This window comes from Mesorhizobium sp. WSM4810, from assembly GCF_055811235.1.
In genome coordinates this window covers 1-57,671 of record NZ_JBVVQV010000002.1, presented here as the reverse complement: position 1 = coordinate 57,671, position 57,671 = coordinate 1, and the positions used below count along the sequence as shown (strand labels likewise).

The following is a 57,671-nucleotide window of genomic DNA, read 5'->3' as shown; positions in this document are numbered from 1 at the left end:
TTCGGCAATCCCGTTCCGGTGAGTGATCTCGCAACCCAGATCCTCGATCCGGTGCTGCGCAAGCGAGCCGGCATGTCGATCGGGCTCGTCCAGTCGTGGGAGGAGATTGCCGGGCCGCGGCTTGCCAGCCGTTCGCGCCCCGAAAAGATCCAGTGGCCGCGCCGCATGCATGAAGATGATCCGTTCGAGCCGGCGGTGCTGGTCATCGCCTGCGAAGGCATGGCGGCGCTCCATCTGCAGCACGAGACCGGCGAGATCATCAACCGGGTCAACGCCTTCCTCGGCTTCAACGCTATCGGTCGGATCAGAATCGTGCAAAAGCCGGTCACGGTTGACAAAGGCCGGCTTAAACCAAGCATCCGGCCGCTGACCGCGGCCGAGAAGGTGAAGCTGTCAGGCACTGTCGGAATGATCGAGGATGATGGGCTGCGCGCCTCGCTGGAGCGGCTCGGCGCCACCATTCTCGGTCAAAAGAAAACATAATCTCGCGCTTTCGTGATCGCGTAGCCAAGTTTTGGCGATTGGAATGGGGACGGCGATGCCTTAATTCGCGCCAACTCTCGCCTTTTCTAGCCTTTGCATTGCAAAATCCAACCATTGTCAGGTGATTCGTATGCCCCGTCTTTTGTCCCGCAGAAACCTCCTGTCGTCACTGGCCGCCATTCCGGCGGTGGCTCTGCTCGCCGCCTGCAGCGACTCGGGCGAGAAAGCCGTGGCGGAGGATGTGAAGCCTGCGGCCCCCGCCGATGCGATGACGCCGGCCGATCCGGCAAAGCCGGCCGCTCCGGCCGCGGCCAAGGCGCCTGAGGCCCAGGGCACGGTGGACATGGCTGCCTTGCTGAAGCCCGGCGCACTGCCCGACATGCAGCTCGGCAAGGACGACGCGAAGGTCGCCATCGTCGAATATGCCTCGATGACCTGCCCGCACTGCGCGCATTTCCATGAAACCACCCTCCCGGCGCTGAAGACGAAATACATCGATACCGGCAAGGCCCGCCTTATCCTGCGCGAGTTCCCCTTCGATCCCAGCGCCGAGGCCGGTTTCATGCTGGCGCGCTGCTCCAAGGACAATTATTTCCCAATGGTGGACGTTCTGTTCAAGCAGCAGGCGAACTGGGCAGGTGTCGCCAATACCAAGGACGCCCTGCTACAAATCTCCAAGATGGCCGGTTTTACACAGGAGTCGTTCGAGGCCTGCTTGACGGACCAGAAACTTCTGGACGATGTGAGGTCGGTCCAGAAGCGCGGCGCCGATGAATTCAAGGTCGACTCGACGCCGACCTTCTTTATCAACGGGAAGACCTACAAGGGGGCGCTGTCGATTGAGGAAATCTCGGCCATTATCGACCCTCTGCTCTGACGTCTCGGCAGCGCCGAAGCGGCTGCGCTTCGGCGTGCGCAACTTTTTGTTGCGCCGCGAGTTCTTGTCGCCAAACCGCGGAACACTTTTGCAGAACCCGCTTTTGGGGCGGCGCGAATGAAATTCTCGCGCCTTCGCCTGCTCGGTTTCAAGTCGTTCGTCGAACCCGGTGAGTTCGTCATCGAACGCGGCCTGACCGGCATCGTCGGCCCCAACGGCTGCGGCAAGTCGAACCTTGTCGAGGCGCTGCGCTGGGTGATGGGCGAAAGCTCGTACAAGAACATGCGCGCGTCCGGCATGGACGACGTCATCTTTTCCGGTTCCGGAACGCGTCCGGCCCGCAACACCGCCGAAGTCACGCTTTTCCTCGACAACAGCGACCGTAGCGCGCCCTCGGCCTTCAACGACGCGGACGAGTTGCAGGTTTCGCGTCGCATCGAGCGCGAGGCGGGTTCGCTCTACCGCATCAACGGCAAGGAAGCCCGCGCCAAGGACGTGCAGCTGCTTTTCGCCGACCAATCGACCGGCGCCCGTTCGCCCTCGATGGTCGGGCAGGGCCGCATCGGCGAGCTGATCCAGGCCAAGCCGCAGGCGCGTCGCGCGCTACTGGAAGAGGCGGCCGGCATTTCGGGCCTGCACACACGTCGCCACGAGGCCGAACTGCGTCTGAAAGCGGCCGAACAGAATCTGGAACGGCTGGACGACGTCGTCGGCGAGCTGGAAAGCCAGATCGAAAGCCTGAAGCGCCAGGCTCGCCAGGCCTCGCGCTTCAAGAACCTGTCGGCCGATATCCGCAAGGCTGAAGCGACGCTGCTGCATCTGCGCTGGACGCTGGCCAAGACGCAGGAAGGCGAGGCGCGCTCGGCGCTGGCGATCGCCACGGCACTGGTCGGCGACCGCGCCGCCGCCCAGATGGCTGCCGCCAGGGAGCAAGGGATCGGCGCCCATCGGTTGCCGGACCTGCGCGACGCGGAAGCCGCCGCCGCTGCCGCCTTCCAGCGCCTGTCGATCGCCAAGACGCAGATCGAGGAAGAAGCGGGCCGTATCCGTGCCCGCCAACTGGAGCTCGACCGCCGGCTCCAGCAGCTCGACGGCGACATCGTCCGCGAGGAGCGGATGGTCCGCGACAATGCGGATATTCTTGATCGCCTCGCCGCCGAAGAAGCTGCGCTCAACACCGAGAACGCCGGCGCCGCCGACCGCGAGGCCAGCACCCGCGCGGCGGTCGAACAGGCGGCGTCGACGCTTGCCGCCAGTGAAGCCAAACTCGCCGGGCTGACCGCCGAACGGGCGGAGGCCGCCGCCTCCCGCAACCAGATCGAACGAACGCTGCGCGACACCGCGGAGCGCCGCGACCGTTTCGCCCGCCAGCTCGCCGATGTCGACCGGGAATTGTCCGATATCGCCTCCAGGGTCGCCGGCCTGGCCGATCCCGCCGAGAAGCAACTTCTGGTTGAACAGGCGCTGGCGCTGCTCGAGGAAACCGAAGCCGCGGCGATTGCCGCCGAACAGGCTGTCGCCGAGGCGCGCGCGGCGGAGAGCGCCGCCCGCCCGCCGGTTCAGGATGCAAAGGCCGAGCTGGCGCGAATCGAAACCGAGGCCCGCACGCTGTCCAAGATCGTGAATGCGGCGAGCGGCGACCTCTTCCCGTCCGTGCTGGAGCAGATCAGCGTCGAGCGCGGCTACGAGACGGCGCTGGGCGCCGCCCTTGGCGAAGATCTCGACGTGCCGCTCGACCGCAGCGCGCCGGTGCATTGGGGCCAAAGCGAGGTCCAGCCCGGTGACGCCGCTCTGCCCGAAGGCATCAAGAGCCTTGCCAGCGTCGTCCGCGCGCCGGCTCAACTCGCCCGCCGATTGGCGCAGATAGGCATCGTCGACACTGCTGAGGGAAGACGGTTGCAGGCGCAGCTTGCTCCCGGGCAGCGGCTGGTCAGCCGCGAAGGGGCGCTCTGGCGTTGGGACGGATTCACCGCCAGCGCCGACGCGCCGACCGCCGCCGCGCAGCGGCTGGCGCAGAAAAACCGGCTGTCCGAGCTCGACGCCGAGGCGGTCCACGCGAACCGCATCCTGCGCCAGGCCGAAGAGGCCCTTGCCGATGCCGAGCAGGCGCTTGCCCAGGCGAGCGAGGCCGAGCGCAACGCCCGTCAGGCCGGGCGTGATGCCCAGCATGGGCTGGACGCCGCCCGCAACGCGCTGGCCGAGGCCGAGAAGGCCGGCGGCGAGCTGTCGAGCCGGCGCGCCGCACTTGACGAGGCGCGCGCGCGCGTCGTCGACAGCCATGAAGAGACGGCCGCGGCTTTCGTCGAGGCCGAGATGCTGCTACAAAACGCTCCCGATCTCGGTGATCTGCAGTTGCAGCTCGAACAGTCGGCCGCCAACGTCGCTCGCGACCGCGCCACCCTTGCCGATGCCCGCGCTGTCCATGAAGGCTTGAGGCGGGAAGCCGAAGCGCGCTCGCGCCGCCTCGACGCCATCGGCGCGGAACGCCGCAACTGGCTGGAGCGCGCCGAAAACGCCTCGACGCAGATCGCCGCACTCGGCGAACGCAAGGCCGAGGCCGAGGCCGAACGCGAAAGGCTGGCCGACGCACCCGACGAGATCGACGCCAAGCGGCGCGCCTTGCTGTCGCAGCTTGCCGAGGCCGAAAGCCTGCGCCAGGCCGCCGGCGACCGGTTGCAGGAAGCGGAAAACAAGCAGTCCGAACTGGACAAGGCCGCGACATCAGCGATCCAGTCGCTGGCCGAGGCGCGCGAAACCCGCGTCCGCGCCGAAGAGCGGCTGACCGCTGCCGATGAAAGACGGCTCGAGGTTGAGGCGCGCATCCAGGAAACGCTGAACACGCCGCCGCATCTGGTCATCCGCCACACCGGCCTGGAGGCCGACAGCCCGATGCCGGAGATGACTGAGATCGAGCGTCAGCTCGACCGGCTGAAGATCGAGCGCGAGCGGCTCGGCGCCGTCAATCTGCGCGCCGAGGAAGAGCAGAAGGAGCTGTCCGACCGGCTGGAGACCATCGTTTCAGAACGCGAGGACATCATCGAGGCCATCCGCAAGCTGCGGCAGGCGATCCAGAGCCTGAACCGCGAAGGCCGCGAACGGCTGCTGGCTGCCTTCGACGTGGTCAATGGCCATTTCCAGCGGCTGTTTTCGCATCTGTTCGGCGGCGGCACAGCGGAACTGCAACTGATCGAGTCCGACGATCCGCTCGAGGCCGGTCTCGAAATCCTTGCGCGGCCACCCGGCAAGAAGCCGCAGACGATGACGCTGCTTTCCGGCGGCGAGCAGGCGTTGACGGCGATGTCGCTGATCTTTGCCGTGTTCCTGACCAATCCCGCGCCGATCTGCGTGCTCGATGAGGTCGACGCACCGCTCGACGACCACAATGTCGAGCGTTTCTGCAATCTGATGGACGAAATGGCGGCCACCACCGAGACGCGCTTCGTCATCATCACGCACAACCCGATCACCATGGCCCGCATGAACCGGCTGTTCGGGGTGACCATGGCCGAGCAGGGCGTCAGCCAGCTCGTGTCGGTCGACCTGCAGGCGGCCGAGGCACTGCGCGAGGCGAGCTGACTCGTCGACCGCACAGCTTGTCGGTAGCGCCCATTGGGGCTTTCGGCTATAGCACGAATTGGACTAGGTCGGTTCCGTTCATTCCGATGTAGCGTTTTGATATTGCGGCATGATCCTTGCCGAAATCGATCTCGATTTCGCGGTCGTGTGCCAGCATATGCATGGAGAACCTTGTTGCCTGTACTTGTAACCGGAGCCGCGGGATTCATCGGCAGCCATGTTTGCCATCATCTCTTGAGCAGGGGAGAAGCGGTCGTCGGCGTCGACAATATGAACGACTATTACGATCTGGCACTCAAAAAGGGGCGTCTCGCCCGCTTGCAGCCCCACAAGGATTTTTCATTTCACCAGATCGACATCGCCGAACAGGGCGCTCTTGCTGACGCTTTGGCCGGGCAAGGCATAGTCAGGATCGTCCATCTCGCCGCTCAGGCGGGTGTGCGCCATTCACTCGACAATCCGAGGCTCTATGTCCGTTCCAATGTCGTCGGCCATCTCGAAGTGCTCGAATTCTGTCGCGCGCAGCCCGCATTCGAGCATCTGGTCTATGCCTCGTCGAGCTCGGTCTATGGCGGCAACCGCAAGGTGCCGTTCAGCGAGACCGATCAGGTCGACAAGCCCGTCTCGCTCTACGCCGCCACCAAGAAGTCCGATGAATTGATGAGCCACACCTACGCCCATCTCTTCGGGGTGCCGCAGACCGGCTTGCGATTTTTCACCGTCTACGGTCCCTGGGGCCGGCCCGACATGGCCTATTGGATTTTCACCAAGGCGATGCTCGAAGGCAAGCCGATCCGGGTGTTCAACAATGGCGAGATGTGGCGGGATTTCACTTATGTCGACGACGTGGTGAGAGCTGTCGTTGCCGTGCTCGACAGGCCGCCATCGGCTGAAGTTCCGCCGAGCAGGCTTTACAATGTCGGCAATAACCGGCCGGTGCGGCTCGGCGATTTCATCGACGCTCTGGAAAAACTGCTCGGCGTAAAAGCGATCCGCCACACCGAGCCGATGCAAAGCAGCGATGTCGAGCGGACCTATGCCGACATGACTGCGCTGGAGCGCGATTTCGGCTTCAAGCCGAGCGTTTCGACAGAAGACGGGCTGAAAAAATTCGTCGACTGGTATCGGTCGGAATGGGCTGGATCAACGACAAGGTGACTGCGGCCTGCGGGTCGTCGCGGTGCGCGCCTTTCTTCCTACGACCCCAAGGCCTCGAATCGTCACGGCCGTCACTGTCATCCTCAAATAGAAATGGATGGTTCCTGAAATTCCACTCACCTGAAAGACAGTGACGGTGGTTCTGGGACATCGACTTCGGCATCGGTGAAGAGATTCGGAAACAGCCGTTCCCTGAAATCGAGAGGAAAAGCGATCCGGACCGGTGCCTTCGGAGTATCAGATTTCAGGAAACCGCGGTGGACGAGTTCCGACAACGTGTTCCGTGCCGTGCGCTCGGATGTCTTCAGCACCAAATTGGCCTCGCCACGCGGCAGCCTGCCGTGCCGCAATACCGCCGCCACCAGATCAGGCGCCCGTTTGTCGTCAACGATATCCTTCACCAAGGCGCGATAGCGGGCCTCAAGCCGTCTGAGGTCGAACATGGTGATCGAGAACCGCACCTGGTCGAGCGCGACTGTCAGGAACCATTCGACGAAATCCTTGAGTGCTGATTCCGAAAGATTTCCTCGGCCGTCGCGGTCGCCCTGTCTGGGACTGTCTGCGTAATCCATCATGCGCTTGTATTCGCCGCGATCTTTCAACCCACGAGCGAGTCCACGAGATATCGACCATAGGCCATTGCCGCCGATTCCGGCCTTGAGCGCCATAGCGTGAGACATCAGGCGACTGACGCGGCCGTTCCCGTCTGGAAAAGGGTGGATATAGTTGAGGCGGTGATGAGCTGACGCAATCGCGATGATACGCAGGCTGGCCTGCTTTTCGGTCATCGCGTACCGTTTCTCGAAGTGCTCCATAAGGCCAACACCCTGTCAGACGATGGCGGCTGATGGCGGCCAACAACAACATCATGCTCTGGAGACGACCGGAACTCGCCAGGCACGATCTCGGCCCTGGTGCCGTCGGGTTTGTCGACGAACCGGAATTCCTCCGGCATCTCGTCGTAGAAGACGCGATGAACCCGCCGGATGAAATCGATCGAAGTCGGGCTCGGCAACTCCCCACGCAAACCGAGGCCGTCAATCATCCTCTGAACTTCGACATGCGCCTTGGCCTCCAAGGCGAGAGATCGGCGTTCAGGGTCAATCTCGGCTCCGGCCAATGCACTCTCGATGTCCCGAGGTCGGGTTTTGTGACCTTCGATCAAATTCGAATAGTAAGAATTCATGACGCGCACGAGATCGGCCAGTTCGGCAGCCGATTCCGGATGCAGGGCTCGTCCGAGTTCATCGGCCGCCTTTTGCGTCTCGATCGCGAGATCGGCCAGGACGGTCGGTACCGCGTCGTCAAAAAACAGCGGCTCAATGCGGGTAGGTGTTTCAAGCATTCTTGCCGATCTCAATCGTCTCTCAATCACCTGCAATGTAAGACATTTGAGGCCATAAGTCAGCACAATTGCCGATATCGGTTGCCGATCTCAGGCCGGCGATCAAGCCGCGAACCCGAAATGTCCCAAGTGGGCGGCCGGGCAGGGCGCGACTGGCTCCTGGAAATCATAAGTTGCCGAGCGGCGCCAGACGGTCGCGCCATCGCAGACGAACCGCTTGCCCGGGCGAGTTGTCCGCGTGTCTTCGTCGACGGTTCTCGATTGATTCCTCCAGCCGTTTGCGGCGAACCGGTCGTCGCCTCCATTCGAAGCCCCGCAGCTTCGAGCAGCCGGATGGGCTCTGCAGGTCAGCCCTTCCGTAACCAAGCCCAAGCGCGCGAAGCGATAGATTCGATTCACGCGTGTCTCAATGGCTTGTCATCGCCTCAGCCCGGCCATGAAGGTCTTTACTCGGGCAGGGTCGACCTGGTTCCACCAGACGCCGTCATGCTTCAGCGCACTGGCGATGATGATCCCATCGACGATGCCAAGGATATCGTTGGCATTGTCGGGCGTCACGCCGCTGCCGACCAGCGTCGGCAGGCCGGCGGCCTCTTTGATCATGCTGATATAGCTCAGATCCGCAGCGTGCCCGGTGCGTTGACCGGTCGCAATGATGGCGTCGGCGTCGAAGAAGACCAGATCCTTGACCAGTTCCTCCACCGGGCGGTCGGCAACGATCGCGTGCGCGCCGTGCTTGACATGCGCATCGGCGAAAACGCGGATGCCGTTGGCGCGCAGCTTGGCGCGGTAGCGTGCTGCGCGACCCGACTCGCCCTCGACAAAGCCCTCATTGGCGACATAGGCATTCGCCCATTGATTGACGCGGATGAAGCCCGCGCCGGAGGCGCTGGCGATCGCAAGGGCAGGGATCGCGGCGTTAGCGAGCACATTGATGCCGATCGGCTTGCCGAACTCGCGGCGGATACGGTCGGAAATAACCGCCATATAGGCCGCTGTCTCCGGTCCGATATCGTCAGGTTTGGCAAACGGGATGTCGCCATGATTCTCGACGATCACGCCGTCGCATCCGCCATCGAGATAAGATCTCGCATCGTCAAGACCGCGCTGATAGATCGCCTCGACCGCCTCGCCGTCATAGCGCGGCGCGCCGGGGAGCGGCGACAGGTGAACGACGCCGATCACCACCTTGGTGCGGCCGAAAAGTTCTACGAGCGCGTCGCCGCCTGATTGACCGAGTTGGGTCATGAGAGCTCCGTTTGATCGATGAGCGCCGCCATTTCAGACGCGGAAGGACAGGATATCAATGTGCCCGGGCGAGTCACCGCAATTGCGGCAGCCGCGAGCGCGAACTTCAGCGCCGGGGCAACCGACATTGCCTTGGCAAACCCGCCGGCCAGACAGCCGCAAAACACATCGCCGGCGCCGCTGGTGTCGAGCGCCTCGACACGTGGTGCCGGCAAACGAAACGATCCTCCCTGGTCCGGGCCAAGGGCGAGACAGCCTTCCGCACCGAGCGTGATCACGACTGTCTCGGCGCCTTTGGCCGCCAGCGCGTCGGCGGCGGCTGCCATGTCATCCTGGCCGGTCAGCGCTTTCGCCTCGGATTGATTCACCACCAACACCTGCGCCAGGCCGAAGTCAGGCAGAGCCGCCGCATCGATAGGGCTGGCATTCAGGACGGTGCGCGCGCCATTTTCCTGTGCTGCCCGCAGGCAGGCATCTATCGCGGCGCCTCGCAGGTTTCCTTGGCAGACAACGATGTCGCCAGACGCGATTCGGCCCGCAAGTGCGGTTTGTGCGATCGGATCGAACGCCTCGCTGCAGGCGACGCCGCTGACGATGAAGTTCTCGCCGCCGGCCCCAATGACGATGGTCGAGCGGTCGCTTGGCAGGTCGAATTCAATCGCCTCGAGGTCAGACAACTCCCTGTCGAGGCGGCTCCTGATCCATGCGCCTGCGCGGTCCTTGCCGAGCGCCGTCCAAAATGTTACCGCAGCACCCGTGCGCGCGGCCGCAACCGCCTGGTTTGCTCCCTTGCCGCCGAGGCCGTCGGCGTAGTTGCGGGCGTTCAAAGTCTCGCCGGCGGCGGGGAAGCGGCCGACGCGAAAAATTGTGTCGACGCAGGCATTGCCGACGACATGGATATGCATTGCTCAGTTCTCACCGGTCGCCCAGCTCAGCATCTGCTCGAACAGGGTTTTGTAGCCATTCCAGGCGATGAACTCCGGTGGCAGCCAATGCGGCCCGACATCGGATGTCCAGGCCACAGTGCGGCCCTTGCCATAGTGGCCGGTGACGAGCAGCGGCAGCGAGCCATAATCCGACGACACGGTTGCCAGGACTTCCGCCCAGTCTTTCAGCGTCACCTCGTTGAAGCCGAGCAGGACTGGCCAATCCGAACCGAGACCCCTTAGGATCGGATGGTCCGAGGAGCCTTTCAGGACAGGCGAAAACCCTTCCGGCACCTCGACGCGGTCGTCGAAGGCGAGGCAGTTGACCGGCAGCACCTCCTCGACAGGCGTCTTGCGGTAGCGCGCGCCGCCATTGATGCCCTGGAAACTGTAGTAGCCGCCGAACATCAAAAGCCCGCCGCCATCGCGCACATAATCGCGCAGCAGCCGCAGGCGGTTCGGCGTGGGCTTGGAGTGAACCCAGGTGTCGGGATGCAGAAGCAGCGTGTTGGCGCCGATGTCGGAGAGCACCACCGCGTCATAGGCCGAAAGCGCCTCCATTGTTTGCGGAAAGCTGCGCTGTGCCTCATGCGCCGGCATGAAGGTCACGTCGAAGTCGGTCGCCTTCAGGGCCGTCAGCAATTCGTCCGCCCCGGTGTGGTAGGTGACCGTCGGAAACTGGTCGAAGCCTTTGATATGGGTGGCGGTCGACACCCAGGATTCACCGGCAAGCAGGATCTTTTTCTTGGACATTTGAACTCCGTCGTAAGTCTCAGCCGTAAGTCTGGGCTTGATTCTGCCGCGAGAACAGGGCTTTCGGATTGGCGATCAGCATGCGGTCGATGGCTGGCTGCTCGACGCCATGCCGTTTCAGGCGCGGTATGAAATGCTTGAGGATGTAGCCGTAGCCGAAACCGCCGAAGCGGGTCAGCATGATCTTGAGGAACACATCCTGCGACAAGAGCAGGCGATCGCCGAAGCCGGCCTCGACAAGCGTGGCGATTGCCCGCGCGTTCTCTTCGTCGGAGGGCGATTGCGCGTCCTGATCGGCATAATAATAGTCCATACCGATCATGTCGTATTCCAGGAACGCGCCGCGCCGGGCAAGGCTTGTCTGGTAGTCGAGATCATTGTGGCTGGGGTTCATGTGGCAGAGCACAGTGTGGCGAAGATCGGCGCCCTCCGCCTCCACGACATCGAGCACATCGTGCGCCAGCCGCTCCCAGCCGGGCAGGTGGATCGACAGCGGCACGCCGGTGATGCGCGAGGCCCGCGCCGAAGCTCGCAACGACTTTCGTTCCTCCGATGTAAAATCCTTGCTGACGCCGATCTCGCCGATCAGGCCGGCCAGGATCGGCGGCTGCGTCTCGCCACCGCCGACGTCGTTGACGATGAACTCGGTCACCGCGTCGACATCCATCGCCTTCAGCCATTCGGGATGGGTGTACTCCAGATAGAAGCCGGTGCCCATGACGATCTTCAGGCCGGACATGCGGCTGATACGGGCGAGCTTTTCCGGCTCGCGGCCGATGCCGATATTGGTCGCGTCGACGACGGTGTGGCCGCCGAGCGCGCGATAGCGTTGCAGCTCAGACAGCGCCAAGTCACTGTCATCGAGCGAAATATTGTCGCGATTGACGTAAGGGTTCATGCGCAATTCGCCGATGATCTCAATGTTCACCGGCTGCTCGGCGAGCGCCATGTCGTCGGGATGACAGGGACATTTCCAGCTGCGCGCACCGTCGAGCAAGATGTGCTCGTGCATCAGCGTGACGCCCATTTCTTCGACCGGAACGGGGCCGAGCACGGTCATCACATGACCGGTTTCGACTCCGATCGCCAGCCTCTGCCTGGGAGCCGCGTCATCGAAAAGATCACTCATGGGCTCAACGGCTCCGCACGGCGCCGCGGAACAGGCGGAAGTTCAGCCAGATGGCGATCAGGATGATCGTTCCGGTGACGATCGGCGTCAGGAAAGGCGACAGATGCGCCAGGATCAGGCCATTGCCGATGACTGCCACGGTAAGCGCGCCGAGAACGGTGCCGACGATCGTTCCGCGGCCGCCGAACAGGCTGGTGCCGCCAAGCACGACGGCAGCGATCACTTCGAGTTCAAATCCTTGTCCGGCATTCGACGATCCGGATCCGAGCCGGGCAGCAATGATGATCCCCGCAAGAGCTGCCGCGGCGGCGGAAATCACGTAAACGAAAAGCGTCGTCAGCCGCGTGTTCACGCCGGCGCGCCTGACCGCTTCGGCGTTGGCGCCGATGCCGGTCACGTAGCGGCCGAACGGCGTCTCGTTGAAGGCGGTATAGGCGATCGCCAGGATCGCCAGCGCGATCAGCGCCGGCGCCGGCACGCCAAGCAGCCAGGCGCGGCCCAGCACCGTGAAAGGGCTGCCCGGCTCGATGGGGATCGAGTAGCCGCCGGTGATCAGCAGCGCCACGCCACGGATCACCGAAAGCCCGGCAAGCGTGACGATGAAGGCCGGGATGCCCTCATAAGCGACGAAATAGCCCTGCACCGCGCCAAGCAAGGCTCCCAGCGCAAGCATGGCGAGGATGACCAGCGGCCATGGCAGGCCCAACTGCAGCAATGTCGCCGACAACGTTGCCACCAGCGCCAGCACGGAGCCGACCGAAAGATCGATGCCGCCGGTGGTGATGACGAAGGTCATCGCTGCGGCGACTATTAGCAGCGGTGCCGACTGCCGCAGGATGTTCAGCAGATTGGGCGCCGTCAGAAAGGCGTCCGTCGCCACCGAAAAGATGACGCTAACGATAAGAAAGAACAGCGCGATCGACACGACGCTGCCGTTGGCGAGCACCGCATCTCGCCATGTGCCTGCGCGGACCCTTCGAGACTGCGCGGAGCGAGTCGAAGTCGCTTCGCTCATGCTGGCGCTCCATCGCGATAGGCGTTGGTGGCCGAACGAGCGTTGAACTTGCGGCCCACGATCAGGTTGACGACATCCTCGATATTGGTTTCGCCGATCAGTCGCTCGGCGACGTTGCGTCCTTCGTACATGACCTGAATGCGGTCGCATACGAGGAACAGATCCTGAAGCCGGTGGGTGATCAGGATGACACTGGCGCCGCGGGCGCTGACGGTGCGGATCAGGTCCAGCACAGCCTCGACCTCGGCGACGGCGAGCGCCGCCGTCGGCTCATCCATAATCAGCACGGACGGCTCGAACGAGGCGGCGCGGCCGATCGCGATCGACTGTCGCTGTCCGCCGGACAGGTTTTCGACCTTGAGCCGCGTGTCGGCGATAACGATGCCGAGACGGTCAAGCATCTGGCGCGTTTGCTCATGCATGCGCTTCTTGTCGAGAAAGGAAATGCCAGCGATGCGGCGGCGCGGCTCGCGGCCGAGAAAGAGATTGCCGGCGACGTCGACCGTGTCGCAGAGCGACAGATCCTGATAGACCATCTCGACGCGCGCCGCACGCGCGTCCGCCGGCGAAGTGAAGGTCACCGGCGTTCCATCGATCTCGATCGTGCCGGCATCGGGAACCACCGCTCCCGACAGCACCTTGCTCAACGTCGACTTCCCGGCGCCATTGTCGCCAACCAGCCCCAGGACCTCGCCCGGCCTCAGCACCAGCGACACGTCATCGAGCGTCTGAATGGCATTGTAGCGCTTTGAGATGCCGCTCATCCGCACCCGATAGGTCTCGCCACTGCTCATCTTGGATCCCACGGGATTGCAAAGCGTCCGCGGCGTAGCCCTTCGCGGCGCCGCGGACGGGTCATCGATGCAGTCTACTGAAACATCGCGCGGTATTGTTCGACATTGTCCTTGGTCACGATCGTCACCGGAATATTGATGATCGGCTCGACCGTTTCGCCCTTCTTGAGCTTGACCAATGCTTCGACAGCGGCCTTGCCTTCGCCGGCCGGGTCCTGCTGGACGACCGCCACCACCCAACCATCGTCAATGCCCTGAATGACCTGCTTGGTCAGGTCCCAGCCGAACACCTTGACGTCGCCGGTGCGGCCTTGGCTGGTTACGGCCGAAACTGCGCCGAGCAACGCCGGCTCGCCGGTCGCATAGAGCGTCGTCATGTCCGGATTGGCGGTCATTAAATTCTCCGAGGCGCTCATTGCGGTCTCCTGGACATTCTGGCCGTCGACCGTGTCGAGGAAGGTGATCGCCAGGCCGCTGTCGGTGACCGCCTTCTTGAAGCCGTCGAGCCGCTGGTTCTGGATGAACGAATTGAGCGCGCCGACAATGCCGATCTTGGCGGTGCCGCCCATCTCCGACTTGACATAATCGGCGTAGAATTTGCCGATATCCTCGCCGGCCTTGGCGTTGTCGACGCCGATGAACGCAACGTTGTCGCCGTCGGGGATCTGCGCGTCGATGGCGATCACCGGGATGCCGGCCGCCTTCGCGGCGGTGATTGCAGGCTTGACGCCGTTGACGTCGATGGCGACCAGAATGATGCCGTCGACCTTTTGTGTGATGTAGTTCTCGATCGCGTCATTTTGCGCGCTCGGCACGTTGTTGGCATTGAAGATGACCAGCTTGGCGCCGGCAGCGTCGGCCGCCTTCTGCGCGCCCTCGTTGATCTGGTTGAAGAACAGGGCCTGCTGGTTGATGTTGACCAGAGCGAACGTATCGGCGAACGCCGATGCCATCGCTGTCGAGCAGATGGCTAGGACGGCGGCGCAACGGACGAGAAGTTTGAACGGACGCATTTACGGTTCCCCTTGCTTGCGGGCCAAACCTGTCAGGCTGGCCGTTGGTGCTACAGGCACAAGGCAAACATTCAAGAGACTTGAATATTTGTCAACGAATTTGATCTCACAGCAGCCGTCAGAAGGTCGCTGGTGTGTTGACCCAAAAAATGCTGGCTCTCTCCTTGCCGATGTTGCGGTAATGGTGCGGCAGCTCCGACCTGAATACGAACGCATCGCCGGTGGCGAGATCATGGCTCTTGCCATCGACGATCAGCTTGATCCGGCCGGCGAGCACGTAGCCGACTTCCTCGCCGACATGCTGGATGGGACCTTCGCTCTCGCCGTCTGCCTCGATATGATGGATGTTGCACTGCAGCAGGTGTCCGGGCGAATATGGAATGATGCGTTCGAGCGAGATGCCCTCGCCGCGCCTCAGCGTGTCGAGCGAGATCAATGGCCGCGCGCCGGCGCGGAACACGATCGCCTCGTCGTCGTCGACCTGTTCGAACATCCAGCCGATATTGGTCTCCAGAGCTTCGACCAGGCGGTGAAGCATGGGCAGGGATGGCGAAGCCTTGCCGTTCTCGATCTTGGACAAAAGGCTTTCAGAGCAGTGCGCAGCTGTCGCCAGCGTCTTCAGCGTCATGCCCCGCGTCTGGCGGGCGAGGCGCAACCGCGTTCCAAGCCGCGCGGCATTTACGGTGGCGTCCGCTTCGGACTCCGGCCGTCGCCGATCGATTTTGTTCATCCGTTCGTCAACCATTCAACGGGACAACTGTCGCGCGAGCAAAAGACAGCCGCGACCGATTTGCAAGTGGTGATCTGTCAATTTCGACCTGGCCGGGCCTCGACCGGTTTTTTTGATAGCACGGATAAGCAACCCAGCGTCGAACACTCGCCGTCCACAGCGACATCGGCCGTCCCTCGATCGAACCCGGCCCAGACTGGAATAAAAAACGTTCCTGCGTTGTTCTCCAACCGTCCCGACGTTCGAAGGGGCTGGTTTATACGCCGGCCAAGGGCAATCCTCGCGGCAGGCGCTCGGCGGGCACTCAATGCAGGTAAGGGGTGCAAGGGCGTTTTGCGCGGACGAAATTCGCGCGATTCGAATTCTCGTGATCTGAACTTGACGAGGCAACAGACGGTAGCGTAGCTGTTCGCTAGAATAACGTCCTGGCTGAAGTGTGATCGACGATGTGCCGCTTTGAGGCGATGGGCAGCGTACTACGTCTCACGAGCGCCGGAAACAACCTGCCTTGAATGACGGACGGGAAAGCATGCAAGCCTGTGACGCGAAAGCGTTGTCGCGCTCGTCGAGCTGAGCATTGATGGCGGCTGTTGTGGACGTATCCGAGATATCGACGGGAGAGTGAGATCGTTGTGACCAAGAACGTGCCGCCTCACGCAGTTGTTGCCGGAAAACCACGGGGATTGATCCAGCATATGGTTTCTCTCGATGCCTGAAGCGGCCATGACTTGGGAAGACGCCGTCCGCTGGTGCATGAGCGAGCCTTCGATGAAAGAGCTCGCCCGCGCCGCCTATTTCGACGATCCGGTCGTGGCTGCGCAGCGCTATCACGAAAGCGCGGAGTTCGATGCGATTCGCAGCACCTTGGCGCCGGCAATGGCATCCTCTCCTATGCCCTGGCGCGCGAGGGCTGGTCGGTAACCGCCGTCGAGCCCGATCCCAGCGCCCTTGTCGGTGCCGCCGCAATCCGGACGCTTGCCGACAAAACAGGCACGCGCATCGATGTGATCGAAGCGTTCGGCCCTGGCCATCGAGGTTTCCCCTCGTAACTCCGCTGAAATTGGTCGTATCCTGGTCGGGAGCGATTATCGGTTATTCGACGGTTCCAAACCGCTCCTGCCAAATTCCGATATTGAGGGTCCTGCGTGGAATACAATTGCTATCCCTGCGGAGAAGGCTGGTAGGTTTATTCAGAGTTGAAGGGGCGTGTAACATCACCTGGCCGGCTGATTAACGGTCGCGGCGTTGGCCTTCATCAAGAACTCCAGGCTGTTGGGGTCCCGACCTGGGATTTACGCATGAACGCAAAAAGCGCCGTGCTCATGCCGCTCGGAACCAGTGAGCTCCAGGCTCTCACCAGGTGAAAGATGGCGGCCTTGCCGGCATGATAGGCCGGCTCGGCCTCCCAGGAATGCAAGGCGATCTCATATCCGGAAAAGTGACGCCTCAACGCCGATCTGGTGTTCAGGCGATAATGGGCTTCGAAGACATCCTTGTCCTTGCGACCTGGCTGGGCGAAATGCAGGATTGCTGATTTGGCGTTCTCCGGCAGCAGTTGGTTGACCAGCGCCACATAACCGAACCTGTTTGGCGTCCGCACGCAAATCCAGCCACCTGGCGCCAATATCCGGTCGAGTTCCGCGGCTGTATTGGCAGGGTCGGGCAGGTGCTCGAAAACATGGTCGGCGATGATGATATCAACCGAGGCATCGGTTAGCGGTATATGAGACCCATCGAAGACCACAGCTTCGTCTATGGAGGGGTTCTCCGATACGGCCGGATCGACGTCGACACCAATTACCCTTCTCACCTTGCCTTTGAGATTCCGGAGGGAACGGCGGTAAGGCAGCTTCTCGTCGGTGTACCATCCTCCGCGCCCCGATCCAAAATCCATGGCAACCATGTTCTCAGAAAGAAGGGCATTCACTCTCGTGTAGAACTGGATTGTTCCGTCAACGCGACTGAAGCCGCCAGCGAGCATTTCTGGATAAGTCCTGGATTCAAAACCGTGGCTCATGTCCGACTTTCTGGGTTGTCATTTCTGGCTGGCGGGTATCAAATCCATAATCAAATGAACAGGGCTACCCGTCAACCAAACTTTGGAAATCTGCCGCCTAAGTGCTTGATCCCATGCTGTGGTGGCATGTTTTCGTGGGGATGAAAGAAGACTCGGTTGGCTAGGTTCTTCCCGGCGACGCCAGGCCAGGTAGCCAAAATGAACAATGCGACCCGAACCTCGGATGGAGGAATTGTGAAAAGAGCAGAGATTAAACGTCGCTTCGCAGTGCTGACCTCTGCGGGGATTGTTGCGGGCTTTGCCCTTCTTGCCTTTTGCGGAAGAAGCAGCCTTGCGCAGTCGCCGCAAGACTCCGCCTGGGGCAACATTCCTGAGCTCTCTATGGCTGGCGATCTCAAGGCGTACTGGAACGTGATCGACGGCTCGAAGGGTGAAGCAGCGAAGAACGCCTACGCCCGAGGCTTCGAGCCTGTGACAATCTTGAACACTTACGCGGACTTTCCCGGCGGGCAACGCGAGAACATCACCAGCGCAATAGGTAGTCACCACATCAATCCGTGGCAGAAACCGCCATTCTTCGAACGCATCATCCGGCGCAACATCCAGCGGGCTCCCCCAAAGGGGATCTATGTCCAGGACATAGAATTCCCCTTTGAGGAAGAGACCAAGCTCGCTTGGCAAAACCATGCGGCACGGCAAGCTTCTGGCGCGAAGTCGAGGGAAGCCTTCGACGAAGCCTATTTCAAACAGTGGGCGCAATGGTTCTGGCAGCCGCTGAAATGGACAAAGGAGAGCTATCCCACGGCACGCGTTGGGCTATACGGTGTGCAGCCATTCCACCGCAGCATTTCCCCGGATGCGGCTCAAAACGACGGCACGCACAAGTCGGATTGGCGACTGTGGAAGTATATCGAGCCTTACGTCGATTTCTACGTGGCTAGCATATACGTTTTCTATGATCGGCCTGACGCTGTCTTATACATGGCGGCCAATGTCGAGGAGAATTATCTGCGCACCCGGTCCGTAGGTGAGAAGCCGCTCTACGCCTATGAGTGGCTTCGATTTCACGGCGCAAACAGTGCGTTGAAGGGGAAGGAGTTGCCATCCTATCTGGTCGAGGCGATGGCGATCGTGCCCTATTTCAGCGGCGCCAAGGGCGTCGTTCTGTGGGGCTATGAGCCTCAGGTGAAAACCGGGACGCAACAGCCTTACGAGCAGCTTCCGCTTTTTGTCCGGTCACTGAGCAGGGTCGGCGCGCTTTCCGAGAAATTAGCCCGCGGCCGGCTACTGATCGACCGACCCGCCCATGAAGTATGGAAATCACACGAAGCGTTGATCCGCAAGGTGATGGTGGACGTAGACGAATGCATCGTGATGGCGATCAACCCGTGGCAGAGTGACGACAAGCGCACAACATACCCCGTCCAGTGCGGCCAACTCAACGCCCAGATAAGTATCGACGGTCGGCACACAACGCTGGCGGTCCTGAACAGGCGAGGCCTGCAGATCTATTGACCCGAGGCACACAGCCGATTGCGCGGCATGGCCAACAGCGCGAAATTCGTCTCGGCGCGTCAACCCAGGAGGCTTGTGAACCGCGGCCATAGACCACGGCAGACTGGCTTCTCCGAGGGATCCTCCGTGCCTCCCCTTGACATTGGTCCGCGTTCAGCTTCCCCGAGCATCTGGATCGTCCCGCCGCAGGGGCGGCCACAGATGCACCGCCGACAGCATGTTGGCGGCACTCCTTGCGTCGTTTGAAATGTCAAAGTTAAAGGTGTTACCCCATGACCGAGCGGATCGTCAGTTTTGTCATGAGCGGCGGTATTGGCTCACGGCTGTGGCCGCTGTCGCGCGAGGACAATCCCAAGCAGTTCCATGACTTTTCCGGCGATGGCTCGATGCTGGTCAAGACGTTGCGGCGGCTTACGGCGCGACCGGACGGCGAAACGCCGGTATTCCTGATTGCCTCGGAGCGGCACGCCGACCGCGTCCACGCCGATCTCGCCGGCATCGACCTTTCCGGCGGCGGCCCCTTGTTCGAGCCGACCGGACGCAACACCGCCGCCGCAGTCGCCCTGGCGACGTTGCGCACCCTCTCCGAATTTGGCGACAGCCTGGTGCTGGTGGTGCCGTCAGATCATGAGATCGCAACCGCGCGGCAATTCTGGCAAAGTGTGGAAAACGGTGCCGGCGCGGCGCGTGCCGGCCGGCTGGTGGTATTCGGCATCAAGCCCGGCCACCCCGAAACCGGTTACGGCTATATCGAGATCGCCGGCGAGAAGGATGGCATCTGCGATGTCTCGCGTTTCGTTGAAAAACCGGACCTCGCGACCGCGCAGAATTACCTGGCGGCCGGCAACTTCTACTGGAATACCGGCATCTTCCTGTTTCGTGCCAGCGCCATGCGCGACGCCTTCACGGCTTTCGAGCCCGAAATCTGGAAGGCCACCGAGATTGCCTACCAGGCGGCGACATCGGATCTTTCCGGTCTCTATATGCCTCTGGAGCTTTACGCCGCGATTCCATCGACGTCGATCGACTATGCGATCATGGAGCGCGCAAGCGACATCGCCATGGTGCCGGCCGGCTTCCGCTGGAACGATCTCGGTTCCTGGCAGTCGCTGCTCGATGTCGGTCCATCCGACAATGACGGCAATGTCATCGTCGGCGATGTCGTCGCCATCGATTGCGAGAACTCCTACATCCGCAGCGACAGTCGCCTGCTCTCTGCCATCGGCTTGAAGGACGTTGCCATCGTCTCGACCGCCGATGCCACCTTCGTCGCGCCGGTCAGCCGCAGCCAGAACGTCAAGAAGATCGTCGAGCAGCTCGAAAAGAGCGGCCGGCTGGAAACCAGGTTCACGCCCGCCGGTGATCGCGTCATCGAAAGCGGCGCCTGGCGGCGCCGTGTTCATCACTGGCTGTTCGAAGAGACGGTGCCGCTGTGGTCCACGGTCGGGGTCGATGAGCGCCATGGCGGTTTTCACGAGGCGCTCGGTTTTGACGCCACGCCGCTGAAGAAGCCCAAGCGCATGCGCACCATGGCCAGGCAAGTCTACGCCTTCGCTGTCGCCAGGGCGCGCGGCTGGGATGGGCCCGCCGACCTGTTGATCGGCCACGGCCTCGAATTCATGGCCCGGAACGGGCGCACCGACAATGGCGGCTGGGTGCGCACGCTCAATGTCGACGGCACCGTCGCCGACGCAGCCGAGGATGCCTATGATCATGCCTGCGTGCTGCTGGCGCTGGCGCATGCCCACATGGTCGGCAATCCTGATGCATTGCGGCTTGCCGAAGAAACGTTTGCGTTTCTTGACGCGCATCTCGAGGATCACCGCATGACCGGCTTTCTCGAAACGTCGAGCGGCGAGGGCGAACGGCGCTCCAACCCGCACATGCATCTGCTCGAGGCTTTCCTGGCCTGGCATCAAGCGACCGGCCAGCTCGCCTATCTTCGCCGCGCCGCCCGCATCGTCGATCTGTTTCGCAGCCATTTCTTCGATCCGGAGAGCTGGACGCTGGGCGAATATTTCGATGCCGAGTGGAGGCCGGCGGAGGGCGAGAAAGGTGCCTGGACGGAACCCGGCCACCATTTCGAATGGGCCTCGCTGCTGGTCGACTTCGCCGGGCGCAGCGGCCAGAGTGACCTGACCGGCTTTGCCAGAAAGCTCTATGCCTCGGCCATCGCCAACGGCCTCAATCGCGCCACCGGCCTCGCCTATGGCGCAGTCTCGCGGCAGGGCTTGCCGCTCGACCTTGTCTCGCGCAGTTGGCCGCAGGCCGAAGCAATCAAGGCGGCGATTGCACTGGACGGTTCGGGCGGCCCCGACCTCAAGCCCGAGATCGAAGCGCGTGTCGGCCGCCTGTTCCGCTGGCACATCAATCCGGCGCCGCTCGGCCTGTGGATAGACCGAATCGACGAGCGAGGTCGCTCGCCGGCGACCGATGTGCCGGCAAGCATCTTTTATCATCTGGTTTGCGCGCTGACCCAATATCTTGACAGCACCGTCGGCGAAGCACGATAGGGCAGTTGACGCAATTTCTTCGATTGAAATGGATGCGACCAGGCGGAGGTGAGTCGTCTGGACGTCTCCGCCGGGTGATAGAGACACGTGCTTGGCCGGGAGTGAGGATTTTTGTCGTTCAAGAAACTAAGCTTTTTGGCACTCCTTGCCCTGGCGTTTGCGGTTAGCTTCTTTGCCATCATCGTGGAAAAAGGGACGCCCCGTCGCCCCCCACCGCCAAAGCCACAAGCCGCGATAGAGCCGTTTGATGGCAAGCTTTTCATCCAGGCGGTCGATGATCTTCGCGTCGGCAACCGCAAAATTGTGCTATGCGGCGTGGCGTTTACCAAGCCTCAATCCCTGCGTGCCATCGTAACGGACGCGGCGCGCCGGGACTACCAGGGGCTCGCCCTGACTTGCAAGCCGGTCGGCATGGGGACGCCTTGCGACGGCAATGTCGCCTCAAAGTTTGGTGATGCCGTCGTTGTGCAATGCCTCACGTCCGATGGCGCGGATTTGGCCGCCAAACTTGCCGAGAACGGCATCTTGTGCGGACAGCCGGCGCAGGCAGGTTCGACCTACAAATCTTGCTTGTCAGGCTCATAGTTCACGCCGACTGCCTGTCATAAAACGAAAGACAGAATGTGCGATAACGCCCCCCGTTAAACAGAGTCGACCACAATCCCTATACCAAAGCATCGGCGCGATGGCCCTCAAACGCCACCAAATAAACTTGCCTTTCCGACAAGTTCCATAGAAGGCCGGCGCGAAAATGGTAGAATCAAATCCGGCAAGCGAGTGTGTCCAATGAAACACATGAGAAACCAAAAATCATCTCGCACCTGCGTAGCATGTTGGAATCAACGCAAAAAGCTGTTACGCGCTTGATCAATACCTTGGTGCCCGGGTGGGGCCGAGGTACGGCGGGGACAAAAAGGATCGAAACGAATGAACCTCACTGTAAAAATTGCGTTGGCCGGATTTGTCGCCTCGATCGGTTTCGGCCCGGTTTCGTCGTTCGCTCAGGATGCGTCCGCTCAGGATGCGTCTTGCACCTGCATGACACCCTATCAGGGAGCGGCGAGTTCGATTGGTTCCATCGGGCAGGCCAATGGCGACGTAATGGTTTCGCAAGCCGCCGGCTATGGCCCGGCAAAAGCAGGAAATGCGTTGGATTTCGGCAGCCGCATAGTGGTCGGTGCCAAGGGGGCGGCCTCCGTCAATGTCGGTGCCTGCAGCCTGGATGTGCCTGCGAATTCAAGCCTCGACATTTCTCGTGTCGAGAACAATATCTGCCTAAGAATGCTGGGCTCTGAGCATACGGCTCAGGTTCCCCCGGGCAACAACAACCAGTCCAACACTCCGCTGTTTATTTTTGGGGGCATGGTTGGTGCGGCTGGTATTCTCGCTGCAACGCAGGATGACGGCGACGGCAACGGCAGCGTCAGCCGTTAGACTTAATACAATATGGTAGAGCGTGTGATTGCCTCTGCTGTATTGTGTTGCCGGCGTCTCTGCGCCTTGGCGCGCCGCTGGAGTCGGGATATCGATGGAATTCGTCAACCATACAGCGCTATTGCTTGAGTCGAAGCTGGATGCGCTTCGTGCGGGCGAGTTCGTCTCCCGCCGCTGGGCGGTCCTGTGACAGGTGGCGCGGCAACGCTGGCTATCAGCTTGCACGCTGTCAGCGAATAGCTTGAATCCTGCCGTATTGCACGATCTTGACAAATGCGTCATTCGCTCTGGTGCGGGTGGCGCATTTGCCTTTTGTTTGGGAGAAGTCGTCAGTTTGCTTCAGCGCGGCCACCCATGATCGACCTGCATTCCCATATCTTGCCCGGTCTTGACGACGGCTCGCCTAGCCTTGCCGAATCGCTGGAAATGGCACGGCTGGCGGTGGCCGACGGAACGACGCATATGGCGTGTACGCCGCATATCGTGCCAGGCATGTACGAAAACGGATCGGCAAATATTGCCCGGGCGGTTCAAGAGTTGGAACAGGCGCTGAGCCGCGCCGCAATACCGCTTGCTCTTTACGTTGGCGCCGACGTGCATATAGCGCCGGAACTGCCGGAGCAATTGGCGCTAGGCAGCGTGCCGACCTTGAACAGATCTCGCTATTTTCTATTGGAGCCGCCGCACCACGTTCTGCCGCCAAGGCTGGAAGATTTCGCTCTGCGCCTCATAAACGCCGGGTTCGTTCCGATTCTTACCCATCCTGAGCGGCTGACATGGATCAAGGCAAATTACGAAATTGTCGAGAAATTGAATGCAGTGGGTTGCCTAATTCAACTTACTGCAGACTCGATTGTTGGTGCTTTTGGACGCACGGCGCTTTACTATTCGGAAAAGCTGATTGACGAGGGCAGGGTAGATATTATCGCTTCGGACACCCATGGCGCCACCCGCCGGCGCCCTGGGCTTTCGCAGGCGGTTGCCGTTGCCGCGAAGCGATGTGGGGAAGATGAGGCCCGCTGTATGGTGTTGAAACGTCCAGGCGAGATATTGGCGAACCGGCCCCTCGAGCCGGTCGGAAAGGCACGCTCGAAGAAGCCAGGCCCCGGCACCGTCGGTCGCTTTGCAGGATTGGGTCGCCTGTTGAAGGGTGGGGCAGCGTAATGGGCGGGTTTCATTTCGCAAAAAATCATACGGGCGCGATATGTGCCTTGCTCGCTTCGCTCTCGATGTCTGCCTGCACGAGCACCTCGTCGACGACATCATCGTCTTCGCCGGCATCGGTTGATGCGCTGCAACTGACGTCATCGTCGGCACCGCTCTCCGGTGGCGGCGCCCTGCAGGTCGTAAAGGAACTGCCTGCGCCGCAAAACAGCCAGAACGGCAATGAGCAGCCCTTGTCGCCTAATGATGTGCTGGAGGTGAATGTGTTCCAGGTCGACAATCTGAACAGAATCGTTCAAGTCGACGCCGGCGGACAAATTTCGCTTCCTCTTATCGGAACCGTCACCGCGGCCGGGAAGACCGTCCGTCAGCTGGAGCAGGAAATCGAAACCGCCTACGGCGCTAACTATCTGCAGTCGCCCGATGTGTCGGTCTATGTCAAGGAATCGATCGGACAGCGCATTACCGTCGACGGCGAAGTCAACCGGGCCGGTATTTTTCCGGTGTCGGCCAATTCTTCTCTTATCGATGCGGTCGCCCTTGCTGGAGGGTTCAAGCCCGTTGCCGATGCGGGAAAAGTTTTTGTCTATCGCAATATCGGTCAAAATACTCTGGTCGCAAATTACAATGTGGAGCAGATTCGCGCCGGCAAGAGCCGCAATCCACGCATCTATGGTGGCGACAAGATTGTCGTCTTCGCCTCGAAATCGAAAATTGCGCTGAGCAATCTCAAGGACGCTCTCGGTGTCGCCTCGAGTGCAGCCCGAATTGCGGTGATCCCGGGCATATGATCATTGCCCGTCAGAATTCAGGACGCAGACAACCGTAGGATTGCTTCGCACCATGCTCGATCGCAATAGACAGCATCAAATTGCTGGCCCAGGACATGGCCAGGCCTTGTCTGCCGATCTGTATTATGACGGCGCGCAAAACTATAGCCCCTATGGTCGCGATCACTCCGAACAGGACGAGCGCTTTAATCCACTCAGGCTGCTGTTTTACGTGGCCCAGTATCGCTGGCTGATCGTCATGATGGCGGCGGCCGGGCTTGTCGCTGGCGCAATAGTTACCATGATGCAGACGCCTAAGTATCAGGCAACAACGCAATTGGAAGTTTTGGTTCCTTCGGCAAAGGTCTTCCAGGACATCGAAGTGGTTTCCGAAAACGCTGACGTCCGCGCCTTTCTGACTGCCCGTGAAAAGCTGAAAAGCCGTGCTTTGGCGCAACGAGTGGTGTTCCAGTTGGGCCTCAGCGAGAAGCCGGACTTCCTATTTCCCACGTCGGACTTCTCCTTGAGCAATGTCTTCTATCGCGCCTTTGGAATCTCGAAATCGCCATCCATAGAGGAGAAAACCCCGGAGCAACGCGAGGCTATCGCGATCGGGCGTATTTTGAAAGATCTGACAGTCAATCTGGTTACCAACACAAGTCTGCTAACGATTTCGTTTATCGATCAGAAACCGAAATACGCCAGTGATATCGCCAATCAAGTGGCGCAAAGTTTCATAGATCAACGCCTCGACCAGACCAGCGAAACTTCCGACCTGGCACGGCAGTTCATCCAGGAACAGGTTTTGCAGGTAAAGCAAAAGCTTCAGGAATCCGAAGAGAATCTGGTCGCTTATGCAAAGGACGTAGGCATTACCATAACCGGCGACGACAAATCGCTGATAGGGTCGAACATCGAGGCTCTGAATACGGCTCTCGCGACAGCAATCCAGGAGCGTCTCGATGCCGGACGGATGGTGGACCAGATAGACAAGGGGCGCGGATCGAGTCTTGGCCCAGTCCTGGAGAGTGAAGGTCTGCAGAAGATCACCGAGAAACTGGCGGATTTGACCAGCCAATACCAGCAGAAGTTGGGCATATTGAAGCCTGGCTTTCCAGAAATGCAGCAGCTTCAGGCGCAGATCAAGGAGCTGCAACGGCTTTATAACAATGGCGTTTTAACGATAACGGATTCCCTGCGGCAGAAATACCAGGAGGCTCAGAGCAAGGAAGCTGACCTTAGGTCCAAACTCGCTGAGATGGAAAAGCAACAGGTTATCTTCAACGATAAAAACATCAAATACACGATTCTGAAGCGTGAGGTTGATTCGAATAGGTCGCAGTATGATAATCTTATTGCCAAGCTGAATGAGGTCGGCGTCAGCTCTGAACTCAAGACACAAAGTGCCGCAATCGTCGATTTCGCTACACCGCCTAATAATCCTTATTCTCCGCGCCTGAGCGTCAATCTTGCGGTCGCTTTGGCTCTTTTCCTGGCGCTCAGCGCGTCAATAATTTACATAATTGAGTTGTTGAACAACACCTTCACCAATCCGGAGCAAATCGAAAAGGAACTGGGATTGGCGATGCTCGGCATCCTGCCGCATGTTGATGACCGGGAATTGATTGCCAGCATCGCCGATCCAAAATCAGGACTGTCCGAGGCCTACCGTTCGCTTCGAACATCGCTTCAGTTTTCCGGGGCCGAAGGTGCGCCGCGGTCGCTGTTGGTCACGAGTTCGGAACCCTCGGAGGGCAAGTCGACCACCTCATTCAAGCTTGGACAGGACTTTGCCGCGCTCGGCGCCAGGGTTCTCATTGTCGACGGCGATCTTCGGAAGCCCAATCTTCACCGGCTGTTTGGTCTCGACAACACAATTGGGCTGAGCAATCTCTTGACGAACACCGTCCGCAAGGAGGATCTGGCAAGCATTTTCAGGGCGACGAAATACCCTAATGTGACCGTCCTGACTTCCGGAACGATCCCGCCGAACCCTGCGGACCTGCTCTCTTCGCCAAAGATGGCGCTGATCGTTACCAATCTCGGCAAGCGCTTCGATCTTGTCATAATCGATGCCCCGCCGGTCGTCGGCCTTTCAGATGCGCCCATCCTCAGCCGGCTTGCCGAGGGCACATTGATGGTCATTTCTACGAATCAGGTGACGCGCAAGTCGGCGAAGACGGCGTTGAAGCGCCTGCGATCTGCCGGCGCGAACGTGGTCGGAGCCGCGATGTCGAAGTTTGCAGTGAACAAGTTCGATTACAACTACGGCTACAAATATATGAACTACCAGTACTACGATTACGGCACCCCGAAACTTGAGGGCAAAGTCGATGACGGAGCAGACCAGCCCGCTTATGCAAAATCTCCGGCGTTCAGGCGTTTGGTTCGCCGCATCCGTTCTAGTGTTGGCGGCTTCATCGATCGGGCTAAGTCGGTTTCTTGAAACCGAAACGCCTACCGTTTCCCTCGCGCTGGATCCGCTGAACGTTAATGCCTTGATAAGCGAAATCACCAACGACCTGAACGACGCAAGCGACGCTCCTGACCTCGATGCATTGCTCGACAAAGCCGGAAGGGCGCTTCGCTTTGATCTCGCGGACGCACGTCTGTACAGCCTGATCGGCGAAATCAAGTACCGAAAGGGTGACAAAGACCAAGCCTATGAGCTCTTCGATCGAGCTAGAAAGTTGTCCAAGACTGAGATCCACGCGCTCCAGAGGTCAATAAGTCGCTCGATTGAAACAGGCGATTTGTCCGGGGCCGTCCGCGAGATCGATATATTGCTACGGCGATGGCCAGATCGATTTCCTGATGTCGCCGAGGGCCTGCCGACAATCCTCTCGAGCCCCGATGGATACCAGGCTGTTCTGGCAGCTATCAAGGCGGAGGCGCCCTGGAGAACCAATCTGTTCGCCACTCTCCGCAGAACTCCCGAAGGGCTCGATTCCGCAAACCGGCTGTTGCTCGATTTGAAAGGGTCGGACGCTCCACCAAAATCGAACGAATTGTCGGCAGTTATCGGCGGCTATATTCTTCAGAAAGAGTATGAATCGGCATATCGGTTGTTTCTCTTCAGCCTGACCGATGAGCAAGGGAGGTTGGGTGGATATATTTTCAACAGCACCTTTGAACCGGTCTACAGCGGCAAGCATTTCGATTGGCAACTCCGCGATCAGTCGGGACTGGAAGTTACGTTTGCAACATCTCAAGGTGCGATCGAAGGTGAGGGGGGGGCGACGGTCCGCTTCCTGAATACGCCCGTCAAGAATACAGCTCTTCAGCAGTATATCCAGCTGCCGCCCGGCTCTTACAAGATTTCTCTGATAGCCTCTGCAAGGAATCTGAAACTTCCAAAGGAATTGTTCTGGTCGATAAAGTGCGTGGGGCAAGCCAGCGAAACAGCGCGGTTTAAAATTCCGGAGGGTACATACAATCGCCAGGCGCTCAGTCAAAAGTTTTCGATTAGACGGGCTGGGTGCCCCATGCAATTGTTACGGCTGGAGACGGCCGCCATTGCCGAGAGCTGGCGCTTTCGCTATGTCGGCACGTTGGTAATGCACAAATTGAGCATTGAGAGACTTTCATCTTGAGCGACCGGCCATCGGAATGGGAAAAGTATCTCCTTGGGTCGGTTTTGTTCATATCGCTGCTGATCGGCGGTGGTACTGCAAGCGGGCTTTACACGGACACGCTGATTCAGATCGCGGCAATTGTTTCGGCGGCAGCGGTTTTTTCTCAAACCTCTGGTCAGAGAATACCCCGTTCTGTTCTGTGGCTGCTCATCTTCGCTGTGGCGCTGGTGGTTTTGCAAATCGTTCCGCTGCCTGCGGTGATATTCAGCGGATTGCGACCGGAGCTGCTGCTCGCAGACTCCGAGCTTGTAGGGGAATCCCAATTTCGTTTCGTCAGTGTCGGCGTTGGACGAACGATCGAATGTCTGTTGTATCTGGCGGCGTTGGCGGCGTTTTTTTTGAGCGTATTGCGTTTGCGTGCCGAGCAGGTCAATGCACTTCTGCCGTTCTTTTTTATGGGTGTTATCTGCAACGGCTTGGCGGGCGCGATTCAATATTCGCTCTCGGACGACATCGCCATAGAGGGGTTGTTGCCGTTCACGATCAATGCCGGGCTTTTTGCCAACCAGAATCATTTTGCGGCTTTGCTTTTTGTGTCTATCCCCTTCGTCGTTTATTACGGTCTGTTCCGCGGACATCTTTTGTCCGGATCGCTCGGGCTGGCCACGCTTTTGCTGCTCCTTTTGGCTGCCGGTTCGCGTGCCGGCGTCCTGATCGGATTAGCGATCACCGTGCTATCCATAATCTTTCTTTCAGCGCGTTCCAGAGTGAGTGGGATTGGCATCGTTGCCGTTTTCATAGCACTTTCAGTGTTTACAATAGGCGCATGGACGAAGATCGAGGCCGAAGCTATTGACCCAGATTTCGGGCGAGGAGAATTTGCACGTACCACTATTGAGGGAATCAAAGAGAATTTGGTCCCTGGTGTTGGATTTGGGAATTTCCAAAAAGCCTATCAGATATACGAAAAGGAAGGAATGATCTTTAACAAGTATGTTAATCATGCCCACAACGACTATCTAGAAATAGCCTTTGAAGGGGGAGTAATTGCAATTCTATTGATGGCTTTATATTTTATATTACTTTTTGGGCGGCTAGTCAGAATTCGCCGCGACCCACTTCAAAAGGCAGCTTTTCTCTCGGTGTTTTTCCTTCTCATCCATTCACTCGTCGATTATCCCTTGCGGACCGAGGCGCTTGCAATGACGTTTGCCTTTATGAACGCCATTATCTTCCACAAAGGATTTGCAGCCCGCCAGAAGAGTGAATTGATCGAGATCGACCACAACGGTGAAAAATTGCTTGTTCCCATCGGAACGCCGTCCTAGCGCCGCCTGGCGACGGCTCTGCGATCTGGGGCAGGAATTTCCGAGTTATGGTCCCTGCGTGGAAAATTCATTCTCGAACCATTCCAGCGCAGGCCTGTCTTTCATTGTTATAGATAATGGCGATCTGCTAGAACGCCTCCACGAAAAGAACATCGTCCAGAGATGAAGCTTGAACCGGGCCGCTGAAAAAATGCGCCTGATGCATCGATGCAAGATCCGGGCGGCACGAGAGAACGCTTAAAGTCCATGAACATCGCGCTAACGCATCTGCAGCGGCTTGAAGCCGAATCCATCCATATCTTTCGCGAGGTTGCGGCGACCTTCGCCAAGCCGGTGATGCTCTATTCGGTCGGCAAGGATTCCTCCGTGCTGATGCATCTTGCGATGAAGGCGTTTTATCCGGCCAAGCCGCCCTTTCCCTTTCTCCACGTCGACACAACCTGGAAATTCCGCGAGATGATCGCCTTTCGCGATCAGATGGCGCAAAAGCTCGGCTTCGATCTCCTGGTCCATGTCAACGGCGATGGTGTGCGCGACAATATCAATCCCTTCGATCATGGCTCAAACACCCATACGCATGTGATGAAGACCGTGGCGCTACGCCAGGCGCTCGACAAATACGGCTTCGATGCAGCCTTCGGCGGGGCGCGACGCGACGAGGAGAAATCGCGCGCCAAGGAGCGGATCTTCTCTTTTCGCAATGCCCAACACGTCTGGGATCCGAAGAACCAGCGGCCGGAGATGTGGAAGATATTCAACACCCGCATCGCGACCGGTGAATCGATCCGGGTGTTTCCGTTGTCGAACTGGACCGAACTCGATATCTGGCAGTATATTCTCCAGGAAGACATCCCGATCGTGCCGCTCTACTTCGCCAAGGAGCGACCGGTCGTCGAACGCGACGGCATGCTCATTCTGAAGGATGACGACCGTATGGAACTGCGTCCCGGCGAGACGGTTGAGAACCGGCTGGTGCGGTTCCGCACGCTCGGCTGCTATCCGCTGACCGGCGCGATCGAATCGGACGCCGACACGCTGGAGGCCATTGTCGGCGAAATGCTCACGGCGCGCACCTCCGAACGGCAGGGCCGCCTGATCGACCGTGATGAAGCCGGCTCGATGGAAAAAAAGAAGCGCGAGGGGTATTTCTGAGCATGCGCCACATGACGGCCGAGAGCCTCGCCCCCACCGACGGCATTCGCGATTATCTGGCGGTGCAGGAACAAAAATCGCTGCTGCGCTTCCTGACCTGCGGTTCGGTGGACGACGGCAAGTCGACGCTGATCGGGCGCCTGCTTTCGGACACCAAGCAGATTTTCGAAGACCAGCTTGCTGCGCTCGAGCGTGATTCGCGCAAGCATGGGACCACGGGCGACGACGTCGATTTCGCTCTGCTGGTCGATGGCCTCGAGGCCGAGCGCGAGCAGGGCATCACCATCGATGTCGCCTATCGCTTTTTCGCCACGCCAAAACGTAAATTCATCGTTGCCGATACGCCTGGCCACGAACAATACACGCGCAACATGGCGACGGGCGCGTCGACCGCCGATCTGGCCATCGTTCTGATCGACGCCCGGCAAGGCGTGCTGCGCCAGACAAGGCGCCACTCGATCATCGCCTCGCTGCTCGGCATCCGGCACATTGTGCTCGCCGTCAACAAGATCGATCTCGTCGGCTTCGACAAGGCGGTGTTCGAACGGATTATCGAGGACTATCGGCAATTTTCGCACAAGCTTGGCTTCGAGACGATCGTGCCCATCCCGATGTCTGCCCGTTACGGCGACAACGTCACCAGCCGCTCGGATAAGACGACGTGGTATTCCGGCCCGACGCTGATCGAACATCTGGAAGCCGTGTCAGTCGATGAAGCCGTTGTCGAACTGCCGTTCCGTTTTCCGGTGCAGTATGTGAATCGCCCCAATCTCGATTTTCGCGGGTTTGCCGGCACGATTGCGTCCGGCTCCGTCTCACCAGGCGACGAGGTCGTTGTCGCCAAATCCGGCAAGTCCGCTCATGTCAGGCGCATCGTCTCGCACGGCGGCGATCTGAGCCAGGCGGTCGCCGGCCAGGCCATCACCCTTGTCCTCGACGACGAGGTCGAGGTCTCGCGCGGTAACATGCTGGTGTCACCGGCGACGCGGCCGCAGGTCGCCGACCAGTTCGCCGCCAACATTGTCTGGTTCGACGAGCACGCGCTGCTGCCGGGCCGCTCCTATATCCTGCGGACCGAGACCGACCAGACCAGCGCTACCGTCACCGACCTGAAATACCGCGTCAACGTCAACGATTTTGCCCATGAGGCGGCCAAGTCGCTGGAAATGAACGAGGTCGGCATTTGCAACATCTCGACGCGGGCGCCGATCGCCTTTGATACGTTCGCCGAGAACCGCACGACCGGCGCCTTCATCCTGATCGACCGCATCACCAACGCCACGGTCGGCGCCGGCATGATCCTGCATTCGCTGCGCCGCGCCGAAAACATCCATTGGCAATCGCTCGATGTCGGCAAGCATGGCCGCGCCGATCTGAAGAACCAGCGGCCTGCCGTGTTCTGGTTCACCGGGCTCTCTGGGTCGGGCAAGTCGACCATCGCCAACCTTTTCGAGAAGAAGCTGTTCGCCACCGGCCGCCACACCTACATCCTGGATGGCGATAATGTCCGCCACGGGCTCAATCGCGATCTTGGCTTCACCGACGCCGACCGCGTCGAAAACATTCGCCGCGTGGCCGAAGTGGCGCGCCTGATGGCCGATGCCGGGCTGATCGTCATTGTTTCCTTCATTTCGCCATTCAGCGCCGAAAGGCGCATGGCCAGGGAATTGATGGCCAGCGGTGAATTCGTCGAGGTGTTTGTCGACACACCCTTTGAGGAATGCGCCAGACGCGATCCGAAGGGCCTCTATGCGCGGGCATTGAATGGCGAAATCAAGAATTTCACCGGCGTCGATTCACCGTATGAAGCCCCGGAAAATCCCGAAATCCATCTCAAGACACTCGGCAAGTCGGCCGAGGAGATGGTAGAGGCCCTGGAACTCTGGCTGAACGAGCGCGACATTGCCGAAAACCAATACGATAGCGGCGGCGGTATCTGACGACGAAGCGATGCTCGGGGTGTTCGAGCGCCTTGCCCTGGCGGCGGGGCGAGAGGTGATGCGTGTTTTTGATGCCGGCTGCGCGGTCGACCAGAAATCTGACAGCTCGCCAGTGACCGAAGCCGATCGCGAGAGCGAAAAGATCATTCTCGCCGGGCTGCGCGCGGCGTTCCCTGATATCCCTTGCGTGGCTGAGGAAGAGGCATCGGCCGGCATCGTGCCGCCCGATGTCGACGACGCCTTCTTCCTGGTGGATCCACTCGACGGAACCAAGGAATTCGTCAATCGCAGGACCGACTTCACCGTCAACATCGCGCTCGTTCGCCACGGCGTGCCGGAGATCGGTGTGGTCTTTGCGCCGTGCACCGGACGCTTCTTTTCCGGCCGGCCGGGCAGGGCGGAAGCAATCGATATCAATGGCGATTACCAGATCATCGGCCGTCGGCCGATTTCTGCCAGAACGGGCGTGGCGCCACTGACCGTCGTCGCCAGCCGGTCCCACAACACGCCGGAGACCGAAGCCTATATCCGCACGGTGGGCGCTGCCGAGATCGTCTCGGTCGGCTCGTCGCTGAAATTCTGTCTTGTCGCCGGCGCCGAGGCCGACGTCTACCCGCGCTTCGGCCGCACCATGGAATGGGACACCGCGGCGGGTGACGCGGTGCTGCGCGCCGCAGGCGGGATGACGCGCTCGCTCGACGGTCAGCCGCTGGCCTACGGCAAGCGCAACCAGAGCGATGACGTGGATTTTGCCAATCCGCATTTCATCGCCAGCGGCAAGAGCGCGGGCCAGTAATCTCCCGCCTTGAGGGGGAGATGTCGCCGAAGGCGACAGAGGGGTCGCCTCAGCAGGTGCGACGCATATGGAAACGAAAGAGGGAAAGTCGGCGCTTCACGCATGGCGACCCCCTCTGGCCTGCCGGCCATCTCCCCTCAAGGGTGCGCGCCTACGCGGCGGCGATTTGCGCCGAATTCGAGCCGATATAGTTCCGAATGGTCTCGATGATCCGGTCCTGGTCGGCCTCGCTCAGATAGGGATGCATGGGCAGGCACAGGATACGCTTCGGCAGCTCCTCAGAAACGGCAAGACCTGTCGGCGTGCGCGGATAGTCGCGGTAGGCGACCTGGCTGTGCAGCGGCTTCACATAATAGATCACCGACGGGATGCCTTTTTCCCCGAGATGCGCCTTCAGCCCGTCGCGCTTCGGCGTCTCGATGGCATATTGCGCCCAGGCCGAACGGCCGCCGTCCAGATTGCGCGCCGCCTTGACGATATCGCCGAGGCCTTCGGCATACCGATTGGCGACCGCTTGCCGGGCAACCATCTCGTCTTCGAGAATGGCCAGCTTCTCGATCAGGATCGCCGCCTGCAGAGTGTCGAGCCGCGAATTGATGCCGACGCGGACATTGTCATATTGGGTTTCGCCCTTGCCGTGGAAGGCGAACGAGCGAAGTTGCTCGGCCAGCGCATCGTCATTGGTGAACATCGCGCCGCCGTCGCCATAGCAGCCGAGCGGTTTTGCCGGGTAGAAGCTGGTCGAGCCGACCGCGCCGAACGAACCCAGCATCTTGCCGTCGCTCGAGCCGCCGATTGCCTGGGCGGCATCTTCGATCACCATCAGCCCTTCGCGGTTGGCGATGGCCATGATCGCCTCGTAATCGGCGGCGAGCCCGAACAGGTCGACGGGGATGATCGCTCTTGGCTTCAGCCGGCCTTCCGCCTTGATCATGGCGATGGCGGCTTCGAGGCTGGCGATGTCGATATTGTAGGTCTGCGGATCGACATCGACGAAAACCGGCTCGGCCTTGGCCAGCGCCACCACTTCCGCCGTGGCGGCGAAGGTGAAGCTGGGCACGAACACCGCGTCACCTGGACCGATGCCGGCCGCAAACAGCGGCAGCAGCAGTGCGTCGGTGCCGTTGGCGCAGGCTACGACATGCTTGGTGCCGACATAGGCAGCGAGCTTGTTTTCGAATTCGGTGACCTCAGGTCCGAGAATGTAGCGACCCTCGTCGACGACGCGGTCGATGGCGGCTTTCAGCCTGTCGCGGATTCGTTCGCGCTGCGCGCCTAGATCGATGAACTGCATGTCGGCCTCAGAACGGGGACTAGCCAGATAACCGGCCGCTGGTATCAGACTTGGCGCGGCCGAGAAAGCTGCACGGACCAATCGACGAATTGCTCAAATGTCGCAGCCTGTTACCTCTCAGTCCGACAGGTCCCTATCAGACGCCGGAAAATCCGGGGCTTTGTTGCGCACGACACGGCCTTGGTGTCGCACGCGCTCGGCTGGGCGAAACATAAAGTGATCGATGTTAGCGCATCCTCAGCGCATCGCCGTCCAATCAGGCGATTTCATGCCGCCAGGGCGGATTGGCGCCGGCGCGCGACACGGTTACCGCCGCAGCCTTGGCGCCAAGCGCCAGCGCCTGGTGGATGGCGTCTTCCGACAGATTGGCGATCGCCTCCTTTGACAGCAGGCCTTGCTCGTGCAGCGAGGCCAGGATGCCGGCGTTGAACGTGTCGCCGGCCCCGACCGTATCGACCACCTCGACCTTGTCCGGCACGGCCGTTACCTTGTGATCGCTGGTGTAGCCGACGGCGCCTTCGCTGCCATGGGTGACGACGATCAGCGTCGGACCGCGACCCAGCCAGTTGCGGACGACGTCCTCATGCGAGCCGGCTTCGCCGAACCAGTTGAGGTCCTCGTCCGACAGTTTTACGATGTCGGCCATGGCCATCATCGAGCGGATGCGCCTGAGATGCCTGGCCTTGTCCGTGATGAAGTTTGGCCGAATGTTGGGGTCGAGCATCATGACGCGGCGGCTGTGCTCGCGCCGCATGAATTCCTCGTAGGCGGATCCGGCCGGCTCCGAGATCAGGCTGATGGCGCCGAACAGCATGGCTTCGATCTCGCTGCCAAGTTTCGGCAGATCGTCGATGGTCAGCATCCGTCCGGCTGTGTTTTCATCGTAGAACGTGTAGGTCGCCTGGCCGTTGTCCAGCCGCACGAAGGCGAGCGTGGTCGGCCGGGGCGATGTGTGCGCATAGGTGGAACTGACTTGGCTTGCCCTCAGCGCGTCCTTGAACTGGCTGCCGAACAGATCCGTCGACAGGCCGGAAAAGAAACCGGCGGGCGCTCCCAGCCGGCCGAGCGCTATTGCCGTGTTGAACACCGCGCCGCCGACATAAGGGGCAAAGGCCGGCTCGCCCTCAGTCGTGGTGCGTGGCAGCATGTCGATCAGGGCTTCGCCGCAACAGAGGATCATGATTTCCTGGTCTCCGGCGGATAGATCACACCCTTGCGGATGATGATGTTGGCGTAGAGCCGCGGCTCGCTTGTCGCGACGATCGCGTGTGCGGACCTGACCCGTTGATAGAAGTCGGCGCCGGCAAGCGCAACCACCTTGCGGCCCGGAGCACGCTCGGCGCAGATCGCCTCCATCTCATGATGAACGGGATCGGAAAGCAGGGGATCACCTTTGACCGAGGCGCGAAACAGCGCCTCCGGCACCGCGTCATCGACAGGCAATACGCTGAGGATGGCGTCGAGCATCGGAGCAAGATGATGACCGTCGGCGCGGATGAGCCGGTGTGCCTGCTCTTTCGCCGGGTAGTTTCCGTCGACAAGGGCGATCTCGTCGCCATGACCCATGGCACGCAGCGTCGCCAGCAGCTGTGGACCGAGCAGCACCGGGATTCCGATCAGCATCGCTCAGGCACTCCTGGAAATCGTGGTCGAGCCGATGAGGAAGCGCTCGGAAAGCGGCAGGCTGGCACCGCCCAGGGCACGTGCATGAATGCCGACAGTCCCCTCGCGCACGGCCGGAAGCTTCAGGCCTTCACCGTCGATCTTGCCGATAGCATCGATAACGGCATCGACGAGCCGGCGCCGCACGGCCTTCGGCATCCATCCGTCGATCACCGCCGCCTCGAAATCGATAACCGATGACGCCGCCACAATGGCATAGGCGAGCGCCTGCGAGGCGCAGGCGATCCAATCGTCGAGCTCGACGCCGATTTCGCCCCAATCCTCCGGTGACGTCCACAGATGTGAGGCTTCGACGCCGCGCGCGTTGAGTGCCTTTTCCAGCATGGCGATCGACGCCACGCCGATCAATTGGGTCGGCTTGCCGTCCGGTCCAGGCACCGGCATCGAACCCAGCGCGCCGGCATTGCCGGTCGGTCCGCCGAAAAGGTGACCGTTCAGCACGATGCCGCCGCCGGCGAAGGCACCGATATAGAAATAGACGAAGTCGCGTGCCGTGCCCGCTTTGCCGAACACCAGTTCGGCGCCGCAGGCAGAGGTGGCGTCATTTTGCAGGTAGACGGGGAATTCGCACTGTGCCTGGATGTCGGCGCGGATGTCTCGGTGGCGCCATTCGTCCATGACGTCGCGCGGCGCACCTGCCGTATCGGCCCAGCTCCACAATTCGAACGGCATGGCAATGCCAAGTCCGGCAATGCGCTTGTCCTGCGCCGGGGTGAGTTCGCCGCGCATCGTCTTCATGCCGGAGGTGACGAACTCGACCGTCTCGCGCGGTGCCGGATAGCGGTAGGAATGCTGCAGCATCGAACGCACATTGCCGAGAAAATCGATCAGAACGAGTTCGGCGCTACGACGGCCGATCTTCAGGCCGATGAAATAGGCGCCATCGGGATTGAGCGCCATCGGAATGGAAGGTTGGCCGATCTTGCCGCGCAGCGGCGCCTGGCGGACAAGAAGGTTGTCCTCCTCGAGCTCGCGCATGATGACCGAAACGGTCTGGGCCGAAAGTCCGGTCATGCGCGCAATGTCGGACTTCGCCAGGCTGCCGTGCTGACGCACCAGCGACAGCACCAGCCGCTCATTGTGGTCCCGCATGCCGCTCTGGTTGGTGCCGCGGTGCATGCGGCTTTTGGCTGCCTCGGGCGAACCGTGCCTTGGTATGCCGGTCTCCACCCCTTCTCCTCCGTCGTTTCCCTTAATGCTTTTGGCCAGAATGAGTGACCGACGCCACGCTGTCAATAATAAATAAGAGTGATTTAATTATTGACAGGACCCTCAGTCTGGTATTCTCTTGGGGCAAGCGTCCACGTTGGGAGAAGTCGCTGGATGCTCATGCGATGCCGGTTGGCCGGCATCCGAACTGGTCCCACTGGGAGGAAAATCGTGACCAAGACAGCACTGCTAAGATCCACCGTTTTTGCCGCGGCCGGACTGGGTCTGATGGCATTCACCACGGCTGCGTCCGCCGCCGATGTCGGCGCCTGCCTGATCACCAAGACCGACACCAACCCGTTCTTCGTCAAGATGAAGGAAGGCGCGAGCGCCAAGGCCAAGGAACTCGGCGTCGAACTCAAAGCCTACGCCGGCAAGATCGATGGCGACAGCGAGAGCCAGGTGGCGGCGATCGAAAGCTGCATCGCCGACGGCGCCAAGGGCATCCTGATCACCGCGTCGGATACCAAGGGCATCGTCCCGGCGGTGAAGAAGGCACGTGACGCCGGTCTGCTGGTGATCGCGCTGGACACGCCGCTTGATCCGCTCGACGCCGCCGACGCGACCTTTGCGACCGACAATCTGGAGGCCGGCAAGCTGATTGGTGCCTGGGCCGCAGCGACGCTCGGCGACAAGGCGAAGGATGCCAGGATCGGCTTCCTCGACCTGACGCCCTCGCAGCCGACGGTAGACGTCCTGCGCGACCAGGGCTTCATGATGGGCTACGGTATCGACGTGAAGGACCCCAACAAGATCGGCGATGAGGATGATCCGCGTATCGTCGGCCACGACGTCACCAACGGCAACGAGGAAGGCGGCCGCAAGGCAATGGAGAACCTCCTCCAGAAGGATCCTGGCATCAACGTCATCCACACCATCAACGAGCCGGCAGCCGTCGGCGCCTACCAGGCGCTCAAGGCCGTGGGTCTCGAAGGCAATGTGCTGATCGTGTCGGTCGATGGCGGCTGCCCCGGCGTGAAGTCGGTCGCCGAGGGCGTGATCGGTGCGACCTCACAGCAATATCCGCTGCAGATGGCGGCACTCGGCATCGAAGCGATCGCCGCTTACGCCAAGGACGGGACGAAGCCCAAGCCGACCGAAGGCAAGGATTTCTTCGACACCGGCGTCAACCTCGTGACCGACAAGCCCGCGGAGGGCGTGAAGTCCATCGACACCAAGGAAGGCCTCGCCAAGTGCTGGGGCTGATGCCGGTCTGACAGGCAACAGACCGAAGCGGCCAGGGGCTTGATCCCCGGCCGCTTCGGGTGGACGATGCGGAAATCGCAAGCGCGAACAATTCCGGCGGCAGATCGGGAACGGTTGGACGGGCGTCGGCGCGTAGCTGAAGCCTCATGGGAGGAAACATGTCTCAGGTTCAGGAATTCGAAAAGGCTCTCGCGAACAGCGAGACAAGCGTTGCTGCTTTTGACGAGCATGGCACGTCGCTCGTCAAGCGCATCCAGCATTTCCTGCATTCCACTCCGGCTGCGGTGCCGCTGATCGTGCTGGTCCTGTCGATCGCTGTCTTTGGCGTCACGATCGGAGGACGGTTCTTTTCGTCCTACACGCTGACGCTGATCCTGCAGCAGATCGCCATCGTCGGTATTCTCGGCGCCGCGCAGACGCTGGTCATCCTGACAGCCGGCATCGACCTGTCAATCGGCGTGATCATGGTGATTTCGGCCGTGATCATGGGCAATTGCGCGGTCACCTATGGCCTGCCGACCTTGCTTGCCGTGGTGATCGGGCTTGCCGCCGGCGCGGCCTGCGGGCTGCTCAACGGGCTGCTGGTCGCCTACATGAAGCTGCCGCCCTTCATCGTCACGCTCGGCACCTGGAACATCGTCATGGCCACGAACTTCATCTATTCGGCCAATGAGACGATCCGTGACGCCGACGTCGACGCCCAGGCCCCGCTGCTGCATCTGTTTGGCCTGAACTTCAAGGTCGGCACGGCGGTGCTGACGTTCGGCGTCATTGCCATGGTCGTGCTGGTGCTGTTCTTGTGGTACGTGCTCAATCACACGGCATGGGGCCGTCATGTCTACGCTGTCGGCGACGATCCGGAGGCAGCGAAGCTGTCGGGCATCCAGACCAAGAAGGTGCTGATCTCGGTCTACACGCTTGCCGGGCTGATCGCCGCTTTCGCTGCCTGGGTCTCCATCGGCCGCAACGGCTCGATCTCGCCGTCCGCTGCCGTCACCGACTACAATTTGCAGGCGATCACCGCGACGGTGATCGGCGGCATTTCCCTCTTCGGCGGGCGCGGCTCTATTCTGGGCACGCTGTTCGGCGCGATGATCGTCGGCGTCGTTTCGATGGGCCTCAACATGCTGGGCGCCGATCCGCAATGGAAAGTGCTGCTCACCGGTGTGCTGATCATCGGCGCCGTGGCGATCGACCAGTGGATCAGAAAGGTTTCGGTGTAACCATGACCCAGGAGCCCATCCTCACCGCGCGCGGCCTCGTCAAGCGCTACGGCCGCGTCACCGCACTGAACAGCTGCGACTTCGATCTCTATCCGGGAGAGATCCTCGCCGTGATCGGCGACAATGGAGCCGGCAAGTCGACGCTGATCAAGGCGATCTCGGGCGCCGTTGTCCCGGACGAGGGGATCATCGAGTTGGACGGCAAGCAGGTGCTCTTCAAGTCGCCCATCGAAGCCCGCGAAGCCGGCATCGAAACCGTCTACCAGAACCTGGCGCTGTCGCCGGCGCTGTCGATCGCCGACAACATGTTCCTCGGTCGCGAGATCCGCAAACCGGGTTTTCTGGGCGACTGGCTGCGCATGCTCGACCGCCCGGCAATGGAAAAGCGCGCCCGCGACAAGCTCACCGAACTTGGCCTGATGACCATCCAGAACATCAGCCAGGCCGTGGAAACGCTCTCGGGCGGCCAACGCCAGGGCGTGGCGGTGGCGCGCGCCGCCGCCTTCGGCTCGAAGATGGTCATCATGGATGAGCCGACGGCGGCGTTAGGCGTCAAGGAGAGCCGCCGCGTGCTCGAACTGATCCTCGACGTAAAGAAGCGCGGCCTGCCGATCGTGCTGATCTCCCACAACATGCCGCATGTCTTCGAGGTGGCCGACCGCATTCACATCCATCGGCTGGGCCGTCGCCTCTGTGTCATCGATCCCAAGCAATATACGATGTCTGACGCCGTCGCCTTCATGACCGGAGCGAAGCTTCCGCCGGAGGCGGCACTGGCGGCCTGATGCATGTCGCCCAAAGCAAGGTGCCTCGCAGAGGCCCAAACGCGACGCACTTTAAGTTGCTAAACTGCCGCAGGGTAAGCTTCCCCGCGGCAATCTAACTCGATTGAACGCTTAACAATATGAGCTAGCATGGGCTGGGAGGAATGGTGAAAGCCGGTATGATCTTGGCAACCGCACAAGAGGCAGCATGACGCACGCGATAACGACCGAAGCTCCCATTCTCGAAAACTCCGATCCCAAGGCGCTTGCCGAGGAAGTCTTGAAGGCCCTCAAATACAGGCTCGGCAAGGGGACCAGCGTCGCGACGCAATATGACTGGCTCACCGCCTCGATCAAGGTCGTGCGCGACCATATCGTCGATCATTGGATGCAGGCGACGCAAGAGGCCTACGCCCATCAGGAAAAGCGCGTCTATTACCTCTCCCTGGAATTCCTCATCGGTCGCCTGATGCGCGACGCCTTCTCCAATCTCGGGCTGATGGACAATATGCGCGAAGCGCTGCGGTCTCTCGGCGTCGACCTTGACCTCATCGCCGCCCTTGAACCAGATGCAGCGCTTGGCAATGGTGGTCTCGGCCGGCTCGCCGCCTGCTTCATGGAAAGCATGGCAACCGTCGGCATCCCCGCGCATGGCTATGGCATTCGCTACGCCAACGGCATGTTTCGTCAGGAAATCCATGACGGCTGGCAGGTTGAGCTGCCCGAGACCTGGCTCGATCACGGCAACCCCTGGGAGTTCGAGCGGCGCGAACGCGCCTTCGAGGTCGGCTTCGGCGGCTCGGTGGATTCGATCACCTCAAAGGACGGCAGGCTTGAGCGCCACGTCTGGAAACCGATCGAACACGTTTTGGCGGTTGCCTACGATACGCCGGTGGTTGGCTGGCGGGCCAACCGCGTCAACACGCTGCGGCTCTGGTCCGGCATGCCGATCGATCCGATACTGCTCGACAAGTTCAACGCCGGCGATCACATCGGTGCGCTCGCCGAAAGCAACAAGGCCGATGCCTTGTCGCGCGTCCTTTACCCTGCTGATTCCCACAAGGCCGGTCAGGAGCTGCGGCTCAGGCAAGAGTATTTCTTTTCTACCGCATCGTTGCAGGACATCATTCAGCGTCATCTCAGCCAGTATGGCGACCTGCAGTCGCTGCCCGACAAAGCGGCGATCCATCTGAACGATACCCATCCGGCCATTGCGGTGGCCGAGCTGCTGCGCCTGTTGATGGATGTCCACGGCATGGATTTCGACCAGGCCTGGAGTATCACCAAGCGGACCTTCGGCTATACCAATCATACGCTGCTCCCCGAAGCGCTCGAAAGCTGGCCGGTGCCGCTGTTCGAGCGGCTGTTGCCGCGCCACATGCAGATCGTCTACGCCATCAACGCCGAAGTGCTGCTGGAGGCGCGCGCCTCCGAGCAGTTTTCTGACGAGCAGATCAGCCAGATCTCGCTGATACAGGAAAACGGCGAGCGCCGGGTGCGCATGGGCAATCTGGCCTTTGTCGGCTCGCACTCGATCAACGGCGTCTCTGCCCTTCACACCGAGCTGATGAAGGAAACGGTGTTTGCCGAGCTCCACCGGCTCTACCCCGACCGCATCAACAACAAGACCAACGGCATCACGCCGCGGCGCTGGCTGATCCAGTGCAATCCCGGTCTCACCGCGCTTACCCGCGAAGCGATCGGCGACCGCTTCCTCGACGATATAGACGCGATCAAGGAGCTCGATGCCTTTGCTGACGACGCCGCCTTCCGCGACAAGTTCGCCGCAGTCAAGCGGGCGAACAAGGCCAAGCTTGCCAATCTCGTCGCCGACCGCCTCGGCATCAGGATTGATCCCTCGGCGTTGTTCGACATCCAGATCAAGCGCATCCACGAATACAAGCGCCAGCTCCTGAACATCCTCGAAACAGTCGCGCTCTACGACCAGATCCGCTCCCATCCCGAGCGCAGTTGGATGCCGCGCGTCAAGTTCTTCGGCGGCAAGGCGGCGCCCAGCTATCACAATGCCAAGCTGATCATCAAGCTCGCCAACGACGTCGCCAAAGTCATCAACCGCGACCCGGCCGTTCGCGGCTTGCTCAAAGTGGTGTTCGTGCCGAACTACAATGTCAGCCTGGCCGAGATCATGATGCCGGCCGCCGATCTTTCGGAGCAGATATCGACCGCCGGGATGGAAGCCTCCGGCACCGGCAACATGAAGTTCGCGCTGAACGGTGCGCTGACCATCGGCACGCTCGACGGCGCCAATGTCGAGATCAAGGAATGCGTCGGCGACGACAACATTTTCATTTTCGGCCTGACCACCGAAGAGGTCGCCGAGCGGCGCAGCAACGGCTACGATCCGCGAACGGTGATCGAAGCCTCTCCCGAACTGGCGCAGGCCGTGGCCGCCGTTTCGACGGGCGTCTTTTCGCCTGACGATCCGGAACGCTATCGCGACCTGATGAACGGCCTCTATCAGAGCGACTGGTTCATGGTCGCTGCGGATTTCGATGCCTACGCGTCAACCCAGCGCGATGTCGACGCCGTCTGGCGCGACAGCCCGGATTGGTACGCCAAGGCAATCCGCAATGTCGCCCGCGTCGGCTGGTTCTCGTCCGATCGCACGATCCGCCAATATGCGAAAGAAATCTGGAACGTGCCCGTCTGATATGATTGCATGAGGCCACGAACAACGTGGTCCGGGGAGGGTCACTGCCTGATGAGGAAGCCGCGCGCGACCGCTGCGACAAGCGGGCCGGATGGACTGGCGTCAGCCGGCGATGTCGCGGCAATTGTCGCCGGCACGCATGGTGATCCTTTCGCTGTCCTCGGTGTGCACGAGGTCGACAAGGGCTTTGTCGCCCGCTGCTTCGTCCCTCATGCCGAGTTCGTCACTGCCTACACGCTGACCGGCAAGAAAGCCGGCGAACTCGCCAGGCGCGACGAAGCCGGCTTCTTCGAGGGCAGCCTGTCGCTCAGAAAGCGACTGCCGCTGCGCTATCACGCACGCAATGCCGGCGGCGACTGGTGGCTGACCGATCCCTATTCGTTCGGTCCGGTGCTGGGTCCGCTGGACGACTATTACATCGCCGAAGGTTCGCACCTCAGACTGTTCGACAAGCTCGGTGCGCATCTCATCGATCACGAGGGTGCGTCCGGCGTGCATTTCGCCGTCTGGGCGCCCAATGCAAGGCGCGTTTCGGTGGTCGGCGACTTCAACGAATGGGACGGGCGCAGGCATACGATGCGCGTCCGCCGCGACACCGGCATCTGGGAGTTGTTCATCCCCGACATCGGCGCCGGACGGCCATACAAATACGAGATCATCGGGCCCGATGGCGTGAGGCTGCCGCTGAAGGCCGATCCGTTCGCTTTCAAGTCCGAACTGCGACCGGCCACCGCTTCGGTGACGGCGCTTCCGCCGGCGCATCAATGGGGTGACGAGGCGCACCGCAATTTCTGGCGCAACGCCGACGCCCGCCGCGAGGCGGTGTCGATCTATGAGGTCCATGCCGGCTCCTGGCAGCTTCACGACGACGGCAGCTTCCTGTCATGGGACGAGCTTGCCGACCGGCTGATCCCGTATGTCGTCGACACGGGTTTCACCCATATCGAATTCATGCCGATCTCCGAACATCCCTATGATCCGTCCTGGGGCTATCAGACGACGGGCCTCTATGCGCCGTCGGCCCGCTTCGGCGATCCGGACGGTTTTGCCCGGTTCGTCGACGGCGCCCACCGCGCCGGCATCGGCGTCATCCTGGACTGGGTGCCGGCGCATTTTCCGGTGGACGCGCATGGCCTGGCCAATTTCGACGGCACCGCGCTCTATGAGCATGCCGACCCGCGCAAGGGCTTCCATCCCGACTGGAACACCGCAATCTACAATTTCGGCCGGCGCGAGGTGGTCTCGTTCCTGGTCAACAATGCGCTGTTCTGGGCCGAAAAATACCATGTCGACGGTTTGCGCGTCGATGCCGTCGCCTCGATGCTCTACCTCGACTATTCGCGCAAGGCCGGCGAATGGATTCCCAACGAAAAAGGCGGGCGCGAAAACCTCGAGGCGGTCAGCTTCCTCCAGAGGATGAACAAGGAAGTCTATGGTCATCATCCGGGTGTGATGACGATCGCCGAGGAATCGACCTCATGGCCAAAAGTTTCGCAGCCGGTGCATGAGGGCGGGCTGGGTTTCGGCTTCAAGTGGAACATGGGCTTCATGCACGACACGCTGGAGTATTTCTCCAAGGAGCCGATTTTTCGCAAGCATCACCACGGCGACATCACCTTCGGCCTGGTCTACGCCTTCTCAGAGAATTTCGTGCTGCCGCTCTCCCATGACGAGGTCGTGCACGGCAAGGGGACGCTGCTTGGCAAGATGGCCGGCGACGACTGGCAGAAATTCGCGACGCTGCGCGCCTACTACGCCTTCATGTGGGGCTACCCCGGCAAGAAGCTGTTGTTCATGGGGCAGGAATTCGCCCAGCGCCGCGAGTGGAGCGAGGCGCGCGCACTCGACTGGAACCTGCTCGATTTCCGGGCCCACCGCGGCGTCCGGCAGACGGTGCGCGATCTCAACTATCTCTACCGCTCACGGCCGGCGTTGCATGCGCGCGATTGCGAACCGGAGGGCTTTTCCTGGCTGATCGTCGACGACAGCGCCAACTCGGTCTTTGCCTGGCTGCGCAGCGCGCCGGGCGGAAACCCGGTCGCCGTCATCTCCAATTTTACGCCGGTGCCGCGCGACAATTACCGCGTGCCGTTGCCAATGGCTGGAAGATGGCGCGAGATCATCAACACGGACGCCTCCGACTATGGCGGTTCCGGCAAGGGCAATGACGGTGCCGTCGAGGCTCGGAAGGAAGCAGGAGGCATCTCGGCGACGATGCTGTTGCCGCCGCTGTCGACGATCATGCTCGAATTTGCTCCGGACTAGGCGATGTCTCGCAGCGCGTAACTTGGGAGGATAAAAATGGTAGAGATGAAACGGACCCAGCCGCTGGCGCGCGATGCCATGGCCTATGTTCTGGCCGGCGGCCGTGGCAGCCGCCTCAAGGAATTGACCGACCGCCGCGCCAAGCCGGCGGTCTATTTCGGCGGCAAGACGCGCATCATCGATTTTGCGCTGTCCAATGCGCTCAATTCCGGTATTCGCCGCCTCGGCGTCGCCACCCAGTACAAGGCGCACTCGCTGATCCGCCACCTGCAGCGCGGCTGGAACTTCCTGCGGCCCGAGCGTAACGAGAGCTTCGACATCCTGCCGGCCAGCCAGCGCGTATCGGAAACGCAATGGTATGAGGGGACCGCCGATGCCGTCTACCAGAACATCGACATCATCGAGGCCTACGGGCCCGAATACATGGTCATCCTGGCCGGCGACCACGTCTACAAGATGGACTATGAGCTGATGCTTCGCCAGCATGTCGACGCCGGCGCCGACGTCACCGTCGGCTGCCTCGAAGTGCCGCGCATGGAGGCGACCGGCTTCGGCGTCATGCACGTCGACAAGAAGGACACCATCATCTCCTTCATCGAGAAACCCGCCGATCCGCCCGGCATTCCCGACAAGCCCGATTTTGCCCTGGCGTCGATGGGCATCTACGTGTTCAAGACCAAATTCCTGATGGAGCAGCTGCGCCGCGACGCGGCCGAACCGGGCTCAAGCCGCGACTTCGGCAAGGACATCATTCCCTATGTCGTCGAGCACGGCAAGGCGATCGCCCATCGCTTCGCCAAATCCTGCGTGCGCTCGACTGCCGAGAACGAAGCCTACTGGCGCGATGTCGGGACCGTCGACGCCTATTGGGAAGCCAATATCGACCTCACCGACATCACGCCCGAGCTCGACCTCTACGACCGCGACTGGCCGATCTGGACCTATGCCGAGCTGAAGCCGCCGGCAAAGTTCGTGCATGACGAAGATGGTCGCCGTGGCTCGGCGGTATCCTCGCTGGTCTCGGGCGATTGCATCGTCTCAGGCGCGTCGCTGAAGCGAAGCCTGATCTTCACCGGCGCGCGCATCAACTCCTATTCGACGCTTGAGGACGTGGTCATGCTGCCCGACTGCCAGGTCGGCCGCAGCGCGAGATTGAAGCGCGTGGTGATCGATCATGGCGTCAGGATTCCCGAAGGGCTCGTGGTCGGCGAGGATCCCGTCCTCGACGCCAAGCGCTTCCGCGTTTCCGAAAAGGGCATCTGCCTCGTCACGCAGGCCATGATCGACAAACTGGGGCTGTCGTGAATGCAGGTCCTGTCGGTCACGCCCGAAATATTCCCTCTGATCAAGACTGGCGGGCTTGCCGACGTGACCGGCGCGTTGCCCATCGCGCTCGCCGGCAAGGGCGTGGCGATGCGCACGCTTGTTCCCGGCTATCCCCAGATCATGGATGCCTTCAAGAAGAAAAAACCCGTTCACCACTATCCGCTGCTGCAAGGCGGCAAGGCTTCGGTCCACGCCGTCCAGATCGCCGGGCTCGACCTGTTCGTGCTCGACGCGCCGCATCTGTTCGATCGCCCCGGCGGCCCCTATGGCAATGCCACCGGCGCCGACTGGCCGGACAATTGGCGGCGTTTCGCGGCCCTGAGCCAGGTTGGCGGCGACATCGCCGGCGGCGCCGTCTCGGGCTACCAGCCGGACATCGTCCATGCCCATGACTGGCAATCGGCGATGACGCTTGCGTATATGCGCTACGGCAAGGCGGTCGGCACGCCGTCTATGATCACCGTCCACAATCTCGCTTTCCAGGGCCAGTTCGGCGCCGGCATCTTTGGCGAACTTGGCCTGCCGGCGGCGGCCATGGCGCTCGACGGCGTCGAATATTATGGCGGCGTCGGTTTCCTCAAGGCTGGCCTGCAGGCCGCCTGGGCCATCACCACAGTCAGCCCGACCTATGCGCAGGAGATCCGCTCGCCGGAATTCGGCATGGGGCTCGATGGCCTCATCAACATGCGGTCCGTCGATCTCTATGGCATCGTCAACGGCATCGACACCGAGATATGGAACCCTGAAACCGACAAGCATCTGGTCTCCAGCTACACGGCCAGGACATTGAAGGCGCGGCACCCCAACCGGACCGCCGTCGAGGCTCGTTTCAACCTTGACCGCGACGACAGTCCGATCGTTTGCGTGATCAGCCGGCTCACCTGGCAGAAGGGAATGGACATACTGGCAACGGTCGTCGACGGGATTGTTGCGAGGGGTGCCCGCCTGGCGATCCTGGGGTCCGGCGACGCCGGCCTCGAAGGCGCGCTGCTGGCCGCCGCCGCCCGCCATCGCGGTCGCATCGGCGTCGTCGTCGGTTATGACGAGGCGCTTTCCCACACCATGCAGGGCGGCTGTGACGCAATCATCATCCCGTCGCGCTTCGAGCCTTGCGGACTGACGCAGCTTTACGGCCTGCGCTATGGCTGCGTGCCGGTCGTCGCCCGCACCGGCGGTCTTGCCGACACCATCATCGACGCCAATGAAGCGGCGATTTCGGCAGGTGTGGCGACCGGCTTCCAGTTCGCACCCGCCGATGCCGGCGCCTTGCTGCACTCCATCCGTCGGCTGGTCGCGGCGCACGCCAACCCTGCGATCTGGACGTCGATGCAGCGGCAAGGCATGAAGGCGGATGTGTCGTGGGATAAAAGCGCAGAAAAATACCTCGAACTCTATCGCTTGCTGCTTTCGAAAAGGGCTTGACGCATGATACGCACCGTCGCCACCAAACCTTATCTCGACCAGAAGCCCGGCACATCCGGGCTGCGCAAGAAAGTGCCGGTGTTCCAGCAGGAGCACTATGCCGAGAACTTCATCCAGTCGATTTTCGATGCGCTGGACGGGTTCGAGGGCAAGACGCTGGTGATTGGCGGCGACGGCCGCTTTTACAACCGCGAGGTCATCCAGAAGGCCATCGCCATGGCCGCGGCAAACGGTTTCGGCAAGGTGATGGTCGGGCAGGGCGGCATCCTGTCGACGCCGGCCGCTTCCAACGTCATTCGCAAATACAACACCTTCGGCGGCATCATCCTGTCGGCCAGCCACAATCCGGGCGGCCCGCACGAGGATTTCGGTATCAAATACAATGCCGGCAATGGCGGCCCGGCAGCGGAAAAGCTGACCGACGCGATCTTCGCCAAGACCAAGGTGATTTCGAGCTTCAAGACCGCCGATATCGGCACGGTTGACCTCGACACGATCGGTACCGTCGAGGCGGGCGGCATGACCGTCGAGGTGATCGACCCGGTCGCCGACTATGCCGAGCTGATGGAAGATCTGTTCGATTTCGATGCGTTGCGTGGGCTGTTCAAGTCAGGCTTCCGCATGCGCTTCGACGCTATGCATGCCGTGACTGGTCCCTATGCCAAGGAGATCCTGGAAAATCGGCTCGGCGCGCCGAAAGGCACCGCCCGCAACTTCGTTCCCCTGCCGGATTTCGGCGGCCACCACCCAGACCCGAACCTGGTCCACGCAAAGCACCTCTATGACGAGATGATGGGACCGGATGCCCCAGATTTCGGCGCCGCTTCCGACGGCGACGGCGACCGCAACCTGATCATCGGCAAGGGCATTTTCGTCACCCCGTCGGATTCGGTGGCTATGCTCGCCGCCAATGCTCATCTGGCGCCGGGCTACAAGGCCGGGCTGAAAGGCATCGCCCGCTCAATGCCGACCAGCGGTGCAGCCGACCGCGTCGCCGAAAAGCTCGGCATCGGCATCTATGAAACGCCGACCGGCTGGAAATTCTTTGGCAATCTGCTCGATGCCGACATGGCGACGATCTGCGGCGAGGAAAGTGCCGGAACCGGCTCCAACCATGTCCGCGAAAAGGACGGGCTGTGGGCCGTGCTTTTGTGGCTCAATATCCTCGCTGCCCGCGGCGAAAGCGCCAAGCAGATCGTCACCGAGCACTGGGCCGCCTATGGCCGCAATTACTACTCACGCCATGACTACGAGGAGGTCGAGACCGACCGCGCCAATGCGCTGGTCGACCAATTGCGGGCCAGGCTCGCTTCCTTGCCCGGCACCAGCGTGCGCGGCATGAAGATCGCCAGCGCCGACGATTTCGCCTATCACGACCCGGTCGACGGCTCGATAGCCAAGAACCAGGGCATCAGGGTGCTGTTCGAAGGCGGATCGCGCGTCGTCTTCCGTCTCTCCGGCACCGGTACCTCGGGGGCGACGCTGCGCGTCTATATCGAGCGCTACGAGCCGGACAGGTCCAGGCACGATCTCGACACGCAGGAGGCGCTTGCCGACCTGATTGCGGCAGCCGAAGATATCGCCGGGATTCGCAGCCATACCGGCCGCGCCAACCCGAGCGTGATTACTTGAGTTTGGTTGACAGCCGGCCGTCTGAGTTCGGCCTGCGTTGCGAAGCTCCCCCTTCTCCCCTTGTGGGACAAGGTGGCCGAGCGAAGCTCGGTCGGATGAGGGGTGCTCCAGCTTGGCGCACACCTTTGCTCGAATCGCCCATGCCTCGTTTCTTCCAGCACCCCTCATCCGTCTCGGCGCTGCGCGCCGATCCACCTTCTCCCACAAGGGGAGAAGGGGTCGCCGTATGAACTCACTCGGTGCCACCGTCACCCGCGGCGGCATCCGCTTTGCCGCATGGTCGTCCGCGGCCGCCCGGCTCTGGGTCTCGATCTTCGATGAGCAGGGGGAGAGGGAGATCGACCGGCTCGAACTCCAGCCGGAAGGCGAGGGCGTTCACGCGCTTTTCGTTGCCGGCCTCGCCGCCGGCACTCGATACGGATTTCGCGCCGATGGCGATTATACGCCCGAGAATGGGCTTTGGTTCGATCCCGACAAGCTGCTGGTCGACCCCTATGCCGTCGAAATCGACAGGCCTTATGTCTATGACGTCAGGCTCGCCGCGCGCCGGGGCGGGGGCGCCGATACCGCGCCGCTGCTGCCGAAGGCGGTTGCTGCCACCCTGCCACAGCCGGTGCCTGCCTTGCCGCCGCTGTTCCAGCCCGGCGGCCTGATCTATGAAGTGCCGATGCGCGCCTTCACCATGCTGCATCCCGACATCCCGAAGCACCAGCGCGGGACGGTTGCAGCCCTTGCCCATCCGGCTACCGTCGAGCATCTGAAAAAACTCGGGGTCGGGGCGGTCGAACTGATGCCGGTGACGGCATCGATCGACGAGCGGCATTTGCCGCCGCTCGGGCTGCGCAATGCCTGGGGCTACAATCCCGTGACCTTCATGGCGCTCGACCCGCGCCTCGCGCTCGGCGGTCTCGCGGAATTGCGGCAGACGGTTGCCACGCTGCGTGGGGCCGGCATCGGCGTCATCCTCGATCTTGTCTTCAACCACACCGGCGAAAGCGACAGGCTTGGACCGACGCTGTCGCTGCGCGGCCTCGACAGCCGCGCCTACTACCGGCATCGGCCGGACGGCAGCTTGATCAACGACACCGGCACCGGCAACACCGTCGCTTGTGATCATCCGGTCGTCAGGGAAATGGTCCTCGACACGCTTCGTCACTTTGTCCGCCATGCCGGCGTCGATGGTTTCCGCTTCGATCTGGCGCCCATTCTGGGCCGGGTCGATGGCGCGTTCGACGCCGCTGCGCCACTGCTCATGGCTATTCGGGATGATCCGCTCCTTGGCGACCGGGTGCTCATCGCCGAGCCATGGGATATCGGCCCGGACGGGTATCAGCTTGGCAATTTTCCGCCGCGCTTCCTCGAATGGAACGACAGATATCGCGACGACATCCGCCGGTTCTGGCGCGGCGACAGCGGGATGGTCGGCGCGCTCGCCACCCGGCTTGCCGGCTCGTCCGACGTGTTTGCCAAGCCAGGCCAGCAGACGAGCCGCAGCGTCAATTTCATCGCCGCGCATGACGGCATGACGCTGGCCGACATTGTTGCCTACGAGCACAAGCACAATGAGGCCAATGGCGAGCAGAACCGCGATGGCCACGACGACAATCTGTCCTGGAACAATGGCGTCGAGGGCGAGACCGGCGACCGGGCGATCGTTACGGCACGTTTCGATGACCGATGTGCGCTTCTGGCCACGCTGTTTGCCTCACGCGGCACGATCATGCTGACCGCCGGAGACGAATTCGGCCGCACCCAGAAGGGCAACAACAACGCCTATGCGCAGGACAACGAGATCACCTGGCTCGACTGGTCCGGGCGCGATCGGGCGCTGGAACAATACGCCGTTTTGCTCGCCGCGATGCGTCGTTGCGTGCCGGCGCTTTCCGACACGCGCTTCCTGACTGGAGAGCCGCCGCCCGGATCAGAACAACCGGACGCGGTCTGGCTCACTGAAACCGGCACGCCGCTCGACAAGGCAGGCTGGCACGATCCGGCGCGGTACCGCCTGGTCATGATGCTCGGCACCGATGATCGCCGCCTTGCCGTTGTCATCAATGGCGATCGCCGGGCATGTATGTTCACGCTGCCGGAGCGCGACGGATTTCGCTGGCAGCCAGCCATCGAAGCATCGGACGGCGCAGCCGGAATTTCACGGCCGGTGCCGGGACGAACGGTGATTTTCATGATCGAACACGAAGCCGCGCAGGCTCAGATAAAGGAGAACCCGAGTGGCAAGTGACCACGCCGAGTGGTGGCGCGGCTGCGTCATCTACCAGATCTACCCGCGCTCCTTCCGGGACACGACGGGGGACGGCAGTGGCGATCTGCGTGGTATCACATCGAGGCTGGCGCATGTCGCATCGCTTGGCGCTGACGCCGTCTGGCTGTCGCCCTTCTTCAAGTCGCCGATGGCCGATATGGGCTACGACGTATCCGACTATACAGCCGTCGATCCGATGTTCGGCACATCAGAGGATTTCGATGCGGTGGTCGCCGAGGCGCACCGTCTCGGCCTGAAAGTCATTATCGACCAGGTCCTGTCGCATTCGTCCGACCGGCACGAATGGTTCATCGAAAGCCGTACGAGCCGCGATAACCCCAGGGCGGATTGGTATGTCTGGGCCGATCCGAGGCCCGACGGCACCGCGCCCAACAATTGGCTGTCGGTCTTCGGCGGCCCAGCCTGGGAGTGGGACGCGACCCGCAGGCAATATTACATGCACAATTTCCTCGCCTCGCAGCCGGACCTCAATTTCCACAATCCGGAGGTTCAGGACGCTCTGCTGGAAACGGTGCGGTTTTGGCTGGAGCGCGGCGTCGACGGGTTTCGCCTCGATACCGTCAACTACTATGTCCATGACCGCTGGCTGCGCAGCAACCCGCCCCTGGCGTCAAGCGTCGCAGGCACCAACACCGAAACCAATCCGTACCTCTATCAGGAGCATTTGTTTGACAAGACGCAGCCCGAAAACCTGGCTTTCCTCAAGCGGTTTCGGGCGTTGCTCGACGAATATGAGGGCCGCGTCGCTGTCGGCGAGGTCGGCGACGAAGCCCGTTCGTTGCAGACGCTCGCCGCCTACACCAGCGGCGGCGACAAGCTCGACATGTGCTACACATTCGACCTGCTCGGTCCGCAATTCTCGGCGGCGCATGTGCGTGGCTGCGTCGAAGCGTTCGAGAGTGCTGTCTCCGACGGCTGGGTCTGCTGGGCGTTTTCCAACCACGATGTCGTTCGCCATGTGACGCGATGGACAAGGTCCGGCGGCGACCCGGAAAGGACGGCGAAGTTCTCCATCGCACTGCTGTCATGCCTGCGTGGATCGATCTGCCTCTATCAGGGTGAGGAACTCGGGCTGGAGGAGGCGGAATTGGCGTTCGAGGATCTGCGCGATCCTTACGGCATCCGCTTCTGGCCGGGGTTCAAGGGCAGGGATGGCTGCCGCACGCCGATGGTGTGGAAGAAGGGCGCCAACAATGCCGGCTTTTCAATCGGCAGGCCGTGGCTTCCAATCCCGGAAAGCCATCGCGCCCGCGCGGTCGATATCCAGAACGGCGAGGAAAAGTCAGTTCTGGCCAGCTATCGGGCGATGCTGGCGTTGCGCAAGCGGCATGCGGCGCTGGTACAAGGTTCGATCCGTTTTCTCGATGCCGAGGGCGAAGTGCTTGCCTTCATTCGCGAAGGCGGCGGCGAGAAGCTGCTGTGCGTTTTCAACTTCGCCGAGGAGCCGGCCAACTGGCCGTTGCCGCAGGGTACGGATGTCGCAGAGACGATCGACCTTGGCGCTGGTGCCGCCTTGCAGGAAAAGATTCTGTCGCTGCCGCCGTTGGGCTGCTTTCTCGGACGAGCCGACTGATCTCTCCAACTCACTGAACAAGCACAGAGCGCCCGCAAGTCGCGCCCATGACCCGGACATCGGCCTCGCCGACGCGCACGCCCAGTGCCCCAAGCACGTTGTAAACCAATTCGTCGACCGGCGCCGTCACGCCGTTCAGCAGCGCCACCACTGCCGGCTTCACGGTTCCGAGCAAGGCGGTTACATCAAGCCCGAGGCCCAGCGCACTGACCGAAAGCGACAAATTGTTTACCAGCGACGTGGTGAGAGATTGCGTCAGGTTCTTCGTCGAGGCGTTCTTTATCGTCTTGCTTGCGATGTCGGTGCTGTTGAAGATCAAGATCGTCGGATCGTTGTTGGCGATCTCAACGGCTGCAGAACCATTCACGCCGATCAGATTGAGGGTGAGAAACAGAAGCTTCACGCTGACCTGCGCGATTTCGGCATTTTGAAACGACTGTGGGTTGCTGAAATCGGCGAAGGCGGAGGGGCTGTTATCGGCATCGCTGGCGCCAAGGTGCAGCGAGGCAAGGCCCGGACGTGCGGCAATGGTAACTTTCAAACTGTCGGGGTGCCCCGTCGGGCAGCTGATGTCGGTCAGCTTGGCTTCGGCAGAGGCCACCTCGACATGCAACGGCAGTTTGACGGCCAGCAGGCTGATGCCGCCACCGAGAGTCGCATTGCTGCCGCCGACGGACGCCACCAGCTTGATCCGCGTCTGCGCCGTACGCACCACAGCACCCTTCTCGCCGATTGTCAGCCATGGCGAGAATTGTGCAGGTTCGCCGATTGCAATGGCAAGCGTGGTGGAGGCAAGCCCCGGAATGGCGGCTCCGAGATTGAGCTCGACCTGCTTCGAGCCGTTGGCCAGTGCAGCAGCGGTGGTCAGCATGCCCATGGCACTGGCGTCGACCGAAAAGCCGGGCGACTTTTGCCCGAGGCCCAACTGGCCCATTGAACCAAGATCGACAAGATGATTGAGCGGTATCTTGACCGTGTTGGTGGTCCTTGACGCGATTGTCTGCAAAGCCAGCTTGCTGGTGCTGCCAACGGGTGAAACATTAGCCATGGCGGTCGCTATCTCGCCCACCGTCGCTTTCGAAGCCAGCACCTCCGAATAGCTGACACCCGTCAGCTGCATCTCAACGGCAAGGGCATCGATGAACGAAAGCAGGTTCACGTCGGCAGCGATCAGAGCGTTGTAGTCCATGACGCTGAGCGCGATGTTGCCGCCCAGGAACTTGCTGAGAAGAGCGTTGAGGATGCCGCCATTGACGCTGAGAAGCCTGGACCCGACCGAGAACATCGCCTGCGGCGCTATGCTGGCCACGGCTTGGGTGCCGATCACCGGCGTAGGGATAAGCGAACTCGCGAAATAGCGGGCAGGAACCTTTTTCAGCGTGACATGGACGGCGTTGTAGGGCGTTTTGCCGGCCTTGAAGCGCTTGTCGACGCCGAGCGACGACTCTGCTGAATATCGGCCGGGGGTGACCGACACGATAGTTTTTCCAAGGGCAGGGGTGATCGTCTGCTCTGCCTTCTGAACAACGATACCCGGCATTCCGTTGTCGCCGAGCGTGGTCACCACCGCGGCTTCAATGTTGTTGATGTTGGAGGCGGCGGTGATTGCCGCCAGATCGGTCATTGCTTGGGCTTCCCGGCGCTCCACATAGATCGAGCCTTCATCGATGGCGAAGGCGGCCAGCGCCAGCGCGAACGGTGCGCACAGCGCCGTCATGACGGCGAAGTTCGCCGTCAGGTCGCCAAGCATCGAGCGGGCGACCCGGCCGACCCTGCCCGCCAAAGTTTGCGACATTCAGATGCCTCCGACCCGGATTGTCGACTGGCCTGAGATCGTGGTGCCAGGCATGGGCAGTGCCGGGAACAGATTCCAGACCGGCAGGTTGCGGGCATCATATTGGATGGACACGACGAACTGGTTTCCGTCGGCGGTGCTGTCCTTGGCCTGGTAGGTCAGCTTGTCGGAATCGACGAATGGATATCCCGCGGCATTGGTGGTGACGAAACTGGTCACCAGCGCCTGGCGCTCAACTTCGTTCAGCCCGGCAATCGCCGTGCGTGCGGCGTCCGCTGCGATCTGCTGCACGGAGTGCTGGCGCCAAAATAAATGCCATATGCAACCATGCCGAGCAGAAGCAGGATAAAAAAGGGCGCAAGCAGTGCGAATTCGATCGCGGACGTTCCGGACGGTTCTCGAAACTGGTGTAATTTGCGTTTTAGCTGACGCGTATTGCGCCGCTTTATAGCTATTGTCCCAGTTTCCGCGCTGTTCATGTCCGTCGCCCATCAAGACATACCGAAGCTCACAAAAGATGTTACCCGTGGTTGCTTAAAGGCGGATTAAGACATTGTGGCAAAGTGGAATCGACGAAAGATTTCCTGCCGGAAGCGAATGCTTGAAGCGGTTCTTCCGCCAAGTCGTGGAATTCATCAGCCGACGCAGCGCCCCGCTTCGACGCCCGACATCTTCAACAAAAGCGGCGCAACCTGCTCGTTGCAGAGAAAGCGCCGTCGATCCCATCGACCACAACGTAGGGTTTAGTAAGGATACCCCATTGACTTGCATCAATATCATGCGATCCGCTGCAGGCTATTGCCCTTCCCAACTTCCCACGAGGTGCAAGGGTTTTCGCGCAATGTGTAGGATCTGACGTGCGGGTTGTGTCCAAATTGCTGCCGCTAGTTGTAACTTGTGTTTACCACTCACGGGTTAGGGTTTACCCAAAGGCAGTTGGCGGAATGACGGCATCACATTATTTTCTGACACGCTTCGGGAAGCTCTCGCTGTTCAGGCAGACCTGCGTCGTGGTTTTGGCGGCCATCATCGGTGCGGATACTCTCACCCTCGTTTTCTATGGTATCTTCTTTGCCGACCGCCTCCTCTTGGACTTGTTTTTGACAACGGTCATCACCGTCGCGGTTGGATTTCCGCTCGGCTATTTCTTCCTGAGACAGCAGTTGAATCTCGCCTTGATGGCCGCCAAGCTCGACCGGGCAGCACGCATCGACCACCTCACAAGCCTCGCCAACAGGAAAACCTTCTTTGAGGAGGCCGAGGCAATCGTGGGTTCCGAGGCCTTCAAGGAAGGCGCCGTGCTGTTCATGGACGCCGACCATTTCAAATCCATCAACGACACCTTTGGTCATGCCATCGGCGATGCCGTCCTCCAGGAGATGGGCAGCGTTATTCGCAGCTCGATTCGGGAAAGCGACTTGGCGGCGCGCATCGGCGGCGAGGAGTTCGCTGTGTTCCTGGTCGAAGCTGGCCGCGACAAGACATTGGAAGTGGCCGAGCGGATCAGACAGAACATGCGCGATGTCAGACGGGCAGTCGGCATCGAGGACCGAGAAATCACCGTCAGCATCGGGATTTGCCTGCACGGACCAGGCCAAATCTTGGATGACATCTTGCTGCGCGCTGATCAGAATCTCTATGTGGCAAAGAACAGGGGGCGCGACTGCATCGTCGCAACCGCCGGGTTCGGACCGGTATTCGCATGATCGTGACTGGCACGATGGCTCTACCTATCCAAACCCGGATCGGGATTAGAGAGAGGATGAACGCATCGCCGTTCTCTGCGCCTGCGGTTACGCTCTCGTATTCGCAGACAGGCCGCAGATTGAACGGGTGGCTTGCATGACGCATCATGTGAGGCTAATTATTGCCTCACATGGAATGGAGAGTGATATGCTAGCGCTCGGAAATGTCGCCGACGTGTTGGGGCTGCCCGTTAAAGAGGTGGCGGCGCGGTCGCCTTTCGGGCTGATCTCCCGGATCGAGGATGGACTTCCCTTTGGCGCACTTGAGCGCGTTGCGCATCTTCTGGCGCCTGGCGATGCTCAGTTCAAATACCGGCTGATCCCCAAGGCG

The 57,671-nt window shown here is 61.0% G+C and carries 44 protein-coding genes and 2 pseudogenes (1 of these 46 running past the window's edge); 28 read left to right on the top strand and 18 right to left on the bottom strand.

From position 1 onward, the window contains the following. The 4 genes from AC0L3O_RS03000 to AC0L3O_RS02985 all read left to right on the top strand — a co-directional run. Nucleotides 1-483: the 3' portion of a DUF721 domain-containing protein gene (locus tag AC0L3O_RS03000; protein ID WP_023802726.1), read on the top strand. Its footprint begins 18 nt before the window's first position; only the last 483 of its 501 coding nucleotides appear in the window; its start codon lies off the left edge, out of view; the stop codon is at nucleotides 481-483. Nucleotides 484-613: 130 nt separating this feature from the next. After that, complete coding sequence (locus tag AC0L3O_RS02995; protein WP_287358019.1) at nucleotides 614-1,360, top strand: DsbA family protein; 747 nt, start codon at nucleotides 614-616, stop codon at nucleotides 1,358-1,360. Nucleotides 1,361-1,477: 117 nt separating this feature from the next. Continuing rightward, nucleotides 1,478-4,936 carry a chromosome segregation protein SMC gene (gene smc, locus AC0L3O_RS02990; protein ID WP_473614773.1) on the top strand — a complete coding sequence of 1,153 codons (3,459 nt, stop codon included), beginning with the start codon at nucleotides 1,478-1,480 and terminating at the stop codon, nucleotides 4,934-4,936. A gap of 174 nt (nucleotides 4,937-5,110) precedes the next feature. Then, a complete protein-coding gene (locus AC0L3O_RS02985; protein ID WP_287341587.1) occupies nucleotides 5,111-6,094 on the top strand; it encodes an NAD-dependent epimerase/dehydratase family protein in 984 nt (327 codons plus the stop codon). A 116-nt stretch (nucleotides 6,095-6,210) separates the two neighbouring features. Here the strand turns inward: AC0L3O_RS02985 and AC0L3O_RS02980 are convergent, their stop codons facing one another. The 12 genes from AC0L3O_RS02980 to AC0L3O_RS02925 all read right to left on the bottom strand — a co-directional run bounded on the left by AC0L3O_RS02980 (nucleotide 6,211) and on the right by AC0L3O_RS02925 (nucleotide 17,064). Further along, nucleotides 6,211-6,882, bottom strand: coding sequence for a Fic family protein (locus AC0L3O_RS02980; RefSeq protein WP_473530775.1), 672 nt, complete (start codon nucleotides 6,880-6,882; stop codon nucleotides 6,211-6,213). Next, a complete protein-coding gene (locus AC0L3O_RS02975) occupies nucleotides 6,879-7,439 on the bottom strand; it encodes a Fic family protein (protein ID WP_473530774.1) in 561 nt (186 codons plus the stop codon). The genes AC0L3O_RS02980 and AC0L3O_RS02975 overlap by 4 nt, the downstream gene beginning before the upstream one ends. Nucleotides 7,440-7,856: 417 nt before the next feature. Then, the gene (locus AC0L3O_RS02970; RefSeq protein WP_023802732.1) at nucleotides 7,857-8,687 is read right to left on the bottom strand and encodes a BtpA/SgcQ family protein; all 831 of its coding nucleotides are present in this window, start codon (nucleotides 8,685-8,687) and stop codon (nucleotides 7,857-7,859) included. Then, nucleotides 8,684-9,592, bottom strand: coding sequence for a PfkB family carbohydrate kinase (locus tag AC0L3O_RS02965; protein ID WP_287341588.1), 909 nt, complete (start codon nucleotides 9,590-9,592; stop codon nucleotides 8,684-8,686). The genes AC0L3O_RS02970 and AC0L3O_RS02965 overlap by 4 nt, the downstream gene beginning before the upstream one ends. A gap of 3 nt (nucleotides 9,593-9,595) precedes the next feature. Beyond that, nucleotides 9,596-10,366: a glutamine amidotransferase gene (locus AC0L3O_RS02960; protein WP_128245136.1), complete on the bottom strand. Its 771-nt coding sequence runs from the start codon at nucleotides 10,364-10,366 to the stop codon at nucleotides 9,596-9,598. Nucleotides 10,367-10,385: 19 nt separating this feature from the next. Continuing rightward, entirely contained in the window at nucleotides 10,386-11,495 is a 1,110-nt protein-coding gene (locus AC0L3O_RS02955) for a phosphotriesterase family protein (RefSeq protein WP_473614772.1), read from the bottom strand. Nucleotides 11,496-11,499: 4 nt separating this feature from the next. Next, nucleotides 11,500-12,510 carry an ABC transporter permease gene (locus AC0L3O_RS02950; protein WP_287227442.1) on the bottom strand — a complete coding sequence of 337 codons (1,011 nt, stop codon included), beginning with the start codon at nucleotides 12,508-12,510 and terminating at the stop codon, nucleotides 11,500-11,502. Beyond that, nucleotides 12,507-13,304, bottom strand: coding sequence for an ATP-binding cassette domain-containing protein (locus AC0L3O_RS02945; protein WP_473614770.1), 798 nt, complete (start codon nucleotides 13,302-13,304; stop codon nucleotides 12,507-12,509). Before AC0L3O_RS02945 ends, AC0L3O_RS02950 begins: the two co-directional genes overlap by 4 nt. Before the next feature lie 74 nt (nucleotides 13,305-13,378). Continuing rightward, nucleotides 13,379-14,317 carry an ABC transporter substrate-binding protein gene (locus AC0L3O_RS02940; RefSeq protein ID WP_473614769.1) on the bottom strand — a complete coding sequence of 313 codons (939 nt, stop codon included), beginning with the start codon at nucleotides 14,315-14,317 and terminating at the stop codon, nucleotides 13,379-13,381. Between the two features lie 118 nt (nucleotides 14,318-14,435). Next, nucleotides 14,436-15,047, bottom strand: coding sequence for a cupin domain-containing protein (locus AC0L3O_RS02935; protein WP_473614768.1), 612 nt, complete (start codon nucleotides 15,045-15,047; stop codon nucleotides 14,436-14,438). A gap of 827 nt (nucleotides 15,048-15,874) precedes the next feature. Next, a complete protein-coding gene (locus tag AC0L3O_RS02930) occupies nucleotides 15,875-16,078 on the bottom strand; it encodes a hypothetical protein (protein ID WP_473614766.1) in 204 nt (67 codons plus the stop codon). A gap of 224 nt (nucleotides 16,079-16,302) precedes the next feature. Continuing rightward, nucleotides 16,303-17,064: a class I SAM-dependent methyltransferase gene (locus tag AC0L3O_RS02925; protein WP_473614765.1), complete on the bottom strand. Its 762-nt coding sequence runs from the start codon at nucleotides 17,062-17,064 to the stop codon at nucleotides 16,303-16,305. 198 nt (nucleotides 17,065-17,262) lie between these two features. On the opposite strand from AC0L3O_RS02925, the gene AC0L3O_RS02920 reads away from it, so the two are divergent. The 12 genes from AC0L3O_RS02920 to cysQ all read left to right on the top strand — a co-directional run bounded on the left by AC0L3O_RS02920 (nucleotide 17,263) and on the right by cysQ (nucleotide 33,251). Further along, nucleotides 17,263-18,579, top strand: a complete 1,317-nt coding sequence (locus tag AC0L3O_RS02920) for a hypothetical protein (protein WP_287308259.1) — start codon at nucleotides 17,263-17,265, stop codon at nucleotides 18,577-18,579. 272 nt (nucleotides 18,580-18,851) lie between these two features. After that, nucleotides 18,852-21,092, top strand: coding sequence for an AGE family epimerase/isomerase (locus AC0L3O_RS02915; protein ID WP_473614763.1), 2,241 nt, complete (start codon nucleotides 18,852-18,854; stop codon nucleotides 21,090-21,092). 111 nt (nucleotides 21,093-21,203) lie between these two features. Next, nucleotides 21,204-21,677, top strand: coding sequence for a hypothetical protein (locus AC0L3O_RS02910; protein ID WP_473614762.1), 474 nt, complete (start codon nucleotides 21,204-21,206; stop codon nucleotides 21,675-21,677). 342 nt (nucleotides 21,678-22,019) lie between these two features. Continuing rightward, on the top strand, nucleotides 22,020-22,526 hold the full coding sequence (locus tag AC0L3O_RS02905; RefSeq protein ID WP_473614761.1) for a hypothetical protein: 507 nt from the start codon (nucleotides 22,020-22,022) through the stop codon (nucleotides 22,524-22,526). Between the two features lie 354 nt (nucleotides 22,527-22,880). Next, on the top strand, nucleotides 22,881-23,690 hold the full coding sequence (locus AC0L3O_RS02900; RefSeq protein WP_473614759.1) for a tyrosine-protein phosphatase: 810 nt from the start codon (nucleotides 22,881-22,883) through the stop codon (nucleotides 23,688-23,690). A gap of 47 nt (nucleotides 23,691-23,737) precedes the next feature. Continuing rightward, nucleotides 23,738-24,481 (top strand): polysaccharide biosynthesis/export family protein, encoded by a 744-nt coding sequence (locus AC0L3O_RS02895; RefSeq protein ID WP_287207887.1) that lies wholly within the window; start codon nucleotides 23,738-23,740, stop codon nucleotides 24,479-24,481. 52 nt (nucleotides 24,482-24,533) lie between these two features. Further along, a complete protein-coding gene (locus AC0L3O_RS02890) occupies nucleotides 24,534-26,906 on the top strand; it encodes a GumC family protein (protein WP_287308195.1) in 2,373 nt (790 codons plus the stop codon). Then, a complete protein-coding gene (locus AC0L3O_RS02885) occupies nucleotides 26,794-28,053 on the top strand; it encodes a tetratricopeptide repeat protein (RefSeq protein WP_473614758.1) in 1,260 nt (419 codons plus the stop codon). Before AC0L3O_RS02890 ends, AC0L3O_RS02885 begins: the two co-directional genes overlap by 113 nt. Beyond that, nucleotides 28,050-29,363: an O-antigen ligase family protein gene (locus tag AC0L3O_RS02880; RefSeq protein ID WP_473614756.1), complete on the top strand. Its 1,314-nt coding sequence runs from the start codon at nucleotides 28,050-28,052 to the stop codon at nucleotides 29,361-29,363. Before AC0L3O_RS02885 ends, AC0L3O_RS02880 begins: the two co-directional genes overlap by 4 nt. 246 nt (nucleotides 29,364-29,609) lie before the next feature. Continuing rightward, entirely contained in the window at nucleotides 29,610-30,515 is a 906-nt protein-coding gene (gene cysD / locus AC0L3O_RS02875) for a sulfate adenylyltransferase subunit CysD (protein ID WP_287061411.1), read from the top strand. A gap of 2 nt (nucleotides 30,516-30,517) precedes the next feature. Next, nucleotides 30,518-32,455 (top strand): sulfate adenylyltransferase subunit CysN, encoded by a 1,938-nt coding sequence (gene cysN / locus AC0L3O_RS02870; RefSeq protein ID WP_473614755.1) that lies wholly within the window; start codon nucleotides 30,518-30,520, stop codon nucleotides 32,453-32,455. A 10-nt stretch (nucleotides 32,456-32,465) separates the two neighbouring features. Further along, the gene (cysQ, locus tag AC0L3O_RS02865; protein ID WP_473615002.1) at nucleotides 32,466-33,251 is read left to right on the top strand and encodes a 3'(2'),5'-bisphosphate nucleotidase CysQ; all 786 of its coding nucleotides are present in this window, start codon (nucleotides 32,466-32,468) and stop codon (nucleotides 33,249-33,251) included. Nucleotides 33,252-33,402: 151 nt separating this feature from the next. Here the strand turns inward: cysQ and AC0L3O_RS02860 are convergent, their stop codons facing one another. From AC0L3O_RS02860 to AC0L3O_RS02845, 4 genes are all read right to left on the bottom strand, one after another. Beyond that, the gene (locus tag AC0L3O_RS02860) at nucleotides 33,403-34,545 is read right to left on the bottom strand and encodes a DegT/DnrJ/EryC1/StrS family aminotransferase (protein ID WP_473614754.1); all 1,143 of its coding nucleotides are present in this window, start codon (nucleotides 34,543-34,545) and stop codon (nucleotides 33,403-33,405) included. Nucleotides 34,546-34,801: 256 nt separating this feature from the next. Continuing rightward, nucleotides 34,802-35,725 carry a carbohydrate kinase family protein gene (locus AC0L3O_RS02855; protein ID WP_473614752.1) on the bottom strand — a complete coding sequence of 308 codons (924 nt, stop codon included), beginning with the start codon at nucleotides 35,723-35,725 and terminating at the stop codon, nucleotides 34,802-34,804. Further along, the gene (locus AC0L3O_RS02850) at nucleotides 35,722-36,168 is read right to left on the bottom strand and encodes an RbsD/FucU family protein (RefSeq protein ID WP_128167625.1); all 447 of its coding nucleotides are present in this window, start codon (nucleotides 36,166-36,168) and stop codon (nucleotides 35,722-35,724) included. Before AC0L3O_RS02850 ends, AC0L3O_RS02855 begins: the two co-directional genes overlap by 4 nt. A 3-nt stretch (nucleotides 36,169-36,171) precedes the next feature. Further along, complete coding sequence (locus tag AC0L3O_RS02845) at nucleotides 36,172-37,398, bottom strand: ROK family transcriptional regulator (protein ID WP_128167624.1); 1,227 nt, start codon at nucleotides 37,396-37,398, stop codon at nucleotides 36,172-36,174. A 267-nt stretch (nucleotides 37,399-37,665) separates the two neighbouring features. Here AC0L3O_RS02845 and AC0L3O_RS02840 point away from each other — a divergent pair, with 267 nt between their 5' ends. The 10 genes from AC0L3O_RS02840 (at nucleotide 37,666) to bglA (ending at nucleotide 53,800) form a co-directional block, all read left to right on the top strand. Next, nucleotides 37,666-38,643 carry a substrate-binding domain-containing protein gene (locus AC0L3O_RS02840; protein ID WP_473615001.1) on the top strand — a complete coding sequence of 326 codons (978 nt, stop codon included), beginning with the start codon at nucleotides 37,666-37,668 and terminating at the stop codon, nucleotides 38,641-38,643. A 158-nt stretch (nucleotides 38,644-38,801) separates the two neighbouring features. Next, on the top strand, nucleotides 38,802-39,866 hold the full coding sequence (locus AC0L3O_RS02835) for an ABC transporter permease (protein ID WP_128167623.1): 1,065 nt from the start codon (nucleotides 38,802-38,804) through the stop codon (nucleotides 39,864-39,866). A gap of 2 nt (nucleotides 39,867-39,868) precedes the next feature. After that, nucleotides 39,869-40,651 (top strand): ATP-binding cassette domain-containing protein, encoded by a 783-nt coding sequence (locus AC0L3O_RS02830; protein WP_023802796.1) that lies wholly within the window; start codon nucleotides 39,869-39,871, stop codon nucleotides 40,649-40,651. A 187-nt stretch (nucleotides 40,652-40,838) separates the two neighbouring features. Further along, on the top strand, nucleotides 40,839-43,301 hold the full coding sequence (locus AC0L3O_RS02825; RefSeq protein ID WP_023802797.1) for a glycogen/starch/alpha-glucan phosphorylase: 2,463 nt from the start codon (nucleotides 40,839-40,841) through the stop codon (nucleotides 43,299-43,301). A 51-nt stretch (nucleotides 43,302-43,352) separates the two neighbouring features. Continuing rightward, nucleotides 43,353-45,566 (top strand): 1,4-alpha-glucan branching protein GlgB, encoded by a 2,214-nt coding sequence (gene glgB / locus AC0L3O_RS02820; protein WP_473614750.1) that lies wholly within the window; start codon nucleotides 43,353-43,355, stop codon nucleotides 45,564-45,566. Nucleotides 45,567-45,602: 36 nt separating this feature from the next. Beyond that, nucleotides 45,603-46,871 carry a glucose-1-phosphate adenylyltransferase gene (gene glgC / locus AC0L3O_RS02815; RefSeq protein WP_473475118.1) on the top strand — a complete coding sequence of 423 codons (1,269 nt, stop codon included), beginning with the start codon at nucleotides 45,603-45,605 and terminating at the stop codon, nucleotides 46,869-46,871. Continuing rightward, nucleotides 46,872-48,314 carry a glycogen synthase GlgA gene (gene glgA, locus AC0L3O_RS02810; RefSeq protein WP_473614749.1) on the top strand — a complete coding sequence of 481 codons (1,443 nt, stop codon included), beginning with the start codon at nucleotides 46,872-46,874 and terminating at the stop codon, nucleotides 48,312-48,314. A 3-nt stretch (nucleotides 48,315-48,317) separates the two neighbouring features. Further along, nucleotides 48,318-49,946, top strand: coding sequence for an alpha-D-glucose phosphate-specific phosphoglucomutase (locus AC0L3O_RS02805; RefSeq protein WP_473614747.1), 1,629 nt, complete (start codon nucleotides 48,318-48,320; stop codon nucleotides 49,944-49,946). 226 nt (nucleotides 49,947-50,172) lie between these two features. After that, complete coding sequence (glgX, locus tag AC0L3O_RS02800) at nucleotides 50,173-52,185, top strand: glycogen debranching protein GlgX (RefSeq protein ID WP_473533845.1); 2,013 nt, start codon at nucleotides 50,173-50,175, stop codon at nucleotides 52,183-52,185. Next, on the top strand, nucleotides 52,175-53,800 hold the full coding sequence (gene bglA, locus AC0L3O_RS02795) for a beta-galactosidase BglA (protein ID WP_473614746.1): 1,626 nt from the start codon (nucleotides 52,175-52,177) through the stop codon (nucleotides 53,798-53,800). The genes glgX and bglA overlap by 11 nt, the downstream gene beginning before the upstream one ends. A 10-nt stretch (nucleotides 53,801-53,810) precedes the next feature. Here bglA and AC0L3O_RS02790 read toward each other — a convergent pair whose 3' ends face one another. After that, nucleotides 53,811-55,595 (bottom strand): pilus assembly protein TadG-related protein, encoded by a 1,785-nt coding sequence (locus AC0L3O_RS02790; RefSeq protein ID WP_473533843.1) that lies wholly within the window; start codon nucleotides 55,593-55,595, stop codon nucleotides 53,811-53,813. Next, a pseudogene (locus AC0L3O_RS02785) lies at nucleotides 55,596-56,074 on the bottom strand (TadE family protein). Nucleotides 56,075-56,605: 531 nt separating this feature from the next. On the opposite strand from AC0L3O_RS02785, the gene AC0L3O_RS02780 reads away from it, so the two are divergent. Together AC0L3O_RS02780 and AC0L3O_RS02775 are read left to right on the top strand one after the other, a co-directional pair. Next, entirely contained in the window at nucleotides 56,606-57,301 is a 696-nt protein-coding gene (locus AC0L3O_RS02780; protein ID WP_473614745.1) for a GGDEF domain-containing protein, read from the top strand. A 187-nt stretch (nucleotides 57,302-57,488) separates the two neighbouring features. Beyond that, nucleotides 57,489-57,671, top strand: a pseudogene (locus AC0L3O_RS02775) (antitoxin); the annotation flags it as partial.

What these genes read in the sequence shown, in the direction of transcription:
- AC0L3O_RS02855 (WP_473614752.1), bottom strand. Translation starts at nt 35,725, where the DNA reads ATGATCCTCTGTTGCGGCGAAGCCCTGATCGACATGCTGCCACGCACC.
- AC0L3O_RS02790 (WP_473533843.1), bottom strand. Translation starts at nt 55,595, where the DNA reads ATGTCGCAAACTTTGGCGGGCAGGGTCGGCCGGGTCGCCCGCTCGATG.
- AC0L3O_RS02945 (WP_473614770.1), bottom strand. Translation starts at nt 13,304, where the DNA reads ATGAGCAGTGGCGAGACCTATCGGGTGCGGATGAGCGGCATCTCAAAG.
- AC0L3O_RS02825 (WP_023802797.1), top strand. Translation starts at nt 40,839, where the DNA reads ATGACGCACGCGATAACGACCGAAGCTCCCATTCTCGAAAACTCCGAT.
- AC0L3O_RS02835 (WP_128167623.1), top strand. Translation starts at nt 38,802, where the DNA reads ATGTCTCAGGTTCAGGAATTCGAAAAGGCTCTCGCGAACAGCGAGACA.
- cysN (WP_473614755.1), top strand. Translation starts at nt 30,518, where the DNA reads ATGCGCCACATGACGGCCGAGAGCCTCGCCCCCACCGACGGCATTCGC.
- AC0L3O_RS02960 (WP_128245136.1), bottom strand. Translation starts at nt 10,366, where the DNA reads ATGTCCAAGAAAAAGATCCTGCTTGCCGGTGAATCCTGGGTGTCGACC.
- AC0L3O_RS02860 (WP_473614754.1), bottom strand. Translation starts at nt 34,545, where the DNA reads ATGCAGTTCATCGATCTAGGCGCGCAGCGCGAACGAATCCGCGACAGG.
- AC0L3O_RS02885 (WP_473614758.1), top strand. Translation starts at nt 26,794, where the DNA reads ATGACGGAGCAGACCAGCCCGCTTATGCAAAATCTCCGGCGTTCAGGC.
- AC0L3O_RS02900 (WP_473614759.1), top strand. Translation starts at nt 22,881, where the DNA reads ATGATCGACCTGCATTCCCATATCTTGCCCGGTCTTGACGACGGCTCG.
- AC0L3O_RS02950 (WP_287227442.1), bottom strand. Translation starts at nt 12,510, where the DNA reads ATGAGCGAAGCGACTTCGACTCGCTCCGCGCAGTCTCGAAGGGTCCGC.
- glgB (WP_473614750.1), top strand. Translation starts at nt 43,353, where the DNA reads ATGAGGAAGCCGCGCGCGACCGCTGCGACAAGCGGGCCGGATGGACTG.
- AC0L3O_RS02935 (WP_473614768.1), bottom strand. Translation starts at nt 15,047, where the DNA reads ATGAACAAAATCGATCGGCGACGGCCGGAGTCCGAAGCGGACGCCACC.
- AC0L3O_RS02955 (WP_473614772.1), bottom strand. Translation starts at nt 11,495, where the DNA reads ATGAGTGATCTTTTCGATGACGCGGCTCCCAGGCAGAGGCTGGCGATC.
- cysQ (WP_473615002.1), top strand. Translation starts at nt 32,466, where the DNA reads ATGCTCGGGGTGTTCGAGCGCCTTGCCCTGGCGGCGGGGCGAGAGGTG.
- AC0L3O_RS02850 (WP_128167625.1), bottom strand. Translation starts at nt 36,168, where the DNA reads ATGCTGATCGGAATCCCGGTGCTGCTCGGTCCACAGCTGCTGGCGACG.
- AC0L3O_RS02920 (WP_287308259.1), top strand. Translation starts at nt 17,263, where the DNA reads ATGAACAATGCGACCCGAACCTCGGATGGAGGAATTGTGAAAAGAGCA.
- glgA (WP_473614749.1), top strand. Translation starts at nt 46,872, where the DNA reads ATGCAGGTCCTGTCGGTCACGCCCGAAATATTCCCTCTGATCAAGACT.
- AC0L3O_RS02995 (WP_287358019.1), top strand. Translation starts at nt 614, where the DNA reads ATGCCCCGTCTTTTGTCCCGCAGAAACCTCCTGTCGTCACTGGCCGCC.
- AC0L3O_RS02925 (WP_473614765.1), bottom strand. Translation starts at nt 17,064, where the DNA reads ATGAGCCACGGTTTTGAATCCAGGACTTATCCAGAAATGCTCGCTGGC.
- AC0L3O_RS02830 (WP_023802796.1), top strand. Translation starts at nt 39,869, where the DNA reads ATGACCCAGGAGCCCATCCTCACCGCGCGCGGCCTCGTCAAGCGCTAC.
- cysD (WP_287061411.1), top strand. Translation starts at nt 29,610, where the DNA reads ATGAACATCGCGCTAACGCATCTGCAGCGGCTTGAAGCCGAATCCATC.
- glgX (WP_473533845.1), top strand. Translation starts at nt 50,173, where the DNA reads ATGAACTCACTCGGTGCCACCGTCACCCGCGGCGGCATCCGCTTTGCC.
- AC0L3O_RS02970 (WP_023802732.1), bottom strand. Translation starts at nt 8,687, where the DNA reads ATGACCCAACTCGGTCAATCAGGCGGCGACGCGCTCGTAGAACTTTTC.
- AC0L3O_RS02905 (WP_473614761.1), top strand. Translation starts at nt 22,020, where the DNA reads ATGAACCTCACTGTAAAAATTGCGTTGGCCGGATTTGTCGCCTCGATC.
- AC0L3O_RS02975 (WP_473530774.1), bottom strand. Translation starts at nt 7,439, where the DNA reads ATGCTTGAAACACCTACCCGCATTGAGCCGCTGTTTTTTGACGACGCG.
- AC0L3O_RS02965 (WP_287341588.1), bottom strand. Translation starts at nt 9,592, where the DNA reads ATGCATATCCATGTCGTCGGCAATGCCTGCGTCGACACAATTTTTCGC.
- AC0L3O_RS02805 (WP_473614747.1), top strand. Translation starts at nt 48,318, where the DNA reads ATGATACGCACCGTCGCCACCAAACCTTATCTCGACCAGAAGCCCGGC.
- AC0L3O_RS02890 (WP_287308195.1), top strand. Translation starts at nt 24,534, where the DNA reads ATGCTCGATCGCAATAGACAGCATCAAATTGCTGGCCCAGGACATGGC.
- AC0L3O_RS02940 (WP_473614769.1), bottom strand. Translation starts at nt 14,317, where the DNA reads ATGCGTCCGTTCAAACTTCTCGTCCGTTGCGCCGCCGTCCTAGCCATC.
- AC0L3O_RS02840 (WP_473615001.1), top strand. Translation starts at nt 37,666, where the DNA reads ATGGCATTCACCACGGCTGCGTCCGCCGCCGATGTCGGCGCCTGCCTG.
- glgC (WP_473475118.1), top strand. Translation starts at nt 45,603, where the DNA reads ATGGTAGAGATGAAACGGACCCAGCCGCTGGCGCGCGATGCCATGGCC.
- AC0L3O_RS02930 (WP_473614766.1), bottom strand. Translation starts at nt 16,078, where the DNA reads ATGGCCAGGGCCGAACGCTTCGATCACATCGATGCGCGTGCCTGTTTT.
- AC0L3O_RS02980 (WP_473530775.1), bottom strand. Translation starts at nt 6,882, where the DNA reads ATGACCGAAAAGCAGGCCAGCCTGCGTATCATCGCGATTGCGTCAGCT.
- AC0L3O_RS02915 (WP_473614763.1), top strand. Translation starts at nt 18,852, where the DNA reads ATGACCGAGCGGATCGTCAGTTTTGTCATGAGCGGCGGTATTGGCTCA.
- smc (WP_473614773.1), top strand. Translation starts at nt 1,478, where the DNA reads ATGAAATTCTCGCGCCTTCGCCTGCTCGGTTTCAAGTCGTTCGTCGAA.